This is a genomic window from Modestobacter lapidis (assembly GCF_054780755.1).
On the sequence record NZ_BAAGVS010000003.1, the window covers coordinates 337,506 to 388,854 of the forward strand.

At 72.6% G+C, this 51,349-nt stretch carries 60 protein-coding genes (1 of these 60 running past the window's edge); 22 read left to right on the forward strand and 38 right to left on the reverse strand.

Features of this window, described 5'->3' with window-relative positions; translation table 11 throughout:
* The 3 genes in view from ACYVG5_RS06690 to ACYVG5_RS06700 are tightly spaced (each overlapping or abutting the next) and all read left to right on the forward strand, a layout consistent with a single transcriptional unit that may run on beyond the window.
* Positions 1–254: the end of a hypothetical protein gene (locus tag ACYVG5_RS06690; RefSeq protein ID WP_222046043.1), read on the forward strand. It extends 292 nt beyond the left edge of the window; the window shows 254 of its 546 coding nt (coding positions 293–546); its start codon lies off the left edge, out of view; it ends in the stop codon at positions 252–254.
* Positions 251–580, forward strand: a complete 330-nt coding sequence (locus tag ACYVG5_RS06695) for a hypothetical protein (protein ID WP_222046045.1) — start codon at positions 251–253, stop codon at positions 578–580. Before ACYVG5_RS06690 ends, ACYVG5_RS06695 begins: the two co-directional genes overlap by 4 nt.
* Positions 577–1,758 carry a tyrosine-type recombinase/integrase gene (locus tag ACYVG5_RS06700; protein WP_222046047.1) on the forward strand — a complete coding sequence of 394 codons (1,182 nt, stop codon included), beginning with the start codon at positions 577–579 and terminating at the stop codon, positions 1,756–1,758. Before ACYVG5_RS06695 ends, ACYVG5_RS06700 begins: the two co-directional genes overlap by 4 nt.
* 112 nt (positions 1,759–1,870) lie before the next feature.
* On the opposite strand, the gene ACYVG5_RS06705 is transcribed toward ACYVG5_RS06700, so the two are convergent.
* The gene (locus ACYVG5_RS06705; RefSeq protein WP_222046049.1) at positions 1,871–2,044 is read right to left on the reverse strand and encodes a hypothetical protein; all 174 of its coding nucleotides are present in this window, start codon (positions 2,042–2,044) and stop codon (positions 1,871–1,873) included.
* A gap of 126 nt (positions 2,045–2,170) precedes the next feature.
* On the opposite strand from ACYVG5_RS06705, the gene ACYVG5_RS06710 reads away from it, so the two are divergent.
* From ACYVG5_RS06710 to ACYVG5_RS06720, 3 genes are read left to right on the forward strand one after another with little or no spacing between them, the layout of a single operon-like run.
* Complete coding sequence (locus ACYVG5_RS06710; RefSeq protein ID WP_222046051.1) at positions 2,171–2,413, forward strand: helix-turn-helix domain-containing protein; 243 nt, start codon at positions 2,171–2,173, stop codon at positions 2,411–2,413.
* A 54-nt stretch (positions 2,414–2,467) separates the two neighbouring features.
* A complete protein-coding gene (locus ACYVG5_RS06715; RefSeq protein WP_222046052.1) occupies positions 2,468–2,746 on the forward strand; it encodes a hypothetical protein in 279 nt (92 codons plus the stop codon).
* Positions 2,743–3,372, forward strand: a complete 630-nt coding sequence (locus ACYVG5_RS06720) for a helix-turn-helix domain-containing protein (protein ID WP_222046054.1) — start codon at positions 2,743–2,745, stop codon at positions 3,370–3,372. Before ACYVG5_RS06715 ends, ACYVG5_RS06720 begins: the two co-directional genes overlap by 4 nt.
* Before the next feature lie 74 nt (positions 3,373–3,446).
* Here the strand turns inward: ACYVG5_RS06720 and ACYVG5_RS06725 are convergent, their stop codons facing one another.
* From ACYVG5_RS06725 to ACYVG5_RS06735, 3 genes are all read right to left on the reverse strand, one after another.
* Positions 3,447–3,671: a hypothetical protein gene (locus ACYVG5_RS06725; protein ID WP_460683045.1), complete on the reverse strand. Its 225-nt coding sequence runs from the start codon at positions 3,669–3,671 to the stop codon at positions 3,447–3,449.
* A 423-nt stretch (positions 3,672–4,094) separates the two neighbouring features.
* The gene (locus ACYVG5_RS06730) at positions 4,095–4,313 is read right to left on the reverse strand and encodes a hypothetical protein (protein WP_222046056.1); all 219 of its coding nucleotides are present in this window, start codon (positions 4,311–4,313) and stop codon (positions 4,095–4,097) included.
* A gap of 170 nt (positions 4,314–4,483) precedes the next feature.
* Complete coding sequence (locus ACYVG5_RS06735; RefSeq protein ID WP_222046057.1) at positions 4,484–4,792, reverse strand: WhiB family transcriptional regulator; 309 nt, start codon at positions 4,790–4,792, stop codon at positions 4,484–4,486.
* A gap of 150 nt (positions 4,793–4,942) precedes the next feature.
* On the opposite strand from ACYVG5_RS06735, the gene ACYVG5_RS06740 reads away from it, so the two are divergent.
* Positions 4,943–5,593: a hypothetical protein gene (locus ACYVG5_RS06740; RefSeq protein WP_222046058.1), complete on the forward strand. Its 651-nt coding sequence runs from the start codon at positions 4,943–4,945 to the stop codon at positions 5,591–5,593.
* A 57-nt stretch (positions 5,594–5,650) separates the two neighbouring features.
* Positions 5,651–5,929 (forward strand): hypothetical protein, encoded by a 279-nt coding sequence (locus ACYVG5_RS06745; protein WP_222046059.1) that lies wholly within the window; start codon positions 5,651–5,653, stop codon positions 5,927–5,929.
* A 23-nt stretch (positions 5,930–5,952) separates the two neighbouring features.
* Here ACYVG5_RS06745 and ACYVG5_RS06750 read toward each other — a convergent pair whose 3' ends face one another.
* The 21 genes from ACYVG5_RS06750 to ACYVG5_RS06850 form a co-directional block, all read right to left on the reverse strand.
* Complete coding sequence (locus ACYVG5_RS06750) at positions 5,953–9,615, reverse strand: phage tail tape measure protein (protein ID WP_222046060.1); 3,663 nt, start codon at positions 9,613–9,615, stop codon at positions 5,953–5,955.
* 330 nt (positions 9,616–9,945) lie between these two features.
* Positions 9,946–10,245, reverse strand: coding sequence for a hypothetical protein (locus tag ACYVG5_RS06755; RefSeq protein WP_222046062.1), 300 nt, complete (start codon positions 10,243–10,245; stop codon positions 9,946–9,948).
* 328 nt (positions 10,246–10,573) lie between these two features.
* On the reverse strand, positions 10,574–11,239 hold the full coding sequence (locus tag ACYVG5_RS06760) for a hypothetical protein (RefSeq protein WP_460683046.1): 666 nt from the start codon (positions 11,237–11,239) through the stop codon (positions 10,574–10,576).
* Between the two features lie 14 nt (positions 11,240–11,253).
* Positions 11,254–11,694: a helix-turn-helix domain-containing protein gene (locus ACYVG5_RS06765; protein ID WP_222046065.1), complete on the reverse strand. Its 441-nt coding sequence runs from the start codon at positions 11,692–11,694 to the stop codon at positions 11,254–11,256.
* Complete coding sequence (locus tag ACYVG5_RS06770; RefSeq protein WP_460683047.1) at positions 11,691–11,915, reverse strand: hypothetical protein; 225 nt, start codon at positions 11,913–11,915, stop codon at positions 11,691–11,693. The genes ACYVG5_RS06765 and ACYVG5_RS06770 overlap by 4 nt, the downstream gene beginning before the upstream one ends.
* 17 nt (positions 11,916–11,932) lie before the next feature.
* Positions 11,933–12,178, reverse strand: coding sequence for a hypothetical protein (locus tag ACYVG5_RS06775; protein WP_222046069.1), 246 nt, complete (start codon positions 12,176–12,178; stop codon positions 11,933–11,935).
* Complete coding sequence (locus ACYVG5_RS06780; RefSeq protein WP_222046071.1) at positions 12,175–12,741, reverse strand: hypothetical protein; 567 nt, start codon at positions 12,739–12,741, stop codon at positions 12,175–12,177. Before ACYVG5_RS06780 ends, ACYVG5_RS06775 begins: the two co-directional genes overlap by 4 nt.
* Complete coding sequence (locus ACYVG5_RS06785; protein WP_222046073.1) at positions 12,738–13,001, reverse strand: hypothetical protein; 264 nt, start codon at positions 12,999–13,001, stop codon at positions 12,738–12,740. The genes ACYVG5_RS06780 and ACYVG5_RS06785 overlap by 4 nt, the downstream gene beginning before the upstream one ends.
* Complete coding sequence (locus ACYVG5_RS06790; RefSeq protein WP_222046075.1) at positions 12,994–13,377, reverse strand: hypothetical protein; 384 nt, start codon at positions 13,375–13,377, stop codon at positions 12,994–12,996. Before ACYVG5_RS06790 ends, ACYVG5_RS06785 begins: the two co-directional genes overlap by 8 nt.
* The gene (locus tag ACYVG5_RS06795; protein ID WP_222046076.1) at positions 13,374–13,796 is read right to left on the reverse strand and encodes a hypothetical protein; all 423 of its coding nucleotides are present in this window, start codon (positions 13,794–13,796) and stop codon (positions 13,374–13,376) included. The genes ACYVG5_RS06790 and ACYVG5_RS06795 overlap by 4 nt, the downstream gene beginning before the upstream one ends.
* A complete protein-coding gene (locus ACYVG5_RS06800; protein ID WP_222046078.1) occupies positions 13,793–14,020 on the reverse strand; it encodes a hypothetical protein in 228 nt (75 codons plus the stop codon). Before ACYVG5_RS06800 ends, ACYVG5_RS06795 begins: the two co-directional genes overlap by 4 nt.
* Before the next feature lie 525 nt (positions 14,021–14,545).
* On the reverse strand, positions 14,546–15,916 hold the full coding sequence (locus tag ACYVG5_RS06805) for a recombinase family protein (protein WP_222046080.1): 1,371 nt from the start codon (positions 15,914–15,916) through the stop codon (positions 14,546–14,548).
* A complete protein-coding gene (locus ACYVG5_RS06810) occupies positions 15,876–16,802 on the reverse strand; it encodes a type II secretion system F family protein (RefSeq protein ID WP_222046082.1) in 927 nt (308 codons plus the stop codon). Before ACYVG5_RS06810 ends, ACYVG5_RS06805 begins: the two co-directional genes overlap by 41 nt.
* Entirely contained in the window at positions 16,799–17,662 is an 864-nt protein-coding gene (locus ACYVG5_RS06815; RefSeq protein WP_460683048.1) for a type II secretion system F family protein, read from the reverse strand. The genes ACYVG5_RS06810 and ACYVG5_RS06815 overlap by 4 nt, the downstream gene beginning before the upstream one ends.
* Before the next feature lie 73 nt (positions 17,663–17,735).
* Positions 17,736–18,968, reverse strand: coding sequence for a CpaF family protein (locus ACYVG5_RS06820; RefSeq protein WP_222046084.1), 1,233 nt, complete (start codon positions 18,966–18,968; stop codon positions 17,736–17,738).
* 285 nt (positions 18,969–19,253) lie between these two features.
* Entirely contained in the window at positions 19,254–20,321 is a 1,068-nt protein-coding gene (locus tag ACYVG5_RS06825) for a glycoside hydrolase family 6 protein (protein ID WP_222046086.1), read from the reverse strand.
* Entirely contained in the window at positions 20,318–22,258 is a 1,941-nt protein-coding gene (glxA, locus tag ACYVG5_RS06830) for a radical copper oxidase GlxA (RefSeq protein ID WP_222046088.1), read from the reverse strand. Before glxA ends, ACYVG5_RS06825 begins: the two co-directional genes overlap by 4 nt.
* Positions 22,255–24,096, reverse strand: a complete 1,842-nt coding sequence (locus ACYVG5_RS06835; protein ID WP_222046089.1) for a glycosyltransferase family 2 protein — start codon at positions 24,094–24,096, stop codon at positions 22,255–22,257. Before ACYVG5_RS06835 ends, glxA begins: the two co-directional genes overlap by 4 nt.
* A gap of 971 nt (positions 24,097–25,067) precedes the next feature.
* Positions 25,068–26,474 carry a C40 family peptidase gene (locus ACYVG5_RS06840; protein WP_222046091.1) on the reverse strand — a complete coding sequence of 469 codons (1,407 nt, stop codon included), beginning with the start codon at positions 26,472–26,474 and terminating at the stop codon, positions 25,068–25,070.
* 186 nt (positions 26,475–26,660) lie between these two features.
* Complete coding sequence (locus tag ACYVG5_RS06845; protein ID WP_222046093.1) at positions 26,661–26,903, reverse strand: hypothetical protein; 243 nt, start codon at positions 26,901–26,903, stop codon at positions 26,661–26,663.
* Positions 26,904–26,931: 28 nt separating this feature from the next.
* Entirely contained in the window at positions 26,932–28,479 is a 1,548-nt protein-coding gene (locus tag ACYVG5_RS06850) for an acetolactate synthase large subunit (protein WP_222046095.1), read from the reverse strand.
* 98 nt (positions 28,480–28,577) lie between these two features.
* Here ACYVG5_RS06850 and ACYVG5_RS06855 point away from each other — a divergent pair, with 98 nt between their 5' ends.
* Both ACYVG5_RS06855 and ACYVG5_RS06860 read left to right on the forward strand, forming a co-directional pair.
* Complete coding sequence (locus ACYVG5_RS06855) at positions 28,578–28,976, forward strand: hypothetical protein (protein ID WP_222046097.1); 399 nt, start codon at positions 28,578–28,580, stop codon at positions 28,974–28,976.
* Position 28,977: 1 nt separating this feature from the next.
* Positions 28,978–29,691 carry a DNA alkylation repair protein gene (locus ACYVG5_RS06860; protein WP_460683049.1) on the forward strand — a complete coding sequence of 238 codons (714 nt, stop codon included), beginning with the start codon at positions 28,978–28,980 and terminating at the stop codon, positions 29,689–29,691.
* A gap of 11 nt (positions 29,692–29,702) precedes the next feature.
* Here ACYVG5_RS06860 and ACYVG5_RS06865 read toward each other — a convergent pair whose 3' ends face one another.
* Both ACYVG5_RS06865 and ACYVG5_RS06870 read right to left on the reverse strand, forming a co-directional pair.
* Positions 29,703–30,629, reverse strand: coding sequence for an NADP-dependent oxidoreductase (locus ACYVG5_RS06865; RefSeq protein WP_246629639.1), 927 nt, complete (start codon positions 30,627–30,629; stop codon positions 29,703–29,705).
* A gap of 66 nt (positions 30,630–30,695) precedes the next feature.
* Positions 30,696–31,214 (reverse strand): hypothetical protein, encoded by a 519-nt coding sequence (locus ACYVG5_RS06870; protein ID WP_222046099.1) that lies wholly within the window; start codon positions 31,212–31,214, stop codon positions 30,696–30,698.
* Between the two features lie 155 nt (positions 31,215–31,369).
* On the opposite strand from ACYVG5_RS06870, the gene ACYVG5_RS06875 reads away from it, so the two are divergent.
* Both ACYVG5_RS06875 and ACYVG5_RS06880 read left to right on the forward strand, forming a co-directional pair.
* Positions 31,370–32,089, forward strand: a complete 720-nt coding sequence (locus tag ACYVG5_RS06875; RefSeq protein WP_222046101.1) for a hypothetical protein — start codon at positions 31,370–31,372, stop codon at positions 32,087–32,089.
* A 30-nt stretch (positions 32,090–32,119) separates the two neighbouring features.
* On the forward strand, positions 32,120–32,572 hold the full coding sequence (locus ACYVG5_RS06880; protein ID WP_222046103.1) for a DUF4190 domain-containing protein: 453 nt from the start codon (positions 32,120–32,122) through the stop codon (positions 32,570–32,572).
* 27 nt (positions 32,573–32,599) lie between these two features.
* Here ACYVG5_RS06880 and ACYVG5_RS06885 read toward each other — a convergent pair whose 3' ends face one another.
* From ACYVG5_RS06885 to ACYVG5_RS06895, 3 genes are read right to left on the reverse strand one after another with little or no spacing between them, the layout of a single operon-like run.
* A complete protein-coding gene (locus ACYVG5_RS06885; protein WP_222046105.1) occupies positions 32,600–33,550 on the reverse strand; it encodes an HpcH/HpaI aldolase/citrate lyase family protein in 951 nt (316 codons plus the stop codon).
* 48 nt (positions 33,551–33,598) lie between these two features.
* Positions 33,599–34,528, reverse strand: a complete 930-nt coding sequence (locus ACYVG5_RS06890) for a DMT family transporter (RefSeq protein ID WP_246629640.1) — start codon at positions 34,526–34,528, stop codon at positions 33,599–33,601.
* Complete coding sequence (locus tag ACYVG5_RS06895; protein WP_222046107.1) at positions 34,525–35,403, reverse strand: PhzF family phenazine biosynthesis protein; 879 nt, start codon at positions 35,401–35,403, stop codon at positions 34,525–34,527. Before ACYVG5_RS06895 ends, ACYVG5_RS06890 begins: the two co-directional genes overlap by 4 nt.
* 101 nt (positions 35,404–35,504) lie before the next feature.
* Here ACYVG5_RS06895 and ACYVG5_RS06900 point away from each other — a divergent pair, with 101 nt between their 5' ends.
* The 5 genes from ACYVG5_RS06900 to ACYVG5_RS06920 are packed head-to-tail and all read left to right on the forward strand — an operon-like array spanning position 35,505 to position 38,745.
* On the forward strand, positions 35,505–35,747 hold the full coding sequence (locus ACYVG5_RS06900) for a FitA-like ribbon-helix-helix domain-containing protein (RefSeq protein ID WP_222046109.1): 243 nt from the start codon (positions 35,505–35,507) through the stop codon (positions 35,745–35,747).
* A complete protein-coding gene (locus ACYVG5_RS06905; RefSeq protein WP_222046111.1) occupies positions 35,744–36,157 on the forward strand; it encodes a type II toxin-antitoxin system VapC family toxin in 414 nt (137 codons plus the stop codon). Before ACYVG5_RS06900 ends, ACYVG5_RS06905 begins: the two co-directional genes overlap by 4 nt.
* 50 nt (positions 36,158–36,207) lie before the next feature.
* Positions 36,208–37,446: a magnesium transporter MgtE N-terminal domain-containing protein gene (locus ACYVG5_RS06910; protein WP_222046113.1), complete on the forward strand. Its 1,239-nt coding sequence runs from the start codon at positions 36,208–36,210 to the stop codon at positions 37,444–37,446.
* Positions 37,439–37,990, forward strand: coding sequence for a DUF1003 domain-containing protein (locus tag ACYVG5_RS06915; RefSeq protein WP_222046114.1), 552 nt, complete (start codon positions 37,439–37,441; stop codon positions 37,988–37,990). Before ACYVG5_RS06910 ends, ACYVG5_RS06915 begins: the two co-directional genes overlap by 8 nt.
* The gene (locus tag ACYVG5_RS06920; protein WP_222046116.1) at positions 37,987–38,745 is read left to right on the forward strand and encodes an SDR family oxidoreductase; all 759 of its coding nucleotides are present in this window, start codon (positions 37,987–37,989) and stop codon (positions 38,743–38,745) included. The genes ACYVG5_RS06915 and ACYVG5_RS06920 overlap by 4 nt, the downstream gene beginning before the upstream one ends.
* On the opposite strand, the gene ACYVG5_RS06925 is transcribed toward ACYVG5_RS06920, so the two are convergent.
* Positions 38,708–39,295 (reverse strand): ATP-binding protein, encoded by a 588-nt coding sequence (locus tag ACYVG5_RS06925; protein WP_222046118.1) that lies wholly within the window; start codon positions 39,293–39,295, stop codon positions 38,708–38,710. The genes ACYVG5_RS06920 and ACYVG5_RS06925 overlap by 38 nt on opposite strands.
* 114 nt (positions 39,296–39,409) lie before the next feature.
* Between ACYVG5_RS06925 and ACYVG5_RS06930 the strand changes: the two genes are divergently transcribed.
* Both ACYVG5_RS06930 and ACYVG5_RS06935 read left to right on the forward strand, forming a co-directional pair.
* Positions 39,410–40,018, forward strand: a complete 609-nt coding sequence (locus tag ACYVG5_RS06930) for a TetR/AcrR family transcriptional regulator (RefSeq protein WP_222046120.1) — start codon at positions 39,410–39,412, stop codon at positions 40,016–40,018.
* 81 nt (positions 40,019–40,099) lie between these two features.
* Positions 40,100–41,677 (forward strand): MDR family MFS transporter, encoded by a 1,578-nt coding sequence (locus ACYVG5_RS06935; RefSeq protein ID WP_222046122.1) that lies wholly within the window; start codon positions 40,100–40,102, stop codon positions 41,675–41,677.
* A 66-nt stretch (positions 41,678–41,743) separates the two neighbouring features.
* Here ACYVG5_RS06935 and ACYVG5_RS06940 read toward each other — a convergent pair whose 3' ends face one another.
* Positions 41,744–42,061, reverse strand: a complete 318-nt coding sequence (locus ACYVG5_RS06940; RefSeq protein ID WP_222046124.1) for an AzlD domain-containing protein — start codon at positions 42,059–42,061, stop codon at positions 41,744–41,746.
* Positions 42,058–42,756, reverse strand: coding sequence for an AzlC family ABC transporter permease (locus ACYVG5_RS06945; RefSeq protein ID WP_460683050.1), 699 nt, complete (start codon positions 42,754–42,756; stop codon positions 42,058–42,060). Before ACYVG5_RS06945 ends, ACYVG5_RS06940 begins: the two co-directional genes overlap by 4 nt.
* A gap of 193 nt (positions 42,757–42,949) precedes the next feature.
* On the opposite strand from ACYVG5_RS06945, the gene ACYVG5_RS06950 reads away from it, so the two are divergent.
* Positions 42,950–44,110: an Mrp/NBP35 family ATP-binding protein gene (locus ACYVG5_RS06950; protein WP_222046128.1), complete on the forward strand. Its 1,161-nt coding sequence runs from the start codon at positions 42,950–42,952 to the stop codon at positions 44,108–44,110.
* Between the two features lie 294 nt (positions 44,111–44,404).
* On the opposite strand, the gene ACYVG5_RS06955 is transcribed toward ACYVG5_RS06950, so the two are convergent.
* The 4 genes from ACYVG5_RS06955 to sigE form a co-directional block, all read right to left on the reverse strand.
* Positions 44,405–44,800, reverse strand: a complete 396-nt coding sequence (locus ACYVG5_RS06955; RefSeq protein ID WP_222046130.1) for a twin-arginine translocase TatA/TatE family subunit — start codon at positions 44,798–44,800, stop codon at positions 44,405–44,407.
* Positions 44,801–44,968: 168 nt separating this feature from the next.
* Positions 44,969–46,411, reverse strand: coding sequence for a S1C family serine protease (locus ACYVG5_RS06960; protein WP_460683051.1), 1,443 nt, complete (start codon positions 46,409–46,411; stop codon positions 44,969–44,971).
* Between the two features lie 143 nt (positions 46,412–46,554).
* Complete coding sequence (locus tag ACYVG5_RS06965) at positions 46,555–47,157, reverse strand: anti-sigma factor family protein (RefSeq protein WP_222046131.1); 603 nt, start codon at positions 47,155–47,157, stop codon at positions 46,555–46,557.
* Complete coding sequence (gene sigE, locus ACYVG5_RS06970) at positions 47,154–47,777, reverse strand: RNA polymerase sigma factor SigE (RefSeq protein ID WP_460683052.1); 624 nt, start codon at positions 47,775–47,777, stop codon at positions 47,154–47,156. The genes ACYVG5_RS06965 and sigE overlap by 4 nt, the downstream gene beginning before the upstream one ends.
* Positions 47,778–47,980: 203 nt before the next feature.
* Here sigE and ACYVG5_RS06975 point away from each other — a divergent pair, with 203 nt between their 5' ends.
* Positions 47,981–48,658 (forward strand): class I SAM-dependent methyltransferase, encoded by a 678-nt coding sequence (locus ACYVG5_RS06975; RefSeq protein ID WP_222046133.1) that lies wholly within the window; start codon positions 47,981–47,983, stop codon positions 48,656–48,658.
* Positions 48,659–48,717: 59 nt separating this feature from the next.
* On the opposite strand, the gene glgC is transcribed toward ACYVG5_RS06975, so the two are convergent.
* Entirely contained in the window at positions 48,718–49,938 is a 1,221-nt protein-coding gene (gene glgC / locus ACYVG5_RS06980) for a glucose-1-phosphate adenylyltransferase (protein WP_222046135.1), read from the reverse strand.
* A gap of 70 nt (positions 49,939–50,008) precedes the next feature.
* On the opposite strand from glgC, the gene glgA reads away from it, so the two are divergent.
* Entirely contained in the window at positions 50,009–51,181 is a 1,173-nt protein-coding gene (gene glgA, locus ACYVG5_RS06985; protein ID WP_222046137.1) for a glycogen synthase, read from the forward strand.
* Positions 51,182–51,349: the final 168 nt, after the last annotated feature.

Consider the following 51,349-nt stretch of genomic DNA (forward strand, 5'->3'; position numbering starts at 1 on the left):
TCGGCGGGGCCCACTGCGACGCGATTCACCACCAGCTGCCCGTAGGGGAGTACACGCGAGCCGACGGCAGCGTGATCGAGGTCGTCATCAACACGTGGCAGGACGACACCGGGATGGAGCCGCCCCAGGTCGACGAGTTCGGCGTGGCCGAGGACGACGTGTTCGACGCAGAGGAGTTGGTCTTCCTCGCCGACGCGCACAAGAAGGCCGAGGAGCTGCTGCGGGCGATCAAGATGCACGGCGGTGACGTGTGAGCGGCAAGACGTACATGCTCAGCGACGACCGCGGTGAGCCGCTCGGCGTCGTCAGCCTGGACGCCATCAACACTCGGGCCAACCGTCTCGCCTTCACCCTCGCCGCGGTCAGCAACAAGCCGCGGGAACTGGAGCGGCTCACCGAGGAGGCGATCGCGGAGCTGGGTTCGCGGGAGTTCGGTTACGTCGCGGCCGGCGCGCTCGGGATCGTCGTGCAGGACATCCTCGAGCCGCTCGTCCAGATCGCCGAGGAGGTCGGCGTCCCGATGCGGGAGCGCCTGACCGACGATGCTGGCGAGCTGCTCAGGGCGGTGAAGGGACTGTGACCGCGCTGCGACTGGTCGACAGCCCGGCCAGAGGTGACACCGACCCGGACCTCCTGGACTACCTGGAGTGGGGCCGCGAGCTGCGTGGCCTCCGTCCCAACACCCTCCGCGTCCGCCGCGACGTCGTACAGCGCATGGTCTTCCGCGTCGGTAAGCCGCTGCGCGAGATCAGTGAGGCCGACCTACTGGCGTGGGAGCGCACGTCTGTGGCCGGCCGCGCCCCGGAAACGCGCCACGCGTACATCAGCCACGTCAGGGCGTTGTTCCAGTGGGCGGTCAAGATGCAGATCGTCGCCGTCGACCCATCAGGCAGCCTGACGCAACCCAAGATCGCCCAAGGCGTCCCGCGCCCTATGCCCGAGGCAGACCTGCACAAGGCAGTCGAGAGCGCCACGCCAAAAATCCGGTTGATGATTCTCCTCGGTGCCTTTTGCGGGTTGAGGTGCCAGGAGATTGCCGGTCTGCACTGGAGCGACCTCCAGACAGGGGATGAGGAGACGACCCTGCTGGTGCGGGAAGGCAAGGGCGGCAAGGAACGCGTGGTCCCGGCCCCCGTTGTCGTCATCGAAGCGATGGTGGCCCACGGTCGGCGGCGATCCGGACCGATGTTCTACGGCCGCGACGCCCGACAGATCGCGCCTCACTCGGTATCGCAGAGCGTCAACCATCACCTGAAGCGTCAGGGCATCGCTGCAACCGCCCATCAGCTGCGGCATCGGTACGCCACGGTGACCTACCGACTTTCCAAGGACGTCCTGATGATCCAGGAGTTGCTCGGTCACAACTCGCCGCAGACCACCGCCCGCTACACGGCCTACGACAAGAGCAAGGTGACGGAGGTCGTCAAGGCGCTGGACGCGGCGTGGCTCGGGCGGGAGGAACTCCCGTCGGAACCAGCGACCAAAGCAGAGACTGCGGCTCTCACGAGCCTCCTGGCCGAACGCGGCCCGGCGCAGGAGTCGGAGGATTCCGAGCTGGTCGTCGAACCGGTCAAGCAGATGACGTCGCTGCCTCCGGTGCCGGGTCGGTCGAGGCCCGCCCGAGCCTTCGACCGTCCCGTGAGGCTGAAGGTTTCCTCGGCGGAGAACACCTCCAGCAAGAGGCCGACCGTCGCCGATCTTGGGTTATTGGGTCCGCGGGTGCGGACGCCCTTGTTGTCGGAGCCACCCCAGCGCTGACCCGCAAGAGCACTGAGCCCCGCCGTCGCGATGACGGCGGGGCTCAGTGCTGTCGCGAGGGGGGGCTTCGACTGCTCAGAAGCTGAGCGGTCCGCCCCGGCGCCCGCTGCGGTCAGTTGGAGAGTGTCAGCAGCATCATGACCACGCCGATGACGGTGAAGACCATCCAGACCGTGAGCATGCCGCGCATGGACTCCAGCGCCTTGGTCTGCCGGCCGATGTGCTCGGCCTGAAACTTCTGCCACGGGTCGGTGATCGTCTCGGGGGTGAGGTCGCTGCGGTCCATCGATTACCTCCACGTCATCGCGTGCCGCACTTCGGCGGCCGTCTCTGTCTCGTATCGGCAGCCGCCTCGACCAGCACGCCCCCGTCCCGACATCGGGCAGCCGCCAGGGCTCGCTACGCTGCCCGCGTGCCCGAGTTGCTCTCCGCCGCCGTCGGGCGGGAGATCCGCCGGCTGATGACTGAGCGCGACGTGAGCGCCTACGCGCTCTCCAAGAGCACCGGCATCCCGCAGTCGACACTGAGTCGGAAGTTCAACGGCGCGGCCTCGTTCGACTTCGACGATGTCCAGAAGATCGCCCCAGTCCTGTCGACGGACGCCACGTCTGTCGTGCGTGCGGCCGAGCGGAGCGGCACTAACCCGACCGGGTGATTCTGCTTCCGTTTTCGGGTGTAGTCGAAGGCCGATACTGCCGATTTCGGAAGTATGGAAGCCACCACGCTCCTCCCCTCCCCCAGGATCACCGCCGCGATCCTCGAGGCCGCCACGTACGCCCGCACCGCTGTCGTCGTGCAGGACGCCCACGGCGCCGTCTACACCCTCGACCGACTCAATGAGGCCCAGGCGGCCGACCCGGACCTCACGGTGCTCCTGGACCACTACGCGGCGATGGACTACGTCGCCTGCTCCGGTGGCCGGATCGCCGCCGCCGCACGGGCCGCAACCGTCACCCTGGCCCAGCAGCACGCCCGGGGTCTCCTGTGACCGCGGCGGTCGACGGACGGGCACCGACGATCCTCACCGAGTGGGGCGCCCGGAAGCTCACCCAGCGCATCCGGGCCAAGGTCGCCGACGCCCTCGACCTGATCGTGCAGGCGTGGGAGGGCCGCGCCTGGGAGGCGCTGGACTACCCGACGTGGGACGACTACCTCGCCGCCGAACTCCCGGAGGTCAAGGCGTTCCGGCTGCCGATCGACACCCGCCGTGATGCTGTCGCCGCCTGGTCCGCCCGGGGCATGTCCCAGCGAGCCATGGCCGCCGGTCTCAACGTCTCCCCGGCCACGATCGCCGCCGACGTCGCCGAGGTCGTGCCGCACGACGAGGACGCCACGGTCGTCTCCCTGGATGGCCGGCAGCGCAAGGCGCGGGTCCGCCGCGAGCGTCCTGCGCCCGAGCCCCCGCCGGCCATGACGAAGCGCGACCGGGCCGTGCAGCTCGTCGCCGAACAGGGCGACCGCGGGCTCACTGTCAAGGAGCTTTGCGCCCTCACTGACTGGCCGCAGACCACCGCCAGCGGCACGCTCACCCCGCTGGAGCGGCAGGGACGCATCCGCCGCGTGTCGGTCTTCCGGCTCGGATGCGCCGCCTACATCGTCGCAGCACAACATTGAGTCGCGCCGGCATCTCGACGGCGGCGCTCAATGTTGTTCGGAACGCCTCAGGACACGTCGGAAAAGCGTGCCGTCTAGAAGCCGTAGATCCGCTTGCGTTCCTCGGCGGCCGTACGGCGGCGGTCGGGATAGCGCTGGTTCCGCCACCCGGCCAGGAGCGCAATGGGGAGCAGGATGAGCAGCCAGGGATGGAGCGCGAAGACCACTAGGCCGACGATGACGCCGAGAATGAGCGCAAGAACCGTGAACCCGGCAAGGTGTCCAGCGAACACCGCGGCTGGGGTGATGTTTCGCCTCATACTTCGACTCCTTGGCTGCATGTCCGGTGATGATCTCGATGCGGTCGCAAAGCCGAACACTGATCGTCCGCGGTCATTTGGCCGGCGCAGGCGAAGGTTCAGTGACTCTGCTGACCCTTGACAGGATGACCCACCAGAACAGTGCCATCAACTGCGGGACTGACAGGGCAGCCAGGACTAGCCAAAGGGACCGGTCGGCTAGTAGCACGGTGATGGCCGCCGGGAGGCCAAGGATCGACAGTGCTGGCGGCAGGAGGAGTCGCAGGAGGTCTTCAGGCGCCCGCGGCCCCTCGGCCGCGAGAGAGGCCCCCTTGGCGTCGAACCCCACCGCGAGCTTGCTTGACTCAGGTTCTTTAAGGCCTTCGACCCTCGGGGGCTGTGGGTCAGAGCCGTTCGCCCCTTTCGGCGACTCGTTGCCGGAGCTCACTGCACCTGAAGTTCTCGCGTCTCTCCGTCTGGGGTCCAGACGAGGATCTTTCCGCCGCCCTGACGCGTCTCGAAGGCGTACTTCTCCAGGCTTACTGCGTCGCGCAAGACGTCCTCGACCGACACGTTGCGCTGCTTGGCGATGCGGACCAGTTCTTGGTACACCTCGCCGGCGAAGAGCACACTGACGTCGCTGGTGTCTCTCGTCTGACTCATAGAGGCGACTCCGGAGCGTGATGGTGACTCGTGGCATGAAGAGGCGATAGCAAACCACGGCGGGGATGGCCCAGCCACCTGCGACAACGTTGTGTGATCAACCCGCAGTCCCGTACCCCAAGCTCAAGGACGCAGGACAGCCTCAGCCGGGCAGACGGTCCGGCGTGTCGCTACCACCTGCGACGTCTACGGTCCGTCACCTCCTGCCGCTCGGCGACGAGGAGGCCGCCCCACATCCCATACCGCTCGTCAGCGGCCAGGGCGTAGTCGAGGCAGGCGGCCCGGACCGGGCACCGCCGGCACAGCTCGACCGCCAGCTCGACGCTGTCGCGCTTATCCGGCCACCACGCCTCCGGGTCGGCCGTCCGGCACGGCACCGTGCCCGCGTCAGCTATCTGGCGGGCCAGCTCAGACCACTCGGCGAGCGCCGCGGGCGGGATGGCGAACGCGGGTGCTGGTGCGGATTCAGCGGGAGCCATTCGCTTATTACGTCACAGGACTTATCCGCGCTCCATTCGACGCGCCTCTGCACAACCTCAGGAGTTTCGTCACTTCCTGCCAGGTCGGTTTCGGAACGGCTCCGCTTACCTTCGACCGGTCACCACTGACCCACGAACGGGGAGCTTCCGATGAGTACCGTGATCATGCGCCGCGTCACCGGCCTAGCCATAGCCGCCGCGGCTGCGGTCACGCTGACGGCGTGCGGCAACACCGCCACCGAGGACACCGCCGGCGGGCCGGAGCTGCCCGACGTTCAAAGCGAGGTCGAAGCCAACGCCAGCGCTGACGCCGCAGCCGAAAGCGAAGTCGCAGCCAGCTCCACAACGCCGGCCACCAACGAGCGCGGCAACCTCGTGAAGGGATTCGGCGAGGAGGGTGGCATCACCAGCCCCACGGGCGAGCAGCTGCTGACATTCGCCGTCGACTCGATCACTCCTGACGCGCCCTGCACAGGGAAGTACGCCGAGCCCGCGGAGAACGGCCACATCATCGCGATCGCCTTGCGCGTCAGCACCAGCGCAGCACTGACGGCTGACAACTACATCTCAGTGTCCCCGTACGACTTCAAGTTCATCGGATCCGATGGGATCACTGTCGACGAACTGGCCACAGCGGCGACCTACTCGTGCTTCGACTCAGACCAGACGTTCACCAGCGACGGACTCGGCCCGGCACAGATGTACGTCGGCAACGTCGTCATCGATGCGCCGGAAGCAGCCGGAACCTTGGTGTTCGACCCATCCTGGGGGCAGATGGGCGCCTGGGAGTACAACTTCTGACGCTGCTGCTGACCGGCGGCGTGTCGGTCAGCAGCAGATCAGTGAGAGGCTTCTGTCATGAGTGAAGACATTGTCGTAACAGACGAGGAGATACTCAGGGCGGTTGGCGTTTGTACCGCCCACATTGAGCAGCAGGCCGGCCGAATGAGCGTCCCTGAGTACACGAGACACCTAATCGACGCCCTCGAATCAATGGGCGACCTCAGGCTGGCCCACGCCCTTGTCTTCATCAACACAGTCTTGGTGGACTTGACCGCCGCAGATCGCAAGGTGGGAAAGGGGCAGGTGCTGAGCGATCTAGCTTTCGCTCTCGAGGCACAGAGGGGCGAGAGCTAGATCGCTGCAGCGGTCACAAGTGGTCAGCCATGCAGGAAGTTCTGTGTGTGCTGATTGTCCTGCACAGCGCGGATCATGGCGTTCACGTCGGGCGGGGCCACCACGGTCACCGGGTAGGAGCGGGCGTCGGTCACCGAAGCGACCGCGCCCGAGTTGGACCGCTGCCACACGTCGAACGAATCCGCCGCACGACCGTTAGGCACAACCGTCTCTGGTGAGCCGGTGCCGTTGAACGTGTAGCCGGGCAGCAGCGGCCCGCCCATGTCCCGCACGTGCGGGTTGAGCAGACCGCCCCTCGCGAGGAAGTCGATGTGCGGGTGATCCATGTGGTTCTGCGTGGGCGACCCGCGGTCCGGCATCCGCTTGAAGGCGCCGCCGCCGCGGCCAGCGATGGACTGCTGCCAGATGACGTTGTCCACCCCGAATTGGCGGCGGCCGGGGCCGTTGAAAAAGTTCGCGATGTCCCAGCCGATGCGCAGGTTCGACGTCATCACGTCGATTGCCTTGCCCATTGAGTGCTTCGACGGCGTGTTCGTCCCGTACACGTTCCGCTTGGCGAAGCCGCCGATGTTCCGGATGCCCCACGTGTCCATCACGTACCGCCGGGCGGACGCCGCACGCGGGCCCAAGCCCGACGACGAAGACGGCGACGCCTCCGGCTCTAGGTTCGCGGCCAGCCAGGCGCGCAGCTCATCGAACGCCTTCTCCATGACCGCATCAGCACCGGACGAGATCGGCGGCTGGAAGGGCGCGGTCGACGGCGGGCGCGGAACGTCGTTGATCCCACCGAACGCGTAGCCCTGCACGTCCACACCGAGCCGGCGGCCAGTCTCACGCCAGATGTCCAGCGACCGGGGACGCTTCGCCGGGGAGAGCGGTATGTACGCCTCCCCGCCCGTCTCATCCTCCGCCCACACCCGCCAGTCGCCGGCGGCGGCGATCTGCGCGACGTGATCCTCAATCCCGCCGTCGGCGTGCGGGATCGGCTGGCCGCGCACCCCACGCGGGGCAGCCGGGATGATCGCGTTCTTGCCGAGCGCCGCCAGCACAGGGTTGACCCCGTTGGCGAGGGTGATGCCGTACTGCGCCGCAATGTCGGCGATCGTGCTGGTCCCGGAGGCCAGCGCCTCCGCCGCAGCATCCGCCGCGCCCTGACCCGCCTTCCGCGAGATCCCCGCGAGCACCGGGGCCGCCATCGTCAGCTGCGCGCCCCACGCATCGGTTGCCTCCTTGGACCGCATCGCGGTGATGTCGTCGAACCGGTCCAGCTCCGCATCCGACCGGTTGACCAGGTCGGCCACCAGAGGAGCGCCCTCCGGCCCCATGCGGGCCAACTCGTCCAGCGTGCCCTGAGACACCCGGCCCGCCAACGTGAGCATGTTCGTCTGCCAGTTCGCCTGCGCATTGACCTGTTCCTCGAGGCGACGCATGTACTCGTCGAACGAGAAACCGGTGTCGGTGACGAAGTCCTGCCACGATTCCGCGCTCGCCCCAGCGGCCTCCGCGGCCTTGCGCGCCGCCGATTCCTCCGCGGCCTTCTTCTCGTCCAGCAGGCTCGTGTACACACCCAGGGGGTTGATGAAGTCGGCGAGGGTGGACCCGAGTTCCTCCGTCTTCTTGCGGAGATCCTCGGTGGCGTCCTCACTCAAGCCGAGAGAGGCGGCGTAGGCCCCCAGGCTTCCGTACGTCGACTCAACCGAAGCAGGAATGCCAGCGACCGCAATCGAAGCGGCACCAGTCGCCCCAGCCAGCCCAGTAGCGGACTCCGCGGCAAGGCGCTGCTCGTTCTCCACGCCCTTCAACGCATCCTGATAGCCGGGGAGCAGTTCCCGCAGATCGGCGACACTGCCGCCGTTCCGCTCCACCTCCGCAGCCATCACCTCGAACTGCTTGGCCGCCATGTCGGCGTTGCCACCCTGAACCATCAGCGCAAGCGCCTGGTCGAGCCCCTCGATCTCTTCAAGGCTGCGGCGCCGCGACGCCGCGCCACCACCGGTACCCGCGGCCCCGAAAGTGACGGCGTTGAACAGCGAGCCGCCGAAGTCGTTCAGCCGCTCCATGTTGCTGGGATCGGTGAGTCGCATGACCGCGCCGGAGAACCCGTCGATCTCCGTAGCGAGCCCGCCGCCGAGGGCACGGAACCGCTCGTCCAAAGCGGCCGTGTCCATCGACTTGCCCATGTCCAGCAGGGCGGCCGTCATCTCCTCCATCGTCGCCGGAGTCGGAGCCATCGCGCTGTCGAGGGCGCTGACCGCCGTACCCAGCACAGCCATGCCGGCGGCGATCCCCATCGCCTTGCCGATTTTCCCGAGGCCGCCGGCAACGCCCGGCATGGTCGTGTTCAGCGTCTGGAACGCCTTGTACGTCTCGATGACCCGCGGGAACACCAAGAGGAAAGCGCCAGCCGCGAGAGAGGCCACGCCAGCGACTCCGGCCAGCCCTCCAAGGGTCTTCTGCACCGGGTCAGGCAGATCCGCGAACCAGCCCGCCACGTCGGCGAGCCCGCCAGCGAGGTCCGCCAGCACGGGCAGGAACGTCTCACCGATCTCGATCGCGGCGTCGTTGATCCCGTTGCGAGCGATCGCCAACTGCGAGGCGGTCGTGTCGTACCGCTTCGCGGCTTCCTCAACGAGTGCCGTGTTCTCCTGCCACGACTGATTACCCAGGTCGAGAGATTTCGTGAGAAGGTCACCCGCGCCAGCCATCTGCAACAGCACCGCGGTGTCCTGGGTGCCCTTGTAGCCCAAATCATGCAGGGTGGCGACCACGTTGCCGCCGGACTCCTGCACACCATTGAGTCCCTGCACAACGGCGTCGATGGCCCGAACCGGGTCGCTCTCGAAGGCGCGGGCGAAGTCGGCCGACGACATACCCGCGACCTCGGCGAAGCCTTCCAGCTCAGAGCCGCCGGTCTGGACCGCCGCGTAGATGTCCTGCATGACGCGGGTCATCACGCCGCCGCCACGCTCAGCATTGATCCCGACGCTGACCATCGCGTTGCTGAGCGCGAGCACGTCGGACTCGGACGCGCCAATCAGCTTCGCCGAACCCGTGATGTAGGACGCCATGTTGACAATTTCAGATTCCGTGGACGCCCCGGCGTTGCCGAGAGCGACCAGGGAAGCGCCCAACCGGCCCACATCTTCCGGGGCCGTCTGCATCACGTTCATCATCTGCGCGAGGCTCGTGGCAGCCTCGTCAGCACTCATGTCGGTCGTCTGCGAAAGGTCGACCATCGTCTTGGTGAAGGCGGCGATGTCCTGCCGCTTGACCCCGAGCTGACCGGCCGCCTCCGCAACGGCGGCGATCTCCTTATGCGTGGACGGCAGCGTCCGCGCCAGGCCGCGCAGCTCGCCCTCGAGCGCGGCCATTTCCGTGGCCGAACCGTCGACGGTCTTCGTTACTCCGGCCCAGGCGGATTCCCAGTCGATCGCGGCCTTCACCGTCGCGCCTAGCGCGGCAACCGTGACCGCACCGAACCCGGCCAGCGCCATGCCGGCGTCGTCCCACGCGGCACGGTTGTCCTGCGCCGACCGGGCCAGCCGCCCCAGCGCCGTAGACGCCTGCTGCTGCGACTTCTCCGTCGTCTTGCCGACGTCCTCAGTCGACTTCTTGGCCCGATCCATCTGGGCCTTGAAGTCGTCCACATTGGCCCGGAGGCGGACAAGCACGGTGCGTTCAGCCACGCTCGCACCCTGCGGCCATTTCCGGTTACAGCGGTGGACCGTTTCCGCTCACGGAACCGCCTTCGGCGTCGACCAACGCCCGCGGCAGATGTAGGCGGTGCATCGCGTGACGTTCCCTCGAGAGCAGACCCGGCAGAGGCGACGAGTGACTGTTCCGCCACGCCGCTCGGGCACGCAGGAACGCCGCGAACTCGTCAGCCGTCCACTCCACCGCCCACGGCATGGGCCGGCCGTCAGGCGAGGTCGGCGGCGTCTGCGACGGGCGGAACCGCAGCAGCTCCTGCGGCGGCAGCTCGCCGCTGTCCGCCCGCTGCACTTCCCTACGACGCATCAGACGGCGCCCCGGATGCCGTAGGTGCCACGCACACCCACACGCCGCTGAGGGCGAGCACTGGCCTGCTGGTCGCCCTCCTCCCCATTCGGCAGCCTCAAGGCCGCCAGCAGCCGGGCAAGCGTGATGCGCTGCTGCCGAGCCTCAGTCGCCGCCGGGTGAGCCTTCATGCCCTGCGGCGACTCGACCATCACCCCGTCACGGCGCACCTCGGCATCGAGCTTGGCCAGCAGATCCACGGTGCGAACCGCCTCCACCAGCAGGGCGCGCTCATGCTGCTCCAGGTCGAACACGTCCACCACGGACGACCACAGAGCTAGAGCCTCGGCTCCCACGCCCTCAGGGGACGACTCAGGGGGCTTACGCACGGTCACCGCCGCCCCGGCAGGTCAAGCGATTCAGCTGGCCCGGCCCCCGAGGCACCTCCCGGCGGTCCCGAGTTGATCATGAGGCAAGGGGTCCCCCGCCACCCCCCATCACGGTGGGTGACGAAGGTGGGGGATGACCCGAGCGCGACGGCTGACCGGGCGACCTCCGGGAGTCGACCGGTACCCCTCCGCGCTCGAGATCCACAGTCAGTGACTACGCGTGACGCCATCCCCCCGACCGTCTTGCCACCCGGGACGGTCACGACCGGACCTCCATGGCCTCGCGCTGCTGCTCGTTCCTGACTGCGGCGAGCTGAACACCGGACAGTGCCGCGGCTCCTTCGAGTGGGGTGTCGGCGACCTTGTCGATCTGCTCGTCGCTCAGGCTGCCGAGTTCGCGGGGCTTGAGGCCGCCCAGGGTCATGGCCATGCGGAAGTCGTCCTGAACGGAGTTGGCTGCCTGCTGCCACAGCTCGTTCACCTCGTCGTTGAGGTGAGGCCGAACGTCGAGGAAGGCGTTGGCGACGTTGACCCAGCCGGCCTCGGTTGCCCGTTCGACGATGGCTCGGGCGAGCGGCTCGTCACCCGACCGCTCGGCTCGGGCGAGCAGGGCCAGCGCCTCGCTCTCGGACTTGAGCTGAGCCGCCCGGTCGCCCGCGTCCCGCCGGCTGATGGCGAGGGAGGCGGGATCTCCGGCGACACCGACCAGGCCGAAGACCTTGCTCTCGGTGATGCGACGCTGCCGGTTGACGTTGGCCTCGTGGGCATCGGCCGCAGCCTGCGCCTCGTCACGGATCACGCGGTAGATCCGTGCGAGCTGCTGGCGCCGCCACTCATCGGTGCGTCCTGCTTCGGTGCGGATAACGTCGATCTGCCGGGCGCACTTGGTGCGGATGCCCTCGATCTGCTGTTCCAGGGTGCTCATGTTGTGGCTCCTCCTCACGCGGCCCGCTGGTCGCGGGCGGCTCGGTAGTGCTCGAAGTTCTCCCGGCTGATCCGCCATCGGCCGTTCTCCTGCTCGGCCGGTAGTCGCCCGCTCTGGCAGGCCATCCGGATTGCCCGGTCGGTCTGATCGAGCAGGTCGGCCACCTGCGTGGTGGTCAGCCACTGCGACTTTGGCGCTGGTTCCGGGACGTTCCGCGGGACTGTTCCGTGGACGGAAGCCCGCCAGTTGAGGCCGGCGACCGACAGGCCGATGAGGACGACGTCCACTTCGGCATCTACGCCGCGGACCTCTGACCGGAGGCGGTCCAGCGGCAGGTTCTGGTGCAGCCAGGCGGCGACCCGGGCGGGGACGATGACGACGCCTGCGCCGTCGAGTCCGTGGACGTAGTGCTTCGGGTCCCGGGCGAGCGCCTGAGGCTTCCGCGGGTCGCTCACTCGGCACCCCCGAACTCGTCGTCGACGGTCGGTCGCTCCGGGAAGCCCGGTGCACCCCAGGGGACGAAGAAGACCGTCGGCTCCCAAACCTCCGAGGCGACGCCGACCGGCTCACCGTCGGGACCCTCGACCAACTCGGGATTCCCGATGACGGTCACCGGCTTGCCGTCCATCGCCACGAGTGCGGCGATCTCCTCCCCCGTCCATTGGTGCTGCGTCACGGGCGCCTGGTCGCGGGTCACGCGCCCGGCTCCGGGTTGGCGACCGTGACCAGGCGCAGCGCCACCAGATGCGCGCACTGGTCGGTGCGGGCCGGGCAGTTGCACGTCCAGCCGAACGCCGACGACCACGCAGCCCGGTACAGCTCACCGGAGTCGCCGCGGACGATGGCGATCACGCCGAGCTCGCGGGTCGCGGTACGGATCGTGAGCCGACCTTCGGCGAGGTACCTACGGCCCTTGTTGTGCGCGGACTCTCGAGTCACGCGACTTCACCCGCCTCAGCAACAGGAGTGGGCAGCCACTCGGCTCCGTTGCTGCCGCTCTTCGCCGACCCCTTGGGTGGCGAGACGCAGGCGCCGTCGTGGGCACCTCGTGTGCCGCGGTGTTCGTCTACTGCCAGGTACTCACTGACGTGAGTGCTCTGTTCTTTATTGAAGTGCGCCACTAGGTGGCGCACAGAACTTGAGTTCTGGACACGAGTAGATGGCGCACAGAACTCCTCGTCTGCGCGCCAGGAGTGGCGCACAGAACTGCCCGGACCGTCGGTCGGGATGGTGGCGAGGTAGACCGCCATCCGACGCTTGCCGGCCGGTGTCTCACGCGTCAGCCACCCCGCTTCGACGGCTCGCTGGAGGTGTCTGTCGACGGTCCGCGGCGGTAGGCCGGTGGCCTCCACCATCTGGTCCCGCCAGGCCTTTAGTTCGCCCGTGGGCGTCATCAGTTCGACCAGGCACAGGAGGGTGCCCCGGACGACGCGCTCGCTCTTGGGGAAGGCGTCAGAGGTGACGGCTTGCCGCCACTTGAGCCGAGGGGTCAGCCGGGTCACCGGTCCACCGCCACGAGTTCGACCATCCGGCGGTCACGGTGCTCGACCAGGGCGAGGATGTCGTCCACCCGGTCGACCGGGCACGTGAGGCACTTCTGCCGGGGGCACCACATCCGCGGGACGCCGATCTCGTCGAGCACGGAGGCGAGGCCGTTGCCGCGCATCCAGGCCGACCTGCGGCCGACTTCGATGCTGACCATCCGGTCGCCGCCGCTGCGCCGGCGCCGCTGCTTCGGGAAGGGCAGGTAGCTGTCAGGCACTGGGCACCAGCCCCAGGTGCCGCCGCTGCTGGCGCGCTCGTCCGGCCCGATCGGGTTCGCCGCGCCGGTCACACAACTCGGCGTAGCTGGGCCTGTTCGCGGTTCGATGGACCTCGGCCACAATCTCCGGGGTCCATCGGGCGGGCTCGTCGTCGGCGCCCTGGCCGGCTTCGAGCTCCGTCCGCAGGCGCCATGCACGCCACTCGGGATCGGTTTCGGCGCGCCAGCATTCGGCGGCCAGGACGGTGGCGGCGACCTTTCTGCGGTCGTTGTCGGGCAGGGCGACCCACTCGGGGGACCCGTAGTCCGGGATGGGCCCGTCTGCGGCACTGATCAGCGCGGTGGCCCACGGGATGGGGCTTGGGAGAAGGCTCACCGGGCGTCACCGCCGACCCACTGGCGCATCCATGCCGCGTGCCGTTGTCGGCGGGTGGACTGGATGAAGCCGACGGGGCGGATGATCCCGGCTTTCGCGGCGGCCATGAAGAACGCGCCGATGTGGTTGGGGTGCGACGGCTCGGGTGCACCGATCTCGCGGCAGGTGTCCGAGCAGAACGGAACGCCGCTGGCGGCCAGGTGCTCGATCGCGGTCGACCAGCAGGACCGCGTCCACTTGTCCGCACTCTCGAACGTCGCCTGTAGCTTCTCGTCCTGCAGAAGGCGGTTCAGCTCGTCGAGCGTCAGGCGTGCCGAACTGTCACCGCTCGCCCTACAATCAGCAGCGAGAACCTGCGGCTTGGCGGCGGCGGACTCGGGAAGGGCGGCCCCTGGCAGGGCCGCCTTTTCGTTTATCACGCGGCCGCACCCCGATCCGGGGTCGAGCCGTGCAGCAGCAGGGCGAGCTTCTCTCGCTGCTCATTCGTCAGCGGTGGCGCGGTGGCCAAGACCTTCTGGACGTACTCGGTGATGCGCTCGGCGGCCAGTTCTCGCCTGGCGTCGTCGGCGTTTGCCTTGCCCCAGCGCACAGCGGCGCCAGCGCGGGCGGTGCTGTTGCGGAGAGTCGGACTACTTGCGGGCATGCGGGAACCCCTCGGGTTCCGGTTGCCCTACTTCATCCGGTTCGGCATTCCATGCCGGGCGTCACGTGCTGCTGTCACGATAGCAAGAGATTGTGACGAGTCAAAGACGCAGCGTGAAAGGCGCTCCGGGGCGGCCCTTTCGCATGTCGCCAAGTAGGAGTCCACCTGAGACGAAGCGCGTCAGGTGGTCGCAGTTCAGCTGGACACCCACTTGTTCTGGCAGCAGTGGATCGGCGATTTGATCCACCTCGAAGACCCGCGGCTTCCAACGCCGATCACCGTCCAGCGTGCGTCGCGCTCGCGCACTAGCAGCCGACTCGGCAGCGTTCCTGCTTGCCGATCTCCTGTACTGCGGCAACCACACGAGCAGTCCACGAGGGGTCTGGAAGCACGTAAGCAAGGGACAGTCCCGCTGCTGGCAGTAGTACTCGAGCACGGCGGCACGGCGGCGGTGCGATCGGGACAGGCTCGACCAGGCCATCCCCAGTGCTTGGATCTCTTGCTCCCGAGAGGTCAGCGGGTCGGTCATGCCGTCCTCCAGTCGACCTGCACCTGATCAGGCGAGAATCGATGCCCCTTGCCGGCGGGCAGGATCGTCACGGCCATGAGCAGGTCCACGACCTGCTTGCGGTCGCGCAGCGGCATCGTCTCCCACGCCGTCAGGACGTCCTCGGAGTCCGCGAGCGCGGTAATCGGCGACTCCCCCAATACCCGGCTGATGCGGTCCTCCAGGTCATTGATCCGGCTGGTCAGCTGCTGGGAGCGATCCCGGACGGCGGACGCGGACAGCAGCCCATCAGCGAGCAGGGCCGCCAGGTCATCGCGCCGGGTGCGCAGTTCGGCGCACTCGGCGCGTAAGGCAGGAACGTCCTCGTCCTCCACGAACAGCGCAGCCGCGTCGGGCTGCGACAGGCGAGCAACGATGACCGCCTCAACTACTTCGTCCACGAGATCTAGCCGGCGAGACAAGTAGCAGGCGGTACACCGGTACGCCTGCCACCGCTTGCCCTGCACGCCCATCGGCGAGGCGAACATGACGGCCTCGCACCGGCCGCAGCGGGCGAGGCCGGACAGCAGGAACTTCGGGTCGGTGCCCTGCTGCACGCGACGCTGCACGTCCCGCAGCCTCTCCCCCAGCCGCTCCTGAACGTCGGTCGGGAGGATGACCGGCCAAGTGCCGGCGGTGACGTCGGCGCCGTTGTAGGTGACGCGGCCTGCATAGCGAGGATTCAGCAGGGCCCGGCGCAGCGAGGTGACGTTCCACGCCTTGCCCGCGGTGGTGGTCAGCTCCTGCTCGTCGAGCATCCGGACACCTGCCGCGAGCGTGTCCCCCGCGAGCACCATCTCGGCGGCCCGCTCGAGCGCCTTCGCTTCCAGGTCGACGACAACGATCTCGCCGTCCTGCCGGTCGTAGCCGAACGGTCGACGGGTCCAGCCCATCCGGCCCGCGCTGGCGCGCTGTTCGTTCGCTCGTCGCTGGCGGACACCCTTGCGCTCGACTTCCCCGCGGGCGACGGAGGCGAGGATGCGGGCGAGCATCCGCCCGGTGTCGGTGCCAAGGTCGATGTCGCCGGTGACGGTGGCGAGACGTACCCCGGTCGCCTCGCAGATGGAGATGACTTCCTCGAGGTCAACCAGGCGCCGGGTGAGCCGGTCGACGTGCCAGACGACGATGGCGTCCACGGACCGGCCGCGCATGAGGCTTAGGAGCCTCTGGTACCCGGGTCGGGGCTTGCCGGTGCTGGCGGACATGTCGTTGTCGGTGATCGTCTCCACGACGACCCAGCCGCGCTGGTCGGCGATGCGCTGGCAGTCTGCGATCTGGCGGTCCACCGCCGCGCCCTCGCCGGTTCGGTCAAGGGACTGCCGGGCGTAGATCGCGGATCTGAGGGACACACCAGCAAAGGTAGCGGTTGACAACCGCGACCATCATGGCGATCTCCTTCCGGCCACCGGCCTCGAGCAGCCGCCGCTTGCCGGCCTCCCGGACGTCGGCCGCCTGGGCGCGCAGCACCTCGGCCAGCGGGGTGCCGCGCTCGATCGCGACGATCAACCCGTCGACGAACCGGGCCAGCGCGTCCAGCGACGTGCGGTCGGCGAGCTGCTGCAGCGCCTCCACCAGCGGCACCCCGGCCCGGGCGCGACCGAGCGCGGAGCCCAGCTCGCGGGCCAGCTCGCCGCCGGACAGCCGGGTGACCCGGGCGATCGCCGCGGTCGGGCTCTCCCCCGCCGTCACGGCCAGCGCGAGCAGGTCGGCGACGACGGGGAACTCCGCGAGCAGCAGCTCCTCGCGGCGCTGCACCTGCTGGGTCAGCCACCAGTCCCGGCCGAGCACGCCACCGACCAGACCGGCCACGCACAGCAGGACGGCGGACAGCACGTTGACCGACCCGGTGGCCGCCGCGCCGAGCACGGTCAGCACCGCCCCGCCCAGCAGACCCAGGGCACCCCACACCACCTGCTCGACCCGGAAGTCCTCCACCGTCGCGTCCGCGCTCAGCGCGTCCAGCCGGCGGCGGACGGCGATCCGGCCACCGAGGAGCTGGTCGATCCGGCGGGCGCCGTCGGCCAGCGCCGGGCCGAACACCCGCCGGGCCGCCGACAGCAGGCCCGGATCGGTCACCGTCCCGAGCAACCGGGACGGCGCCGGGGCGTCGGACACGTACGGGGCCAGCCGGTCGACCAGCCGCACCGCCCGGAACGGCGGGGCGTAGGAGACGGCGAGCAGCAGCCCGGAGGCCGCGACCAGCCCGAGCAGCATGCCCAGCACACCGGTACTCATTGGAGGACCCGCACGTCCTGCGGCAGCCGGCCGATCCGGAGCATCAGCTGGTACGCCGCCACGCAGACGACGCCGCCGCCGATCAGCAGCGCCGTCCCGACCGGGCTGTCGTAGGCGGCCAGCGTCTGCTGCTGGGTGGCCAGCAGGAGCAGCACGATCCAGGGTGCGGCGACGGCGAGCCGGGCGGCCTGGACCACCCAGCCCTGCCGGGTCTCCAGCTCGGCGCGGGCCCGGGTGTCCTCGCGCAGGAACACCGACAGCGTCCGCAGCACCCGGCCCAGGTCGCTGCCGCCGACCTCGCGGGCCACCCGCAGCGTCTCCACGATGCGGTCACCCACCGGATCGGCCAGGTCGTCCTTGAGCCGGTCGAGTGAGTCACTGAACCGACCGGTCGACCGGTGGTCGGCGGCGAACCGGGCGAAGGCTCCGCGCAGGACCTCGGGCCCACGTACGGCCAGCGCGGCCAGCGCCTCGGGCAGCGACAGCCCGGCGCGTACCGCCGAGGCCAGGTTGTCGACCACCTCCGGCCACACCTCGCGTAGGTCGGCGTGGCGCTTCGCGGCCAGCCGCCGGACCAGCAGGTGCGGTACCGCGGCGCCGAAGACCCCGAACACCAGGCTGATCGTCACCGTCCGGGTGGTCACGAGCACCAGCACCGTCACGACGACGCCGAGCGCGGCCTGGAGGGCCACCAGCTGGGCGCCGTTGATGCCGGTCAGCCCGGCGGCGGACAGCAGCTGCTGGCGCCGGCCGGGACGACGGTCGCCGCCCCGACGCTGCGGTGCCCGCGGCCCGCTCCGCCAGACCAGCAGCAGCCCCACGCCGAGCGCCAGCCCGATCAGCCCACCGGGAATGCTCACGTTGCCTCCTCGCTGGCGCTCGTCGGCCGCGTTCGCGGAGCTGCTGTGCTCATGCGTTCGCTCGCAAGCTCGCTCACGTGGCCGGCGCCCCGAGGAGGCCGGCCAGGTCCAGACCGAGGGCGGCGAACCGGTCGGGGTGCGGCGGGTACCCGTCGGCACGGACCAGCCGGCCGTCGCGGGTGGTGAACAGGTCGGCCGTCTCGACGACGCTGCCCTCGGTGCGGCCGGGCAGCGCGACGACCTCGCGCACCCGGCGGTGGCCGGACGGGTCGGTGCCGACGTGCACCACCAGGTCGACCGACGACGCCACGGTGGGGACGACGAAGGCGTGGCCGATGTTCTCCCCGGCCAGCAGCGGCAGGGTGCACATCTTCACCACGGCCTCGCGGGCGCTGTTGGCGTGCAGCGTGCACATCCCCGGCAGGCCGGAGTTCAGCGCGATGAGCAGGTCCAGGCACTCCTCCTGCCGGACCTCGCCCACGACCAGCCGCGAGGGCCGCATCCGCAGCGCCTCCTTGACCAGCCGGCGCAGCGGGATCTCCCCGGCGCCCTCCAGGTTGGGCTGCCGGGTCTGCATCGCGACCACGTCGGGCAGCGGCACGCGCAGCTCGAAGACCTCCTCGCAGGTGACCACCCGCTCGCGGGCCGGGATGGCCGCGCAGAGGCAGTTGAGCAGCGTGGTCTTGCCGGCCTGGGTGCCGCCGGAGACGAGGATGTTCAGCCCGGCGGCGACCGCCGCCTCGAGGAACCGGGCCACGTTCGCCGGCAGCGTGCCGAGGGCGACCAGCTCGTCGAGGCTGTGGGCCTGCAGGACGAACTTGCGAATGTTGACCGCCATGTGGCGGCGGGTGATGTCCGGGATGACCACGTGCAGCCGGGACCCGTCGGGCATCATCGCGTCGACGAACGGCGTGCTCATGTCGATCCGCCGGCCGGAGGTGCGCAGCATCCGCTCGACCAGGTCGGCCAGCTGCCCCACGCCGAGGATCGTCGTGGTCAGCTCGCTGCGCCCGCGGCGGGCGATGAACACCCGGCCGGGCTCGTTGACCCAGATCTCCTCGATCTCCGGGTCGTCCAGGTACCGCTGCAGCGGACCGAACCCGGCCACCCGGTCCAGCACGTCCCGAACGACCGTCTCCGGGTCGGCGATCGAGGGCAGCGCCGAGGACAGCGACCGCTCGGAGTAGTCGGCCACGACGTCGCGCACCAGCACCCGGACGGTTCCGGGGTCGGTGAACGGGTCGAGCCCGCGCCGGCGGATGAGCTCACGAACCTCGCCATCGACCACGTCGACCGCACTGGCCATCCCCGGCACGACACCCCCGCTGACCAGCCATCGGAACGAATGAGTCCGGTGACTGTAAGGGAATGACGGGCCCCGTGGCGGGGCCCTGTGGACGGACAGTGAGCGGAGCGGCCGACGTTCACCCGGTCGGGTGACACCGATCGGGCCGGCGGAACCCGGGCGGCGCCGACGGTCCCGCCCGCCCTCACGTCGAACGGGCGGGACCGGTGCCACGGGACGACGCGGCATCCCCGTCATCGGCAGGGCCGGGGCCGAACGCGACCAGCCGGTGGTCGAGCGGAGAGCTCAGCCGCCGACGAGCTCTTCGGCCGCCTCGGGCCACCACTGACCCGCGATCGGGCCGCCCCGGCAGGTGCCGTCGGAGTCACCGGGCTGCTTGATCCACAGCAGCGCGTCGACCCGCGGGAGGTCCGGCGAGGTGGTCGGCGGCGCCCCCAGCCGGCGTCCCTCCGGATTGCACCAGCGGTCCTCGCCCACGGCCGTGGCCGGCGGCGGGCCGGCGCCGTTCCGGCTGGTGTCGATGACGAAGTGCACGGGCGGCGTCCCGGGTGGTGCGGTCGCGGCCAGCTGCTGCGACAGGGCCAGGCCGTAGCTCGCGCTCGCCTCGGTGCTCTCGAAGTTCGACACGTTGAGCGCGAACCCGTCGGCCTGGTCGATGTTGCTGGCGCGCAGCGCGTCGGCGAGCGCCGGCAGCTCCTCGATCCAGCTGGCGTTGCCGGCGTCCAGGTAGATGCGGGCCCCCGGCTGCCGGGCCAGGATCTCCACCGCCTGGCCGAGCACCTGGTAGCGCTCCGCGGGGTCCAGACCCTCGCAGCCGACGATGGCCTGCGGGATCGCGTCCGGCTCCAGCACGACGATGGCCGGCCGGTCCTCGATCGCGGCGGCGAAGCTGCCGATCCAGCTCAGGTACTCGTCGGTGTCCGCCGCCCCTCCGGCGGAGTAGGAGCGGCAGTCCCGCAGCGGCACGTAGTACGCCACCAGGACCGGGATCTCACCGGCCTCGGCCGCAGCGACGGACACCTCGTGCACGGCCGGGTACGGGTTCCCCGGGTTCGCGAACCAGGTGGCGGCGGGTTGCCCGGCCAGCGGCTCGAGCTCCTCCGCCGCGGCGTCGTCGCCTGCGGCCCGGGCCTCCGCGAGCGCGACGGCGCCGTGCCCCTCAGGGTTGACCCACAGCTCACCGGACAGCCGGTCCTGCCCGTCGGCGGCGGACCCGGAGGTGACCGCGGGCGGCGTCGTCGACGGCGCCGCGTCGGGCGGTGCGGCATCGCCACCGCAGGCGACGGCGGTGCCGGCCGCGGCGGCCAGCACCGCGGCCCGCACGGACGACCGGAGGCCCGTGCCTCCGGTCACGCGACGTGGACCCAGCGGGCCGGGGACGGCACCCCGTCGTCATCGAGCACGACCAACATGTACCAGCCCGACGGCGTGAGGCCCTCCGCGGCGGGCAGGCTCAGCTCGTAGGTCGTCCTCCCGGAGGACGCCGCCGTCCGGGAAGTCACCTCGAGGGCGACGGACCGCTGCTCGGGATCGGTCTGGTGGGTCACGGCGCTGGGCCGCATCAGCCGGGCCTCGGCGATGTCCGCGCTGTCGGCGGTGACCGGGAAGGTCGTTCCGCGGGTGACCTCGGCCGGGGCGGAGGTCACCGTCGGGCGCTCACCGGCGAACAGGTACGGCGGTGAGTAGATCTCGATCCGGGTCTCGAACTTCCCCGGGATGGTGTTGTCCTCGTCGGCGAACAGCGGGTCCGAGCCCATCGTCATGACCCGGCCGTCGGGCAGCAGGATCGCGGTGGCGTGGTAGTTGCGGCCCACCTCGTTGGGCGCCGCCGGCAGCAGCTCCCCCGTCTCGGGGTCGAACCTCGTGGTCAGGTTCAGGTCGCTCTGGCTGTTGCCCCGGTAGCCCACCGACCCGCCGGTGAGCAGGGTTTGGTCGTCGGGCAGCGTGACGGCGTTGATGTACCGCGCGGGGCTGGGATAGTCGACCAGTGGCTCGAACCGCGGGGAGGGCAGGGTCAGGTCCACGACGTTGAACCGCGCCGTCGACTCCTCGCTGTCGCCCACCCCGCCGCCGCCGACGATCGCGACCTTCTGGTCCTGCGCCGGCGCGAGCAGGAAGGATGCGGCGGTCTCGTTGAACTCCGGGTCCTCGAGCCCGGGGACGTCCTGCCAGCTGTTGTCGGTCAGGTCCCAGATCCCGGGCTGGCGGCCCTCCTCGGCCGGCCCGTAGCCGGTGTTGGCGCCGCTGTAGAAGATGCGGTGGCCGTCGGCCAGCCGGTGCAGGCCGGGATAGGTCGGGAAGTAGCGGAACAGCTCCGGCCGCTCGGTCCACGTGCGGGTGGCCGGGTCGTAGACCTCGTTCTGGCCGTCGAGGATCTCGCCGTGCTCGTCCAGCCCCGAGACGGCCAGCACCTTGCCGTCCTCGAGCCCGACCAGCGTCGGGTACCAGCGGGACTCGGCCAGCCGGCCGGTCTCCCGGTAGGTCTCGGCGGCGACGTCGAACTCGTAGGACGCGTCGAGCCCGCGGTAGTTCTGCTTGTCCAGGGTGATGGTGTCGCCCTGGCCGTAGACGTCGTTGCGCAGGGCGGGGTCGATGTCCTCGACCTGGAACTGCAGGCCCTCCCGGATCTCGTACTCGTCGCCCTCGTCCTTGGCCTCGATCCACACGCTCACCTCACCGGTCATCCGGCTGCCGTCGGGCATGGTGTGCGCGGGCGGCACCAGGACGTCGGCGGTCGACACGTAGGTCTTGCCGCGGGCGGTGAACCGGGTGCCCTCGGGCAACGTGACGCTGCGGTCGTGCCGCTCGTTCTTGACGGTGAGGCTGCCGGCAGCGCGGTCGACGTCGTCGGCGAGCACCTCGTACTTGCGGGTGCCGCCGGCGATGAGCAGGTTGCCGTTGGGCAGGTAGGCGTGCCCGGAGCAGAAGAGGTCCTCCGGCGTCGGCACCTCCGTGGCCTCCCCGGTGGTCGGGTCCCAGACGATGGTCCGGAAGGTGCCGGCCTCGAAGTCCTTCGCGTTGTTGCCCGACCCGGCGATGAGCAGCACCTTGCCGGTGTGCAGCAGCGCCGCGTGGATGGCCTGGACCTCGTACTCCTCGGGCAGCGAGACGGTCTCCCAGGAGCCGTACTGCGCCTGGTAGTCGGGCTGGTCCCGCTGCCAGTCGGTGTAGGCACGCTCGGCCACGGACGTGACCACCGGGCCGTTGGCCGCCACCAGGGCGGCCACCGCCACCCCGATCAGGCCGGCGTTGCGCAGGCGGCGCAGCGGGCGCGGCTTGCGTCGGTTCATCGGGTGCTCTCCTGGGGTACCGGCGCGTCCTCGGGCTCGAGGACGGCGAGTTCGATGTCGCGGACGATCGCGGTGCGGGAGCCGGGCGTCCCGTCGTCACCCGCGGCGGGCAGGGCCGGCGGCGGAGGTGCCAGGACCGGCGGGGCCGGAGCCGCCACGGGCCGGTGCAGGCGCGCCCGCAGCAGGCCGGCGAGCCAGATGCCGGCCGGGACCAGGCACACGGTGAGGCTCAGCACCGCCCAGCTGCGGATGGCCAGGTGGGTGTTGCCCAGCGGCACCGACAGCGCGAGGGCGGCGAGCAGCAACGCCGCCCACCACAGGTTCTTGGTGAACGAGTCGAGCCGGTCACCGGAGACCGCGCCCTTGTTCGTGACGGCGAAGCTGATGTTGCGGTTGCGGATGGCCGCCCATAGCGCGCTGACGTACATGGGCGTCGAGACGACCGACATGAACATCCCGCTGACGCCGGAGGAGCCCTCCTCCTCGTGCGGACTGACGTTGTGCCGCCGGTTCCAGAAGTAGATACCGACCTGCATCACTGCGGCGTTGACGTAGAGCATCAGCCACAGCTGGGCGGCGACCAGCACGCCGGCCACGCCGGTCAGCAGGTAGGCGGCCAGGTTGGTGGCGCCGAGAACCCAGCTGACCGCCGTCGCCGGGTAGTAGGACATCAGCAGCGCGTAGTGGGCCCGGCGCCAGAACGACAGCCGGCGGAAGACCCGCCAGAACAGCCGCAGGATGACCTCGTCGGTCCCGCGGGCCCAGCGGCCCTGCTGGATGAAGTAGTCGCGCCAGGTCGTCGGCCCCTCGCCCACGGCGAGGACGTCGGGGGTGTAGACGGACTTCCACGTCGCGCCGCTGTCCGGATTCGTGCTGGAGTGCCAGACGATGCTGGTGGCGGCGTCCTCGGTGATGGAGTCCTGGAGGCCCCCGATCGCCCGCAGCGCCGAGAGCCGGACGGCGTTGTTGGTGCCGACGAACATCGCGGTGGAGAACCGGTTCGCGGCGCGCTGCAGGACGCTGTGGAACAGGTACTGCTGCGACTCCGCCGCCCGGGAGATGAAGTTGTCGTAGTTGCCGTACACCTGCGGCCCGACGACGAAGGCGACGTCCGGGTCGTGGAAGTACCCCATCAGCCGCTCGGCGAAGTTCGGCAGCGGCACGTGGTCGGAGTCGACCGACACCCAGAAGTCGTAGTCGTCGCCGTGCCGGTCCAGCCAGGCGTTGTAGTTGCCGTGCTTGGTCTTGGCCTTGTTCCGGCCGGTGGGCTGGTTCCACCGCGGCACGCCGTGGCGGCTGAAGTGCCGGACCCCGAGTTCGGCGCACATGGCCCGGACGTCCGGGTCGTCGCCCTCGTCGAGCAGCCACACGTCCAGCCGGCCGTCGTACCGGACCTGGACAGCGCCCTCCAGCGTGCGGCGCACCATCTCCAGCGGCTCCTTGCCGGGCACGATGGTGGTCAGGAAGGCGACCCGCTGACCGGTCAGCGGGGTCATCGGGATCGGGTCGCGGGCGTTGAGCGTGGCCACCGCCAGGGTGAAGACGTTGAGCAGCCGCAGCAGCTCGATCGTCCCGACGCTCGCGATGAGGACCAGCGCGAGCACGGAGCGCCAGTCACCGACGAACTCGGGGTAGTGCTCCGGCTGCAGCAGCCACAGCAGGAAGAGCGTTTCGAAGGCCAGCGCCGCGAGCACCAGCAGCCATGCCCGGGCACGGGGGACGCCGCTGGTCACCGGCCGGAAGCGGACCCGGCGGTCTTCCGGCGGGTCCTGCAACTGCCCGGCGAGCTCGCTGAAGTCGTCGTAGGGGTAACTGCGTTCGGCGGCCCGGTCAGCCACGCCGGGACGTGACCGGGAGGCTGCCTCCTGTTCCGTGCCGGGCCGGCTGACGAGCAGCCGGCAGGACCAGGGCGGACAGGAGCGCGTCGGCGGTCATACGCACGAGGAGGCCAGCTCGGTCCTGCGTGGGATGCGGCGGAGACGCACAGGGCGGGGCATGACACTCCTGTTCCAGGCTCTCTGGACCTGACAGGACGGCGGTCTCGCCACTCGCTCCCCGAACGGCCTGGCGACCGTGTTCTCCCCCCGCACCTCTGTTGGCGCGGCGGGGGCCGTTCGGATCTTCACGTCGTCTCGGGCACCCGCATCTCGGGTGCTGCCACCGAAACTAACCAGTACTGGTGACTCAGAGCAACTGGAAACTTTGTCTCACCCGAAGGAAGGAACTCCGCGTGAGCCTCTTGCTGCCGCTACGTCACATGATGTACGGCCGCGCTGGACGCCCATGCCGCCCTCTTCCTGCGCATGTCACAGCAGCACCGCCGTTCGGTCACGCTGCGTTCGACGCGAACGCTGAGCAGTGAGGTTGCTGACAGTCACGCGCGCTCGGCCCTCCTGCTCGGCTGGATCCGGGATCGACGCGACGGTCGGAGCGACCGCCGGCGCGGGTCCGTCGAACCATTCTTCCGGCGCCGGGAGACAGCAGGTGCGGAATGGCGACCACCGTGCGCCTGTTCCCGCTCCGCACGGCGGTGCGGAGTCGACCGCCGTCCTCCATCGACGTCCAGAAACGGCGCCCTCGAGGCGACCCGGGGCGAGCCCGCGCCGGGATCCGCGCTGGCAGGGACACCACGCAGCCGCCGAACTGCTCCACCGGTGCGCATCCCGGGTGCCGCCCCGGAGAGCCGCGCCGCCCACTCCCGATTCCGGCCGGCGCGGCCGGTGACCGGTGCCCGGGAATGGCAGTTCCGGCGAACTTCCGTGCCGCCGGGAACGCTGCCGGCCGGCTCCGTCGCCGGACCGGGGAATGGTCAGCCGGTGGGCCGAACCGCCCCGATGTAACCCGTCCAGTACATCGACCGGACGCTCACCCGGGCGCCGCTGTGCGGCGCCTCCACGATCCGGCCGCCACCGAGGTAGAGGGCGACGTGGTGGATGGTCGAGGGATCGGTGCGGTCGGTGGCCCAGAAGACGAGGTCGCCGGGGCGCAGGTCGGCGCGGGCCACCTTGGGCAGCGACGCGTACTGGGCCCGGCTGTTCCGCGCGACACCGACGTCGGCCTGCGCGTAGGCGTAGCGGGTCAGCCCGGAGCAGTCGAAGCCGACCACGCCGGCGTCGACACCGAAGCCCGGACCCGGGCCGGTCAGCGTGCCCCCACCCCAGGCGTACGGGGTGCCGACCGCCTGCAGGGCGGCCTGGATCGCGGCGGCGGCCACGGGCGACGAGCCCGCGCCGGCGAGCTCCCCCAGCGGCACGTCGAGCTCGCCCTCGGCCAGCGCACCCGCGATGCCGGCCAGCCGGCGCTCGTACGCCGGCGCCGCGTCGGAGTCGCCCAGCAGCGTGACGAGGTCCTGGTGGGCCTGTGCCAACTCGGCCAGCAGCGCGGTCCGTTCCTGCTCGACCGCCTCGGCCTGCCGGCGGGCGTCGGATTCCACCGCCTCGGCCGCCGCGAGGGTCTCGGCCGCGCCCTGCTGGAGCACGGCGGCCCGGCCGAGCGCCGCATCCGCCTCCGTCGCGGCACTGTCGGCCACGTGCCGGGCCATCGTGAATCGGACGAGCGCGTCGGCCTTCTGCCCACCGGCGTGGCCCAACAACGTCAACCGCTCGAGCAACTGCTCCGGGTTCCGGGAGCTGAGCAGCGCCTGCAGCCCGGGAGAAGTGCTGCCCTGGATGTAGCCGGCCCGCGCGAAGGCGGCGAGCTCGGTGCGCGCGGCGTCGAGCACGGCGCCCGCCTCCCTGGCCACGACGCCGGCCGCCTCCGCGGCGGCCTGCGCGGCCACGAACGCGGCCTGCTCGGCCTGGTAGCCGTCCAGCGCTATCGCGGAAGCCGCGCGGGCCGCGTCCAGCTCGGCCGAGGCGGTCGCCAGCCGGTCGGCCAGCCCGGCCAGCCGCTGGACGACGGCATCGGCGGCCTGCTCGGCGGCCCGGATCTCCTCCTCGCCCGGCCCCTCCGGTTCGGCGGGGGCGGTCGAGGTGGGGGCGGTCGAGGTGGGGGCAGCGGACCCGGGGGCGCCGGGCTCGGTGGGTGCCGCGGACTCGACCGCGCCGGGCGCGGTGGGTGCTGCCGGGTCGGCCGCAGCGATACCCGCGCCGGCGACCAGGCAGGCGGCTGCCGCAGCGCCGACGACGGCCAGCCGCGCCGCACTGCGGTCGATCCGTGGCCCCCGGGCCGGCGAACGGCGGAGGGCGACCGCTGTCGCCCGTCGTCTGCGCCCCACCTGTACCCCCCGCCGGCGGACCCGTCGTCCGCGATCCACGCTGCCAGCCGGCGGCCTCCCGACGGAAGGGGTGTCACCCGTCCGAGGCCGACCGGCGACGGGGACCCGGCTCAGCACGCCACTCGGTGCCCACCTCAGCACGGTCGGTGGAGCACGGCGGGGCCAGCAGGGCGGCGCCCCGCACTGTCAGTCGTGCACCCCGCCGCCGGGCGAGAGCTCCTCGAGCTCGTCGACCCGCAGGACCCGGTGCAGGGGGTACATCTCGATCAGGCTGTCGTCCGCCGTCCCGGTGGTGACGGTGAGCCAGCCGGCCGGCCCGAACCGCACGACCCGGTGCGGCAGCTCCACCTGCCCCGAGGGATGGGCGTCGTCGACGAGGGTCACCGAGGCCTGGTACAGGTGCCGGTCGTTGACCGTGGTGATGTCCATGGCGGGACGCTAGTGCCGCCGCCGGCCCTCAGCCCGCGGAGCGCAGCACGGCGTCGATCAGGTGCGGCCCGGGCTCGGCGAGCGCGGCCCGGAACTGCCCGGCCAGCTCCTCCGCCGTCGTGGCGCGGGTGGCGGGCACGCCCATCCCGGTGGCCAGCGCGACGAAGTCCAGCGACGGCCCGCCCAGGTCCAGCAACCGGCCGGCCCGCTCACCGCCGCTGCGCGCGCCGACGTTCTCCAGCTCGTGCTCGAGGATCGCGTAGGAGCCGTTGTCGCAGATGACGGTGGTGACGTCGAGCTGCTCGCGGGCCTGGGTCCACAGCGCCTGGAGGGTGTACATGGCGCTGCCGTCGGCCTGCAGGCTGACCACCGGACGATCGGGGCAGGCCACCGCCGCGCCGGTCGCGACCGGCATTCCCTGGCCGATGGCCCCGCCGGTCAGGGTGAGCCACTCGTGCCGCGGGGCGCCGGCGGTCGCCGCGGGCAGGTGCATGCCGGAGGTCAGCGCCTCGTCGACCACGATCGCCCGCTCGGGCAGCAGCGCGCCCACCACTGCGGCCAGCGAGCGCGGGGTCAGCGCGCCGCTGGGCAGCTCGGGGCGGGTTGCCCCGGCCACCACCGGGACTGCGTCGGGTGCGACCTGCTCGGCCAGCGACCGCAGCGCGGCCACGCCGTCCTCCTCGGGCAGGGACAGCACGTGCACCGTGCAGTCCGGCGGCGTCAGCCGGCCCGGCAGGTCGGGGTAACCGAAGAACGCCACCGGCTCCGGCGTCCCGACCAGGATCAGGTGCTGCACGCCCTCGAGCTCGGCCATCGCCTGCGGCGGCGCGTAGGGCAGCTTGAGGACGTCGGGCACCCCGGCGCCGCGGGCCATCCGGGCCGGGGACCTGGTGGCCAGCAGCCGGGCCCCGGTGCCCGCGGCCACCTGCGCGGCGGCGAGCAGCCCGTCGGCGCTCACCGCATCGCTCCCGAGGAACAGCACCGTCTTCTCGCCGAGCACCGCGGCCACCTGCTCGACCAGCGCGGCGGCGACGGTCGGCGCCGGCCGGCGCGGCCGCACCGGAGCCACCGCCGCGCCCTCGCTCCACGACACGTCGGCCGGGAGCACCAGCGTCGCCACCGATCCGGGCGCCCGGGTCGCGGCGGCCACCGCGTCCGCGACGTCCTCGCCCACCGATGCGGTGGTCAGCGACCGGCGGACCCAGCCGGACACCGCGCCGGCGATCGCATCGATGTCGGACTCCAGCGGCGCGTCCAGCCGCTTGTGCCCCAGCGCGTGATCACCCACCACGTTGACCAGCGGGGTGCGGGCGCGGTGGGCGTTGTGCAGGTTCGCCACGCCGTTGCCCAGGCCCGGCCCCAGGTGCAGCAGCGTGGCCGCCGGGCGGCCGGTCATCCGGGCGTAGCCGTCGGCGGCGCCGGTGGCGACGCCCTCGAACAGGGTCAGGACGGCGCGCATCTCGGGCACGTCGTCCAGGGCAGCCACGAAGTGCATCTCCGAGGTTCCCGGATTCGCGAAGCAGACGTCCACCCCGCCGCCGACGAGAGTGCGGATCACTGCCTGTGCGCCGTTCACGGGGCCTCCGATTGCGGCCGCGCACGGGGAAGCGGCCTGGTTCGCAGCCTGTCACGGGTGGTCGCGGGCGGCGATCCGACTGCGGCAGGATCAGGGGCATGGCCAGCACCGAGGATGGCACCACCCTCCGCCGGGGCGCCCGGCCACATCCGGCGTGGAGCGCGCTGGTCGGGCTGACGTCACTCGGGGTGCTGCTGCAGGGGCTGTGGGCGGGGCTGTTCCTGCGCCGCGACGCCGACGGCAGCACCTGGTACGCGCTGCACCAGCACGGCGCCGAGGCGACCATCGTGCTCGCCCTGCTGGCCACCGTCGCCGCCGCGGTGTGGCTGCGGCACCGCCGGGACCTGCTGGTCGGCACCGCCCTGCTGCTGGTGCTCCTGGTCGTCGAGTACTTCCTCGGCCGGGCCGGGGGCACCGGCGTCGCGGTGCACGTGCCGCTGGCGATGCTCCTCATGGGGCTGGCGGTGTGGCTGCCGATGGCGGCCCGCCGGGGCTGACGTGCCCCTGCACGGAGGGCCGCCGGACCTGGCCGTCGCCGTTCGGACGGCGCTGCGCGACGCCGCGGACCCGGCCCGCGCGGCCGGCATGCAGGCGTACCTGAAGTCGGCGCAGCCCTGTCTCGGGGTGCGGGTGCCGGCGGTCCGCCGGATGACGCTGGCGCTCGCCCGGGAGCAGCCGCCCTCCTCGGCAGCCGAGGTGCGCGATGTGGCCACCACCCTGTGGCGCGGCGCGGCCCACCGCGAGGAGCGGTACGCCGCGGTCGCGCTGACCGGCCTGCCCGTCGCCCGCGGCTCGCTGGTCCTGCTGTCGCTGTACCAAGAGGTCATCGTCACCGGCGCGTGGTGGGACCACGTGGACGGCGTCGCGCCCCGCGTCCGGGACCTCCTCCTCGCCTCCCCGGCGACGATGACCATGCTGCTGCGCGGCTGGGCCCGCTCTCCGGACCGGTGGCTGCGCCGCAGCGCGGTCATCGCGCAGCTCGGGGCCAAGGCCCGCACCGACACCGCGCTGCTGACCGAGGTGATCGAGGTCAACGCCGCCGATCCGGAGTTCTTCGTCCGCAAGGCCATCGGGTGGGCGCTGCGCGACTACGCACGCACCGACCCTGGCTGGGTCCGCCGTTTCCTCACCGAGCACGAGCTGAGCCCCTTGTCCCGCCGGGAAGCGGCCAAGCACCTCAGCGGCGTCCCCGCAGCAGGCCGGCCGGGCTGATCAGAAGGTGATCACCAGGCGGCCGCGGACGCCGCCGCCCTCCAGGCGGCGGTGCCCGCGGCCGCCTCCTCGGCCGGGAACGTCGCGGCGACCCGCAGGGTCACGATGCCCTTCACGACGGCCTGCCGGAGCCCGTCGAGCTTGCCGGGCGCCTGGGCGTACTCGCGCACCATCACCGGGATGACCCGCAGGTCCCGCTCGCCGTTCCCGCGGTAGCCGCGCACGGTCGCGACCGCGCCGCCGTCCCTGACCGCCGGCAGCACGGCGGCATCCTGCACCGAGCCGTCGGCCAGCCCGTCGACGCCGTCGGGGAACTCGGCGCGGATCCGGTCGGCGACGTCGTCCCCGCGCCGGACGACGACGTCGGCCCCCAGGTCGCGCACCAGCTGCTCGTCGGCCTCCGACGAGTCCGCGACCACGGTCAGCCCCTCGGCCCTGGCCAGCTGGACGACGTAGCCGCCGAAGGCGCCGGCGGCACCGGTCACGGCGAGCACCTGGCCGGGTTGCAGGTCCATGGCGTCCAGCGCGAGCCGGGCGGTGAGCCCGTTCATCGGCAGCGTCGCCGCCGCGACGTCGCCCACCCCCGCCGGCACCCGCGCCACGGAGCCGACCGGGAGCACCAGGTTCTCCCGGTACCCGCCGTGCGCGCCGGAGGGGACGACGATGCCCATCACGTGCTCGCCGGCGGTCAGGTCGGTCTCCACCCCCGGGCCCACCTCGGCCAGCACCCCGGCGACGTCCATGCCCGGGACGTAGGGGAAGTGCACGGTCTCCTCGCGCTGGGCGTACGTGCCGTTGCGCGCGTAGGTGTCCGTGGGGTTGACCGTCGCCGCAGCCACCCGGAGCCGCACCTGGCCCTCGCCCAGCGGCTCGTCCGGGACGTCCACGACGTGCAGGGCCTCGGGCCCGCCGAACTCGGTCACTCCGACTGCTCTCATGCTCCCTGGCTACCGCACGCCGCCGCCGGCGACACCGCGGCTTCCACCAGGCAGCAGCCCGGTGGGCTACCGCCCCGGCGGCCGGGGCGACCAGGGCTGGAAGAGCCGGCCCAGCGTCCGGTCCGGCGAGCGGTAGACCACCGTCGGGCCGCGGCGGACGGTCACCGTGACGGCGTCCTCGTGCCCCGCCCGCTGCAGCTCCACCGCGCGCACGTCCGAGACGGCGACCCTCCGACTCCCGTCGACCGCGGCCGCCTGGGCGGCCGACGTGGCGAACTCCGGCGTCCGGTTCCCTACCCGGGTGACGGCGACCCGCAGCCCGGCAGCGGCGACCACCGCCACGCTGGCGCCGAGCAGCAGGAACGAGACCCACAGCGAGTCCGGCAGCAGCACCGCGGCGACGGCCGCGCCGCCGAAGAGGACGACGAGCGCGCCCATCCAGGCGAGCAGCTCGCGCAGCCGCCGGCGGGTCTCCTCGACGGTGCGGACCGGCGCCGGCGCGTCGCACCAGCCGTCGTCGTAGACGTCGAGCAGCCGCCACTCACCGGCGTCGTCGCGGACCGCGACCCGTCCCTGCCGGCTCACCGCGGGGTCCCGTGCACCGGGCGGGTCATCAACGCAGCCTCTCCGGGGGACGACGGTTCCTCGGTCCCGGCCAGTATGGCGGCTCCGGCACCCGCCCCCGCGAAGCCCCGGTTGCCGGCGGCCGCTGCCCAGCCGGGACGGCTACCGTCGCGCCGGTGAAGCTCCTCCGGCCGCCGGCCCTCCTGGTCTCGGCCGTCCTGCTGGCCGGGTGCTCGGCCGGGGACGCCGGCCGCCCCCCGACCTCGACGGAGGCCGGCGCGCCACCGTCCAGCAGCGCCGCCGCGACCTCGGTGGAGCCGGGCCCGGCCGCCGACGAAGCGGCCGCCGCGGCCGCGGCCGACCCGGCCACGGCGCGGACGGCCCAAGAGGCCGCGCTGGCCAGCGCCCTGCGCGCCGCCGACCTGCCGGCGGGCTGGTCGGTGCAGGCGAACCCGGTGCCCGACGGTGACCTCGCCGACGCCCCGAGCCTGGCCGGGATCTGCTCGGGCAGCGTGCCCAGCGAGGCACGGCGGACGGCGAAGTTCCCGGTCACCGGCCTGGATGCCGCCGGCACCGCGGTGCTGGCCAGCGAGGCGATCTCCTACGAGACCGCGGCCGACGCCGAGCGAGCGCTGTCCGAGCTCGGGGCCGCCTTCGCGACCTGCCCGCCGGAGGACTACACGTTCCTGCCGGGCCCACCCACGGCGGGTCTCCTGCCGGACTCGCTGGCAATCCGGTACGAACTGTCCAACGGCGTCGGTCAGGTCGTTCTCGCGCAGGTGCGTGGCGCAGTGCTGTCCATCGTCATCGGCGAGGAGCCGGACACCACCCTGGCAGCCGCGCAGCGCATCGCCGACCGGATGGCCCGGCTGCCGGCCGCGGTCATCGGCGCCTGAGCCGTTGCCCGACACGAGGAGGACGACCCGGTGAGCCAGCCCGAGGACGACTTCTACCGCGGCGACCCGCCGGCGGGCTCGACGGCGGCGGGGCAGGGACAGCCGGCGCCATCGGCACCGGGGCCGCCCGGCTACGGCCCACCACCCGGCTACGGCCCGCCACCCGGCTACGGCCCACCGCCCGGCTACGGCCCACCGCCCGGCTACGGCCCACCGCCCGGTTACGGCGGCGCACCACAGTGGCGGCGGCCGACCAACACCCTGGCGATCCTGGCGCTGGTCATGGCCTTCGTGTTCGCCCCCGCCGGTCTGGTGCTCGGTGTCGTCGCCCGCCGGCAGATCCGCGAGACCGGCGAGGAGGGCGACGGCCTGGCGCTGGCCGGGATCATCATCGGCGGCATCGCCACCGCGCTCTTCGCCGCGGTGATCGTCCTCTGGGTGGTCGCCTTCGCCACCCTCGCGTCCGGCAGCTTCGCCCCCTGACGACGGACCCCCGTGCCGGGTGCCTGACTACGCGGGTGGGGTGAAGGTGGAGGTGCGCGGGAGCCCGGCGGCCCGGCCCTTGCCGGCGATGACCAGGGCCATCTTGCGGCTGGCCTCGTCGATCATCTCGTCGCCGAGCATCGCCGAGCCCTTCTGCCCGCCGGCCTCCGACGTCGCCCAGTCGTAGGCATCGAGGATGAGCTCCGCGTGGTCGTAGTCCTCCTGGGAGGGGGCGTAGATCGCGTTGGCCGCGTCGATCTGGTCCGGGTGGAGCACCCACTTGCCGTCGAACCCGAGCATCGCCGAGCGCCGGGCGGCCTCCTCGAAGGCCGGCACGTCCCGCACCTGCAGGAACGGGCCGTCGATGGCCTGCACGCCGCTGGCGCGGGCGGCCATCAGGATCTGCATGAGGATGTAGTGGTACGGGTCGCCCGGGTAGTCGGGGTGCAGCGCGCCCACGGTCAGCGACTTCATGTTGATGCTGGCCATGAAGTCGGCCGGGCCGTAGATGATCGTCTCGATCCGCGGGCTGGCGACGGCGATCGAGTTGACGTTGACCAGGCCCTGCGCCGTCTCGATCTGCACCTCGATGCCGATCCGGCCGACCTCCAGGCCGTTGGCCTTCTCGACCTGGGTGAGTAGCAGGTCCAGCGCCTGCACCTGCGCGGCGTCGGCGACCTTGGGCAGCATGAGGCAGTCGAGCTCCGCGCCGGCGCCGCCCACCACCTCGACGACGTCGGTGAACGTCCACTCCGTGGTCCAGTCGTTGACCCGGACCGCACGGATCGTGTCGCCCCAGCCGCCTTCGTTCAGCGCCGCCACGATGTTCCTGCGGGCCCCGGGCTTGGCCAGCGGGGCGCAGGCGTCCTCCAGGTCGAGGAACACCTGGTCGGCGGGCAGCCCCTTGGCCTTCTCCAGGAAGCGGGGGTTGCTGCCGGGGACCGCCAGGTTGGAACGACGGGATCGCAGCTGGGCCACGGTGCCTCCGCTGGGTGGTGGGTCGGCTGTGAGGAGAGGGTAGCGACGTCAGGTGATGGGTTCGGTCACCGTCGGCGAGCTGCTGCCCCGGATCACCAGGGCCACCCCGAGGACGACGGCGATCATCCCGGGCAGCGCCAGCAGCGGCGGCACCTGCTGCAGCAGCACCAGCGCCACCAGGAGCGCGCCGGGGACCTCGAGCAGGATCGCCAGCCCGACCACGGTGGGGCCGACGGTGGAGAGCACCAGGTTGAGCAGGGTGTGCCCGAGCAGCTGCGCGCAGCCGGTGATCGCCGCGATCAGCCACCAGTCGCGGGCGCTGAACCCGGTGAGCGGCACGCCCACCACCGCGGCGGCCACCGCGATCGCCACCGCGCAGGTGGCGTAGCAGACCACCGCGTAGGCCGAGGTGGTCAGCCGCTCGCGGGCCCGGGCGCCGGCCAGCATGTAGCCGGCGGCGCAGATGGCGCCCAGCAGGGCGAGTCCGTCGCCGGCCAGCGCCCGCCACGACACGGTGACGTCGACGCCGGCGATCATCGCCGCGCCGAGCACGGCCAGGACCAGCCCGCCCCAGACCGTGCCGGGCAACCGGACGCCGGCGAACCGGGCCGCCAGCGCGGTCCAGATGGGGGTGGTGGTGACCAGCGCGGTCGAGGCGGCGACCGTCGTCATCGACAGGCTGGGCAGCCAGGCGGCGAAGTGCGCGGCGAGGAACAGTCCGGCGACCACCGAGCTGGCCAGGTGCCGGGGCCGCAGCCCGGTCAGCGTGGCCCGCTCGCGCAGCAGGACGACGGGCAGCAGCAGCACCGCGCCGGCGGCGTTGCGCCAGAACGCCAGCGCCAGCACCGACGTCGCGACCAGCGCGGTCAGCGGCCCGGAGAACGACACCCCGGCGATGGCCACCGCCATGATCCCGACGTCCCGGCCGCCGGGCCGGGTCACTGCCCACGCGGGCGCCGCAGGTGCGGCCGTGCTCATCCCGGGACCGCGATCGTCCCCACGGCGACCGGGAGCACCCGGCCGCTGACCGTCGCGGCGGTGGCCACCCCGGCGGCCACGGTCACCGAGCAGGCGAGCACCGAGGGGCGGCCCATCGCCTCGCCCTGGTGGACCGTGTACTCCGTCGTCCCGTCGGCGGCGACCAGGCCGGTGGCGGCCAGCCACACCCCGGTGCCCAGCGCGGCCGAGCCGGTGGCCGGGTCCTCGCCCCAGCGCAGGTCGGCGGCGAAGACGCGGGCCCGCACGGTGCGGGAGGCGGCGTCCCAGGACAGCACCGACACGCCCTCCCCCACGCCCAGCCGGTTCAGGGCGGCGCGGTCCGGCCGGGCCCGGTCCACCGCGTCGGGGTGGACGGCGAGGTGGGCGAACGGCAGCCCGCAGCCGGCGACGAGCACCGGCACCCCGGCCAGGTCCGCGACGGCCAGCCCGAAGGCGGTGGCCAGATCGGCGGGGTCGGGACCGGGCTCGACCGTGGCCGGACCGCCGCCGAGGGTGGCGCCGCCGTCGTCCACGGTCAGGTCGACGACGCCGACGCCGCACTCCTGCCGGAGCCGGCCGGCGGGCAGCCGACCGGCGCGGACCAGGGTGTGCGCCGCTCCGACGCTGGGGTGCCCGGCGAAGGGCAGCTCGGCGAACGGCGTGAAGATCCGGACCCGGTAGTCAGCGGTCGGATCGGTCGGGGCGCAGAGGAACGACGTCTCCGAGAGGTGGAACTCGAAGGCGAGCGCCTGGCACTGCCCGGTGGTCAGGAAGTCGGCGTCGAAGACGACGGCGAGGGGATTGCCGGCGAACGGTCGCGGCGCGAACACGTCCACGACCTCGTAGGAGAGCCGGTCGGCTGCGGAGGACGCCACGGCGGCGACGGTAGCCGCAGCGCGCACCGCCACGGGAACCGGACGGGACAGCGATCCTGCCGGTAGCGCTGTTTCAGCGCTTGCAGCGCTACACTGAATGCGTGGCCACTGTCCAGATCCGCGGAGTTCCCGACGATGTCCACCGGATCCTCCGCCGGCGGGCCGCTGGAGCCGGGTTGAGCCTGCAGGAGTTCCTGCTCGCTGAGGTCGTCGACGGTGCCCGTTCGCCGGCGCCGGCAGAACTGGTGGCCGAGATCGATCAGCAGCTCGCCCGGGGTGCCGGCCACGGTTTCAGCTCGGTGGCCTCCGCGGAGTTCGTCCGCGCCGACCGCGACCAGCGGTGAGAGTTCTCGACGCGTCGGTGGTCACGGACGCCGTGGCCGTCTCCGGGATCGACGGCGAGCAGGCCCGCCGCCTGCTCGCCGCTGAGTCCTGGCTGCACGCCCCGGCGATGCTGACCGTCGAGGTGACGTCTGCCCTGCGCGCGATGGCGATCCGCGGTTTCCTCGACCAGGCGGACGCGCTGGAAGCTGCGAGTCGGGTCGCCCGGGTCCGCACCCGCCGCTACCCCTTTGAGCCGTTCCTCCCGCGGGCGTGGGAAATGAGAGACAACGTGACGCCCTACGACGCCTGGTACGTGGCGCTCGCCGAGGCGCTGGGCACCACGCTGGTCACCAGCGACGCCCGGCTGCGCCGCGCCGACGGCCCCCGCTGCCCGATCCTCAGCCCGGCGGAGGCACTGGCGGCGGGCTGACCAGCGCGGTCGACCGGATCACCCGACCGGCGGCGGTAGCCTTCCCAGTCGTGACGACGGTGACGAGGGCGTACGTCTCGCGGATCGCGGGGCTCCCCGTCTTCGACCCCAACGGCGACCGGGTCGGCAAGGTGCGCGACGTCGTCGTGGCGCTGCGGGTGGGCACCGCACCGCCCCGCGCCCTGGGCATGATCATCGAGGTCGTCGCCCGCCGCCGGATCTTCTGCCCCATCGGCCGGGTCACCGGGATGGACGCCAGCTCCGTGGTGCTGTCCTCGGGCACGCTCAACCTCAAGCGCTTCGAGCAGCGCGCCGGCGAGACGCTGGTGCTCGGCGAGCTGCTCGACCGCTCGGTGACGATCAGCGAGACCGGCCGGCCGGCCACCGTCGTCGACGCGGCGATCGAGCAGACCCGCACCGGCGACTGGGTGCTCTCCCGGCTCGCCGTCCAGGAGCCCGGCCGGCTGGGCCGGCGCGGGCAGCTGCACCAGTTCGCCTGGGACGAGATCAGCGGGCTCGCCCTGCCGCAGACCCGGCAGAGCGCCGAGACGCTCATCGCCACCTACCGGGAGCTGAACGCCGCCGACGCCGCGCACGCCCTGCAGGACCTGCCCATCAAGCGGCGGCACGAGGTCGCCGAGGCGATGGACGACCAGCGGCTGGCCGACGTGCTCGGCGAGCTGCCGGGGGGCGAGCAGATCGTCATCCTCGGCACCCTGGAGGAGGGCCGGGCGGCCGACGTCCTCGAGGTGATGGACCCCGACGACGCCGCCGACCTGCTGTCGGAGCTGTCGAACGTCGACCGCAACCGGCTGCTGGAGCTCATGGAGCCCGACGAGGCGGAGCCCGTCCGCCAGCTGCTGAAGTACTCCGAGGACACCGCCGGCGGAATCATGACCAGCGAGCCGGTGATCCTCACCCCGGACGCGACGATCGCCGAGGCGCTGGCCCGGGTACGCGCCCCCGAGCTGACCCCCTCGCTGGCCAGCCAGGTCTACGTCTGCCGCCCGCCCTCGGGCACCCCCACCGGCCGCTACCTCGGGCTGGCGCACATCCAGCGACTGCTCCGGGAACCTCCGTCGACCCTGGTCAGTGGCGTGCTCGACGACCTCGAGCCGCTGCACCCCGAGGCCCCGCTGGGCGAGGTGACCCGCTACTTCGCCACCTACAACCTGGTGGCCGCCCCGGTCGTCGACCCGCAGGGCCGGCTGGTGGGCGCGGTCAGCGTCGACGACGTCCTGGACCACCTGCTGCCCGACGACTGGCGCGAGCGGGCCCGCCGTGGCTGACGCCGAGCGGCGTGCCGACCTGCGGCTGGACCAGCCCCGCGGGGCCCGTGGGGTGGGCAGCTTCCTGCGGCTGGACCCCGACGCGGTGGGGCGCTTCGCCGAGGGGATCGCCCGCTTCCTGGGCACCGGCCGGTTCCTCGCCGTCCAGACGCTGATCGTCATCATCTGGATCGTGTTGAACGTGGCCGCGGTCAACCTGCGCTGGGACCCCTACCCCTTCATCCTGCTCAACCTGGCCTTCTCCACCCAGGCCGCCTACGCCGCGCCGCTGATCCTGCTGGCCCAGAACCGGCAGGCCGACCGCGACCGAGTGCAGTCCGAGGAGGACCGGGCGCGGTCGGCGAGCACCCGCGCCGACACCGAGTACCTCGCCCGCGAGCTGGCCTCGCTGCGGGTGTCGGTCGGTGAGCTGGCCACCCGCGACTTCATCCGCAGCGAGCTGAGCCGGCTGGTGCCCGAGGACCCGGAGGACGACGGCGCGGACCGCCGGAAGAAGGGCGGGAAGAAGCGCCGCGACGCCGCTCCCGACGGGGTTCCCGGATGAGCGCCGCCGGCCGGCCGGTCACCGTCGTCACCGGCGCCAGCCGGGGCATCGGTGCAGCGACCGCCGTGCGGCTGGCCGCCGCCGGGCACGCCGTCGTGGTCAACCACCGGCGCTCCCCCGCCGACGCCGAGACCGTGGCCCGGCGGGTCCGCGCCGCCGGCGGGCGCTGTCTGGTGGTGGCCGCCGACGTGACCCGCGAGGACGACGTCGACCGGCTCTTCGCCGATGCCGCCGCGGAACTGGGCCCGGTCACCGGGCTGGTCAACAACGCGGGTGCGACGCTGCACGTCGGCGACCTGGCCGACACCCCGGTCGCGGTCGTCCGCTCGGTGATCGACGTCAACCTCGTGGGGCCGGTGCTGTGCGTGCGGGCCGCGGCCCGCGTGCTCTCCACCCGCCACGGTGGCCCCGGTGGCGCGATCGTCAACGTCTCCTCCTCGGCCGCCACCCTCGGCGCGCCGCACGAGTACGTGCACTACGCCGCGGCGAAGGCCGGCGTGGATGCGCTCACGGTGGGGCTGGCCAAGGAACTCGCCGACGACGGCATCCGGGTCAACGCCGTGGCCCCCGGCCTGGTCCGCACCGGCATCCACGCCGACGCCGGCGATCCGGGCCGGCTCGGGCGCGTGGTCGCGCGCATCCCGGCCGGGCGGCCGGGCGAGCCGGAGGAGCCGGCCGCCGCGATCGCCTGGCTGCTGGGGCCCGAGGCGTCCTACGTCACCGGAGCGGTGCTCCGGGTGGCCGGCGGCCTGTAGCCCCGACCGCGGCCAGCACGGCGGCCAGCGGGTCGCCGGTCACGGTGTCGACGATGGTGTGCCGCTCGTGCCACTGGTCGACGTCGCGGTGCTGCACCGCCGTCCAGTCCGGGACGACGTGCCCGGATAGGTCGGCCGCCCGCTGCTCCACCCGGCGCCGGTGCTCGACCGGGTCGGTGCAGATCAGCCGCACCCAGTGCACCGGTGCGTCGCGCCGGACCGCCAGGTCGCGGAACGGCCGACGAGAGGCGGCGACCGGGAACACCGCGTCGACGACCACGTCGGTGCCGGCGGCCAGGCAGGTGTCGGCGGCCGCCAGTGCGAGGACGTACCCGTGTGCCCCGACGTCCGCCGGCGTCGGGACGAGGCCCTGCCGGAGGAGCGCCGCCTCGAAGGCATCGATCCGCAGGTGGGCGGCGCCGAGCCGGCCGGCCAGGGCCCGGGCGACCGTCGTCTTGCCCACGCCGGGCAGCCCGCCGACCACGAAGAGGCTGCCCGCCGCCGCACCTGGGCGCTCCGGATCAGCCGTCCGTGCCCGCGTGGTAGCCATCGGTCGATGGTGCGACTGCTCCGGACCGCCGGTGGTGTGCCGCGCCGGCGCCGGTGATGAGCTGCACACTGTGCAAGCTTGCACAGTGTGCAGTGACGGTGGATTCTCCTTTCCGTGGCGGAACGGGGACTACGCGAGCGGAAGAAGGCGGACACCCGCTCCGCGCTGGCCGACGCCACCCTCCGGCTGGCGGCCGACCGCGGCTGGGAGCAGGTCACCGTCGAGGCGATCACCGACGCCGCCGGCGTCTCCTACCGGACGTTCTTCAACCACTTCTCCGCCAAGGAGGAGGCGCTGCTGCTCCCCGGCGGGGACGACCAGCCGCGGCTGTCCGCCCGGCTGCGGGACCAGCCGGCGGACATCGCGGTGCTCGACGCCGTCCGGGCCGCGCTGCACGACGAGCTGGCCGACCTGGAGACCGACCCGGGCGCGCTGCGCAACCGGATGACCGTCGTGCTGGGCAACCCGTCGCTGCTCCCCCGGCTGGTCGAGATGGGCGCCACCGACGAGCGCGAGCTCGCCCAGGCCATCGCCGAGCGCACCGGCCAGGACGTCGAGGCCGATCTCCACCCCGCCCTGCTGGCCGCCGTCCTCTCCGCCACCGTGCGGGTGGTGCTGGGCCGCTGGCACCTCCAGGACGGCGCCACCCCGCTGACCACGCTGGCCGACGAGGCGCTGCGCGCCCTGGCCGGCGGCCTGCCGGCGCCTCCGCCGGCCGGCTGAACCGCCGTTCCCACCCGCACTGCCATCCCCACCCGCACTGCCATCCCCACCCGCACGGCCATCCCCACCGACAGGAGCACCATGACCACGACCGCCGAGACCGGTACCGCCGGGGCGGCCAGCACCCAGGCCGCGATGAGCCGACGGGAGGTCCTGCAGGCGCTCTCCGGCCTGATGATGGGCATCTTCGTCGCCATCCTGGCCGCGACCGTCGTCTCCAACGCCCTGCCGGTGATCATCGCCGACCTGGGTGGCAGCCAGTCCATCTACACCTGGGTCGTCACCGCGGAGCTGCTGGCGATGACCGCGAGCGTGCCGCTGTGGGGCAAGCTCGCCGACCTGGTCAGCCAGAAGCTGCTGGTCCAGCTCTCCCTGGGGCTGTTCGTCGCCGGCTCGCTGCTGGCCGGGTTCGCCCAGGACACCGAGACGCTCATCGTCGCCCGCGTCATCCAGGGCGTCGGCGCCGGTGGCCTCACCGCGCTCGTCCAGATCGTGATGGCGGCGATGATCCCGCCGCGCGAGCTGGGCCGCTACGCCGGCATCTTCGGCGCCGTGTTCGCCGTCGCCACCGTCGCCGGGCCGCTGATCGGCGGCGTCATCGTCGACACCTCGTGGCTGGGCTGGCGCTGGTGCTTCTTCATGGGCGTGCCGTTCGCGCTGCTCGCGATCGTGCTGCTGCAGAAGACGCTGAAGCTGAAGCAGGTCCGGCGCGGCGACGTGCAGATCGACTGGCTCGGCGCGCTGCTGATCACCGCCGGGGTCAGCACCCTGCTCATCTGGGTGACCCTGGCCGGCAACGACTTCGACTGGCTGTCCGGAACGACCGCGCTGATGGTCGGCGCCTCCGTGGCGCTGCTGGCGCTGGCCGTGCTCGTCGAGTCCAAGGTGGCCGAGCCGGTCATCCCGCTGGACATCTTCCGCAACCGCACGGTCGCCCTCACCACGCTTGCCAGTGCCCTGGTCGGCATCGCGATGTTCGGCGGCACGGTGTTCCTGTCGCAGTACTTCCAGATCTCGCTGGGCTACTCCCCCACCGAGGCCGGGCTGCTCTCGCTGCCGATGATCGGCGGCCTGCTGGTCTCCTCGACGGTGGCCGGTGCGCTGATCACCAGGACCGGCACCTGGAAGCGGTTCCTCGTCGCGGGCGGGATCCTGATGACGCTCGGCTTCGGGCTGCTGGCCACGATCGACGCGCAGACCCCGATCTGGATGCTCGGCACCTTCATGGTCGTGCTCGGCGTCGGCGTCGGGCTGCTCATGCAGAACCTCGTCCTCGCGGCGCAGAACGACGTCCCGGCCCGTGAGCTGGGCTCGGCGACGTCCGTGCTGTCGTTCTTCCGCAGCCTCGGCGGCACCATCGGCGTCAGCGTGCTCGGCGCGGTGCTCGCCGGCCGGGTGGCCAGTGACCTCAGCGTGCTCGGTGGCGGCTCCGAGGGCGGCGAGACCGCGGTCCCCGACATCTCCACGCTCCCGCCGGAGGTCGCGGTCGTGGTGCAGGACGCCTACGGCAACGCCACCGCCGAGCTGTTCTTGATCGCCACCCCGCTGGCCGCGCTGGCCCTGCTGGTCGTGCTGTTCATCAAGGAGAAGCCGCTGAAGACCACGTCGGGTGCGGAGCGGCTGGCCGAGGAGCAGGCGCAGCTGCCGCTCGCGCACTGATCCAGCCCCTGATCGACCAGCTGCCGTGGCCCCGCCCCCGGGGCCACGGCAGCTCGTCGTCCGGGATCAGCCGCCGACGGCGTGCACCAGCGCACCGGCTCCGCCGGCCAGCACCAGGACGACGATGAACGGCGCCCGCAGCGCCAGTGCCAGCGCGGCAACCGCCAGCCCGACCAGCCGCCCGTCCAGCACGACCGCGCTGCCCGAGGTGGCCGCCTGCACCGCGACCAGCGCGGCCAGCAGCGCCGCGGGCACGAAGTCCACGACCCGGGACACCCACGGCTGTTCCACCCAGGCCGCGGGTACCGACAATCCGGCCAGCTTCAGCAGGTAGCAGCCCAGCGAACCGGCGAGCACGACGGCCCACAGCGTCCCGTCGCTCATGCCGCACCCGCCGCCGCCCGCCGGGGCCGGCCGGCCAACCCGACGGCGACCACCGCGAGCACCACCTGCACCCCGGCCGGTACGAACGGCGTCAGGACCAGCGCGATCACCGCGCCACCGAGCGCGACCCGCCGCTGGGCGCCGGGCTCGGCGGCCGAGCGGCGCAGCCGCGGCCACAGCAGCGCCAGGAAGGCCGCCGGCACGACGGAGTCCAGCGCGGCCTGCGCGGTCTCCCCCAGCGCGGCGGCACTGACCGCGCCGACCAGCGTCGTGGCGTTCCAGCCCAGGTAGATCGTCGCGCCGGTGACCCAGAACGCCAGCCGGCCCAGCTCCCGGTCGGGGGCGGCCACCGCCATCGCCGTCGTCTCGTCGATCACCCAGTGCGCAGCCCCCGCCCGGCGCAGCGCTCCGCGCGGCGCGAGCAGTGGCACCAGCCGGACGCCGTAGATGGTGTTACGGGTACCCAGCAGCAGCGCGCTGCCCAGCGCGGCGAACGGACCACCCCCGGCACCGAGGACGCCGACCAGGGCGAACTGCGAGGCGCCGGTGAACATCAGCGCCGAGAGCACGCCGGCCTGCCAGACGTCCAGACCGGCACCGACCGCGGCGGCCCCGAAGGCGACGCCGTACAGACCGACGGCCGCGCCCAGGCCCACGGCGTCGCGCAGCGTCGCCGAGCGCGCGGGATCAGGCACCTGACGGACCCTAGGGCTCGGGCAGCGGATCCCTGTCCACCGGTACCGGCCGAGAACCCGGGTTGCCCGGGTCACACCGCTGGCCCGGAGGCCCCGACGGGATCGGCCGTACAGTGGGAGACGCTCGCGCGTGGGTTTCCGCTGGTCGGCGCCCGCCATCCGCAGGCATCCCGTCGAAGGAGACATCCCCCGCATGCCCGACACGCTCACCGGTTCCCCGGCGCTCGATGCCGTGAACGCGGCCCTGGCCACCGTCCAGGACCCCGAGATCAACCGTCCCCTGCCCGAGCTGGGCATGGTCAAGGACGTCCAGATCGGGGTCGGCGGCGACCCGGGCGCGGTGCGCATCGAGGTCTACCTGACGGTCGCCGGCTGCCCGATGCGCGAGACGATCACCAACCGCGTCACCCAGGCCGTCGGTGCCGTCCCCGGCGTGACGTCGGTGCAGGTCGGCCTGGACGTGATGAGCGACGAGCAGCGCACCGAGCTGCGCAAGACCGTCCGCGGCACCGACGCCGCCGACCCGGTGATCCCCTTCGCCCAGCCCGGCTCGCTGACCCGCGTCTACGCCGTCGCCTCGGGCAAGGGCGGGGTCGGCAAGTCCAGCGTCACGGTGAACCTGGCCGCCGCGATGGCCAGGAAGGGCCTGTCGGTCGGCGTGGTCGACGCCGACATCTACGGCCACTCGGTGCCGCGGATGCTGGGCGTGGACGACAAACCGACCCAGGTCGACAACATGATCATGCCGCCGCAGTCGTACGGCGTGAAGGTCATCTCGATCGGGATGTTCACCCCCGGCAACACCCCGGTGGTGTGGCGTGGGCCGATGCTGCACCGCGCGCTGCAGCAGTTCCTCGCCGACGTGTGGTGGGGCGACCTGGACGTGTTGCTGCTCGACCTCCCGCCGGGCACCGGTGACGTGGCGATCTCGGTGGCGCAGCTGGTGCCCAACGCCGAGATCCTGGTGGTGACGACGCCGCAGCTGGCCGCCGCCGAGGTGGCCGAGCGGGCCGGCGCGATCGCCACCCAGACCCACCAGCAGGTGGTCGGCGTCATCGAGAACATGTCCTGGCTGGAGCTGCCCGACGGCTCCCGGATGGAGCTGTTCGGCGCTGGTGGTGGCGAGGCCGTCTCCGACGCGCTGACCAAGACCCTGGGCGCCCGGGTGCCGCTGCTGGGCCAGATTCCGCTGGACACCCGGCTGCGCGAGGCCGGCGACTCCGGTGCGCCGATCGTGCTCGCCCAGCCCGACGCCCCGGCCGCGCAGGCGCTGGAGAAGATCGCGGACGGCCTCGCCGTCCGCTCGCGCGGCCTGTCCGGCATGTCCCTGGGCCTGACCCCGGTGAGCAAGTAGCCCCACGCACGTCAGCGGCCGGTCACCCCACCCGGGGTGACCGGCCGCTGCGCGTCTGTACCAGCCGGGAACGCCACCAGCGGTGGGGCGCAGCCCTCCGCTGACCCGGCGCGAGGCCCGGAGGGCTTCCGCCGGGGCCGCGGGCAACGGCTCAGCTCAGCGGGGGACGGCAGCTGATCGCGGTGTCGTCCGTCAGGACGACGAGGTGCACAGCTCTCCGCCGGGGACGCGGGCAACGGCTCAACGGCTGTCGGGAACGGCCGTTGGCCGCGGTGCGACGCGACAGCGTCGCAATTACGTCGCGTCGCTGTCGAACGGCGGCGGGGTGGCGCGGTCGCGGCTGCGGGCCACGTCCGCCCCGCGGACCCGGCCGGCGGGCCCGGCGGTCGCGGCCGCGGCGGCCGTCCCGCTGCCGCTGCCCCTGCGCACCGGCGGCGCCTCGTCGTCGAGCAGCTGCTGGCGGATGAACGTCCTGGGGTGGTACTGCCGGATGTCCAGGTCGCGCAGGTGGTCGAAGTCGTCGCCGAGGCTGTCGTGCAGCTGACCGCGCACGCCGGTGATCGCGGCCTTGGCCTTCTTCAGGCCGCCGGCGGCGTCCTTGGCGAGGCCCGGGAGCCGGTCGGGGCCGAAGATGAACAGCGCGGCGAGCCCCAGGACGACGATCTCGCCCCAGCCGATCGAGTCGAACACGCATCCTCCTCGCACGTCGCCGCGCTCCGCGGCCGTCGTCCAGCGTAGGTCGGCCAGGTGGACGGCAGGAGTCGGCGCTCCTCCGCCCGAGGCGGCCCCGTCCAGGGTGGCCTCTCTGCAGTAACCCGCCGCGAGCTTGCGAGCGGCGGGGGGCAGAGAGGTCCTTTCTCAGGCCGCCTCGAGCACCGCCTGCACCTCGCGGGAACCGCCGCCGCGCACGACCTCGACGGTGACGGTGTCGCCCGGGGCGTGCGCGTCGACGGCGACGGCCAGCTCCTCCGAGCTACCGACCTTCTCGCCGTCCACGGCGATGACCACGTCCTGCTCCTGGATGCCGGCCTCGGCAGCGGGGCTGCCCGGCTCCACGTTGACCACCAGGGCGCCGTCGCGGGCGCCGTCGGTGACCGTGCGGGCGTTGACCCCGAGCGAGGCGTGCACCGCTTGGCCGGTGGAGATGAGCTGCTCGGCGATGTCGCGGACGGTGTCGATGGGGATCGCGAAACCGAGCCCCGACGAGCCACCGCTGACCGAGGCGATCGCGGTGTTGATGCCGATGAGCGCCCCGCTGCCGTCGACCAGCGCACCGCCGGAGTTGCCCGGGTTGATCGGGGCGTCGGTCTGGACGGCGTTGATCACCGCGTTGGTGTCGCTGCCCTGCCCGGACAGCCGCACCGGCCGGTCCAGGGCACTGACGATCCCGCTGGTGACGGTGCCCGCGAGCCCGAGGGGTGAGCCGATGGCCACCACCGGGTCGCCGACGACGAGGTCGTCGGCGGTACCCAGCGACGCGGCGATCAGCCCGGGCTTGTCGACCTTGAGCACGGCGATGTCGCTGGCCGGGTCACGGCCGACGATCCGGGCGCTGGATCCGCTGCCGTCGCTGAAGACCGCCCGGATCTCGGCGCCCTCGACGCCGTCGGCACCCGAGACGACGTGGTTGTTGGTGACGATGTAGCCGCCCTCGGCGTCGATCACCACGCCGGAGCCGGTGGCCCCGGCGCTGGCCAGCCGGACCTCGACGGAGACCACCGTCGGGGTGACCCGCGCGGCGATGTCGGACACCGACCCCGGTTCCCGGGACAGGCCGGGGGTCACTTCGGAGAGCTGGATGCCCGGCGCCAGCAACGGCTGCTCATCGGCCGTGCGGCCGAGGAACCAGCCCAGCGTGCCGCCGACAGCGGCGACGAACACCAGTGCCATCAGGACCAGGGCGCCCAGCCGGATGGAGACGTCGCGGACCCGCAGCCGCCCCCGACCGGGCTCGTCGACGACGACCGGTCCCGGCGCCGGGTCGGCCGGGTACTGCGCGGGGGCGCCCAGGCCGGCCGGTGCGTGCGGATCGCGCCACGGGTCGGCGGCTGCGTCGGCCTTCCACCACGGACCGGAGGCGGTCCGGCGGGAGGAACGGCGACCGCCGGGCGGCTCGCCCAGGCCGCGGGCACCGTCGCGGGGGGCGAACGCGCGGAGCACGGCCTCCGGCGGCGGCGGCGGCAGCGGGCGCGGGGCGGGCGCCGGCCGGTCGGTGGCGAAGGAACCGCCCACCGCGGCGGGCCGGCCGAAGGCGGCCTGCTCGCCGGGCGGCGGAGGCTGCGCGGTGGGTGGCCGCGGCACCGGACGCTCCGGCGGCAGGTCGAAGGTGCCCGTGGCGCCGGCCGGCCGGGCATAGGCGGCGTCGGGCTCGCTGGCCGGTGGCGCGCTACCGGCCCGCTCCGCAGCTGGGTCCGGGCGGGTCGGGTCGGTGCCGGTGGCCTCGCTCAGGGCGTCCCGCCGGAGGGCGACCCCGTGGTGGTGCCGACGGTGAGGGTGCGCACCACGGGGGGCACGATCTCGGTGCGCTCGTCGGGCGGGGGCTGGCGCACGGCACCGGCCAGCGAGCCGGGCGGCGGCACGTCGTCGGCCGGGCGGTCGCCGGCGGGCAGACCGACGGCGAGGACCGCCACCCCGATGCCGATACCGGCCAGCGCGCCCGTCATCCCGCGGCGCAGCCAGCGGTGGTGGGAGGCCGGCGCCGCCGGCCCGGTGGGCTCGGCGGCGAGCGGGATGGACCAGGCGCCACCGGAGTCGGTGCTGGTGAGACCGTCGCGGCCGGCGGTCAGCGTGCCGCCGAACGACCCGCCGGAGGGCATCTCCGCGGTGAACGGGATGGCCCGGAGGCGGGACATCAGGTCACCGGGGACAGCGACGTCCTCGGGCCCCTGCAGCGCGGCCTTCGCCTCGCGCTGGGCACTCACGGCCAGCCGGCACTGGAGGCAGCCGGTGAGGTGGCGGCCCGCGCGGCCGGCGGCGCCGCCGGAGAGCTCACCGTCGACGAGTGCGGCGATGGCCTCCTGGGCCAGGTGGCTCTCCGGGATGCTCACGACGCGGACACCTCGACGGGGCCCCGGTTGGGCGCCAGGTGGGCGAGGGCCTCGCGGAGCTGCACCCGACCGCGGTGGATGCGGCTGCGGACCGTGCCGAGCTTGATGCCCAGGGTCGCGGCGATCTCCTCGTACGTGAGGCCCTCGATGTCACAGAGGACAACGGCAACCCGGAACTCCGGCGAGAGCGCATCGAGCGCGGCCTGCACCTGCGGGTCGAGGTGCGTGTCGGCGTAGACCTGCTCGGGGGACGGCGCCGCGCCGGGCAGCCGCTCGGTGTCCTCGGGGAGGGCGTCGAAGCGGATCCGCTGCCGGCGCCGGACCATGTCGAGGAACAGGTTGGTGGTGATCCGGTGCAGCCAGCCCTCGAAGGTGCCCGGCGAGAAGTCGGCCAGCGAGCGGAACACCCGGACGAAGGTGTCCTGGGTGAGGTCCTCGGCGTCCTGCTGGTTGCCCGAGAGCCGGTAGGCCAGCCGGTAGACGCGCGCCGAGTGGTCGCGCACCACCTGTTCCCACGTGGGGGCGACCCAGCTGTCGGCGGCGCCGGTGGGCGGCGTGGCGGGGGCGGGCGACGCAGGGGTCAGCGGCGGCTGACCGGTCGCGGCGCTCGGGGAGGACACGACATCAGGATCGCAGACGGCAGCCCGCTTCTCCTCCCCACCTGGGGTGGCGGTGGAACCGGGGCGAGTGGCACGCGAGAGACGCACGTCCTGATCAACGGGCGGTGGGCGGGCCGGTGTTCCCGGGCCCCGCCGTCCACAGGGAGTTGACAGGCTGGCCCCGCGCGGAGGACGCCGCCCGGGTGGCCCACTACCCTCGTCGGGTGACCAGCGCCGCCGGACCGCCGCCCCCCGGTGGATCCCGGCAGGACGCGGCCGGCTACGCCGACGGGTTCGCCGCGGAGTCCCCCGCCCAGGCCGCGGCCCGGCACCGGGCGGTCACGTCGGCAGAGACGTCCGGCACCGCGGAACCGGTCGAGCCCGCGGTCGGTGCGGTGCTGGCCGTGCTCGCCGCCAGCGTCGACGCCCGCGCCGTCGTGTCGCTGGGCAGCGGCAGCGGGGTCACCGGGCTGTGGCTGCTGCGCGGCATGCGATCCGACGGCGTCCTCACCGTCCTGGACGGCGACCCGGCCGAGCTGCGTGCCGCACGGCGGGCGTTCGGCGACGCCGGGATCGCCCGCTCCCGCACCCGGCTGATCTTCGGCACCGCGGCGGAGGTGCTGCCCCGGCTGTCGTCGGAGGCCTACGACCTGGTCACCTGCTCCGGTCCGCCCGCCGACTGGTCCGAGCACCTCGCCGTGCTGCTCGGGCTGGTGCGGGCCGGCGGCTCACTGGTGTGCTGCGGCGTGCTCGAGGACGGCAAGATCGCCGACCGCTCCGCCCGCGATCCGCAGTCGATGGCCTGGCGGGAGGTCGCGCGCACCGTCCGCGAGGACGAGACGCTCATCTCTGCGGTGCTGCCGATCGGCACCGGCCTGCTGGTCGCCTCCAAGCGCCGCTGACGACGGGCCCCGTCCCGCTCACCCCTCGCCAGCTCGGGGCGAGCCTCTGGACGGGGCCTTTAGACGATCGCGCGGGTGCCCTTGCCGAGCACCGTCACGCCGCCGGCGCTCACGTGGTACCGCTCGCGGTCGGCGTCGAGGTCGACCCCGATCCGGGCCCACGGCGGGACGATGACGTTCTTGTCCAGGATCGCCCGCCGGACGACGGCGCCCTCACCGATGTGCACGCCGTCCATCAGCACGCTGTCCTCGACCCGGGAGCCGCTCTCCATCCGGACGCCGGGCGAGACGACCGACCCGAGCACCGCCCCGCCACCGATGATGACCCCGGCGCTGACCATCGACTCCTCGGCCCGGCCGCCGAGCACGAACTTGGCCGGGGGGAACTGCGGCGGCAGGGTGTAGATCGGCCAGCGGTCGTTGTAGAGGTTGAAGATCGGGGTCACCGACCGCAGGTCCATGTGCGCGTCGTAGTAGGAGTCCATCGTCCCGACATCGCGCCAGTAGCCGTGGTCGCGCTCGGTGGCCCCGGGGACGACGTTGGTGCTGAAGTCGTAGACGTAGGCGCTGCCGGCGTCGGCCATCATCGGCATGATCGACCCGCCCATGTCGTGGGCCGAGTCATCGTCCTCGGCGTCGGCGCGCAGCGCCTCCAGCAGCGCGTCGGTGCTGAAGACGTAGTTGCCCATCGAGGCGAAGCTCTCGTCCGGTGAGCCGGGCAGACCCGGCGGGTCGGCCGGCTTCTCCAGGAACCCGCGCACCCTGCCGTCGGCATCGGCGTCGATGACGCCGAACTCGGTGGCCTCCTTGCGGCGCACCCGGAGCCCGGCGACGGTGACGGCGGCACCGGTCTGCAGGTGCTGGTCGATCATCTGCGCCGGGTCCATCCGGTACACGTGATCGGCACCGAAGACGACGACGATCTCGGGGCGGTCGTCGTAGATCAGGTTGAGGCTCTGGAAGATCGCGTCGGCGCTGCCGGTGTACCACCGCGGGCCCAACCGCTGCTGCGCCGGGACGGGGGTGATGTAGCTGCCGAGCAGGGTGGACATCCGCCAGACCGTGGTGATGTGCCGGTCCAGCGAGTGGCTCTTGTACTGGGTGAGCACCGCGATCCGCCGAATGTCGGCGTTCACCAGGTTGGAGAGCACGAAGTCGATGAGCCGGTAGTTGCCGCCGAAGGGCACGGCCGGCTTCGCCCTGTCCTGGGTCAGGGGCGCCAGACGCTTCCCCTCGCCGCCGGCGAGCACGATGCCAAGAACTCGAGGACCGCCACGCATGGACGCAACGTAACCGGTATTCCCGCCCGACGCGCCATCTGCGGCCCCGCCCACCACCTAGGGTGATGCCGTGCGCGTCGGAGTCGTGACCCGGGAATGGCCGCCAGACGTCTACGGCGGGGCAGGTGTGCACGTCGAACACCTCGTGGCGGCCCTGCGCGGGCTGCCCGACGCGCCCGACCTCGACGTCCACTGCTTCGGCGCGCCCCGCGCGGACGCGACCGGACACGGGGTGCCTCCCGGCCTGCAGTCGGCCAACGGCGCGCTGCAGGCGGTGGGCACCGACGTGGAGATCGCCGCCGCCCTCGCCGACGCCGACCTGGTCCACTCGCACACCTGGTACGCCAACCACGCGGGGCACCTGGCCGCCCTGGTGCACGGCAGCGGGCACGTGGTCACCGCGCACTCCCTCGAGCCGCGCCGGCCGTGGAAGGCCGACCAGCTGGGCGGGGGCTACCGGTTGTCCTCGTGGGTCGAGCGCACGGCGTACGCCTCCGCCGACGCGGTGATCGCGGTGAGCCGTGGCATGCGCGCCGACGTGCTGGAGGTCTACCCCGACCTGGACCCGGCGAAGGTCGTCGTCGTCGGCAACGGGGTGGACGCCCAGGCCTACCGCCCGGTCGAGGCGCCGGACGTCGTCCGCTCCCTGGGCGTGGACCCCGACCGGCCCTACGCGTTGTTCGTCGGCCGGATCACCCGGCAGAAGGGGTTGATGCATCTGCTGGCCGCCGCCGAGCAGCTGCCGGCCGAGGCCGGGCTGGTGCTGTGCGCCGGTGCCGCGGACACCCCGACCGAGCGCGCGCAGGTCGCCGACGCCGTGGCCGAGCTGCAGACCCGCCGATCGGGGATCGTCTGGATCGAGCAGATGCTGCCCCGCCAGCAACTGGTGCCGCTCATCACCGGCGCGACGGTGTTCGTCGTCCCGTCGGTGTACGAGCCGCTGGGCATCGTGAACCTCGAGGCGGCCGCGTGCGGGACGGCCGTCGTCGCCAGCGCCGTCGGCGGCATCCCGGAGGTCGTCGACGACGGCCGCACCGGGCTGTTGGTGCCCTACGCCCCCTCCGACCCGGCCGCGTTCGCCGCGGGGCTGGCCGCGCGGACCAGCGAGCTGCTCGCCGACCCGGCGCGGGCCGCGGCGATGGGGGTGGCCGGTCGGGAGCGGGTGCTGGCCGAGTTCGGCTGGCCGGCGATCGCCGCGCAGACGGTGGAGGTCTACCGCTCGGTGCTGGCCGCCCGCGCCTGAGCCACCCGCGGACCACCGTCCTCACGGTGCGGTCGCCGTCCTCCTGCTGTGGGGTGAGGACGGCGACCACCCGGTGCGGTCGGCGGTCAGACCGCGGCGGTGCCGATCAGCCCCTTGCGGGTGACCAGGGCGGCGAGCTCGTCCTCGGCCAGCCCCTCCGTGCCCTCG

Coding starts and splice junctions, on each gene's coding strand:
- ACYVG5_RS06730 (WP_222046056.1), bottom strand. CDS start 4,313: ATGAGTCAGACGAGAGACACCAGCGACGTCAGTGTGCTCTTCGCCGGC.
- ACYVG5_RS06940 (WP_222046124.1), bottom strand. CDS start 42,061: ATGAGCGACGGGACGCTGTGGGCCGTCGTGCTCGCCGGTTCGCTGGGC.
- ACYVG5_RS06745 (WP_222046059.1), top strand. CDS start 5,651: ATGAGTGAAGACATTGTCGTAACAGACGAGGAGATACTCAGGGCGGTT.
- ACYVG5_RS06865 (WP_246629639.1), bottom strand. CDS start 30,629: ATGAGAGCAGTCGGAGTGACCGAGTTCGGCGGGCCCGAGGCCCTGCAC.
- ACYVG5_RS06760 (WP_460683046.1), bottom strand. CDS start 11,239: ATGAGCACCCTGGAACAGCAGATCGAGGGCATCCGCACCAAGTGCGCC.
- glxA (WP_222046088.1), bottom strand. CDS start 22,258: ATGAACCGACGCAAGCCGCGCCCGCTGCGCCGCCTGCGCAACGCCGGC.
- glgC (WP_222046135.1), bottom strand. CDS start 49,938: ATGCGTGGCGGTCCTCGAGTTCTTGGCATCGTGCTCGCCGGCGGCGAG.
- ACYVG5_RS06950 (WP_222046128.1), top strand. CDS start 42,950: ATGCCCGACACGCTCACCGGTTCCCCGGCGCTCGATGCCGTGAACGCG.
- ACYVG5_RS06800 (WP_222046078.1), bottom strand. CDS start 14,020: ATGCCCGCAAGTAGTCCGACTCTCCGCAACAGCACCGCCCGCGCTGGC.
- ACYVG5_RS06890 (WP_246629640.1), bottom strand. CDS start 34,528: ATGAGCACGGCCGCACCTGCGGCGCCCGCGTGGGCAGTGACCCGGCCC.
- ACYVG5_RS06935 (WP_222046122.1), top strand. CDS start 40,100: ATGACCACGACCGCCGAGACCGGTACCGCCGGGGCGGCCAGCACCCAG.
- ACYVG5_RS06735 (WP_222046057.1), bottom strand. CDS start 4,792: ATGGCTCCCGCTGAATCCGCACCAGCACCCGCGTTCGCCATCCCGCCC.
- ACYVG5_RS06920 (WP_222046116.1), top strand. CDS start 37,987: ATGAGCGCCGCCGGCCGGCCGGTCACCGTCGTCACCGGCGCCAGCCGG.
- ACYVG5_RS06740 (WP_222046058.1), top strand. CDS start 4,943: ATGAGTACCGTGATCATGCGCCGCGTCACCGGCCTAGCCATAGCCGCC.
- ACYVG5_RS06725 (WP_460683045.1), bottom strand. CDS start 3,671: ATGAGGCGAAACATCACCCCAGCCGCGGTGTTCGCTGGACACCTTGCC.
- ACYVG5_RS06715 (WP_222046052.1), top strand. CDS start 2,468: ATGGAAGCCACCACGCTCCTCCCCTCCCCCAGGATCACCGCCGCGATC.
- ACYVG5_RS06925 (WP_222046118.1), bottom strand. CDS start 39,295: ATGGCTACCACGCGGGCACGGACGGCTGATCCGGAGCGCCCAGGTGCG.
- ACYVG5_RS06845 (WP_222046093.1), bottom strand. CDS start 26,903: ATGGACATCACCACGGTCAACGACCGGCACCTGTACCAGGCCTCGGTG.
- ACYVG5_RS06820 (WP_222046084.1), bottom strand. CDS start 18,968: ATGGCCAGTGCGGTCGACGTGGTCGATGGCGAGGTTCGTGAGCTCATC.
- ACYVG5_RS06705 (WP_222046049.1), bottom strand. CDS start 2,044: ATGGACCGCAGCGACCTCACCCCCGAGACGATCACCGACCCGTGGCAG.
- ACYVG5_RS06810 (WP_222046082.1), bottom strand. CDS start 16,802: ATGAGTACCGGTGTGCTGGGCATGCTGCTCGGGCTGGTCGCGGCCTCC.
- ACYVG5_RS06855 (WP_222046097.1), top strand. CDS start 28,578: ATGGCCAGCACCGAGGATGGCACCACCCTCCGCCGGGGCGCCCGGCCA.